Below are 57,671 nucleotides of genomic sequence, written 5' to 3'. Positions count from 1 at the left end.
ATTTCCAATGAATCTTTTTGCTCAATACCAAGTGTACGACGGAGTTCAATAGGAATTACGACGCGGCCTAACTCGTCAACTTTTCTTACAATGCCTGTAGATTTCATGACAAGATTTCCTCCCAAACGACCATATTTTTTATCATATTACGACACGTTCTTGTCTATTAATATCATACCAACTCTTCCAATTTACGTCAATAAGTCTAACTTAATACTATTGCGACAATAATAGGATTCCCATAAAATGGGTAAATATCTTATGTAACGAATAGTAAATTATAGGGTGGGAGTAAGCTATGGAATGGCGAATACCACCCCATTTCCATAAAAACAATATAACTTCATTCCATCTACATAGCGCTTTTGTTGAATTTTAGATAATATGGTTAGTATAGATTGAAACAATGGAGGTATTTTCGTGGCTGAACAACAAAAAACGTTTTATATTACGACTCCGATTTATTATCCGAGCGGGAAATTTCATATCGGTACTGCGTATACGACTGTTGCATCAGATGCAATGGCCCGTTATAAAAGATTACGTGGATTTGACGTTCATTTCTTAACAGGAATGGACGAGCATGGGCAAAAGATCCAGGAGAAAGCTGAAGAGGAAGGACTTCCACCGCAAAAGTATGTGGATGGAATTGCGGATATTGCCATAAGTCTTTGGAAGCTGATGGACATCTCTTACGATGACTTGATCAGAACTACAGAGGAACGACATAAATCCGTCGTAGAAAAAATCTTCAAGAAATTCCTTGATAATGGTGATATCTATAAGGGTGAATATGAAGGTTGGAAATGCGTACCTTGCGAATCCTATTTTACAGAGGCGCAATTAGAGGATGGAAATTGCCCAGACTGTCATCGACCTGTAGAAAGAGTTTCGGAAGAGTCCTATTTCTTTAATATGAAGAAATATGCAGATAGGCTTTTGCGATTTTATGAAGACAATCCGACTTTCATCGACCAGAATCCCGTAAAAATGAAATGATCAATAACTTCATCAAACCGGGCCTTGAAGATTTGTCTGTTTCCAGAATGTCGTTTGACTGGGGCATCAAGGTACCAGGGGATAAAAGCATGTCATATATGTTTGGGTTGACGCTTTGACGAACTACATCACTGCACTTGGTTACGATACGGATGAAGATTCATTGTTTAAGAAGTACTGGCCAGCCGATGTGCATGTTGTAGGGAAGGATATCGTAAGATTCCATACGATCTATTGGCCGATTTTCCTGATGGCACTTGACCTTCCTCTACCGAAAAAAGTATTTGCCCATGGCTTCATTATGATGAAGGACGGAAAAATGTCGAAATCGAAAGGAAATGTCGTCTACCCAGAAATGCTTGTTGAACGCTATGGACTTGACGCTACCCGTTATTTCCTACTCCGTGAACTTCCATTTGGACAGGACGGCACGTTTTCACCGGAAGCATTTGTAGAGCGAACAAATTACGACTTGGCAAATGACCTTGGAAACTTACTGAATCGCACTGTTTCTATGATCAATAAATACTTTGATGGCGTTATTCCAACGCAAGGTCTTGAGCCGACTGAATACGATGCAACCCTTCGGGAATTTACAACAACAGCAATCGAGAAATATGAAACCTCAATGGAAAAGATGCAATTCAGCGTGTGTCTTTCCGAACTGTGGTCAATCATATCTCGTACGAATAAATATATCGATGAAACATCGCCCTGGGTCCTTGCGAAGAATGAGGCGGATAAAGGAAAATTGGCATCCGTCATGGCCCATCTTGCAGCTTCACTTCAACAAATTGCTGTGTTACTACAGCCGTTCATGACGAAATCACCGATTCAAATTATTGAACAGCTTGGTCTTGATGAATCCAAACTGACTTGGGATACATTAGGCAATTTTGAAGTTACTCCTGAAGGAACAAAAGTCGTTGAAAAAGGAGTTCCTATTTTCCCTCGTCTTGATCCGGAGGTAGAAATTGTTTATATTCGTGATCAAATGACGATTACCGCTCCGAAAGAGCAGCAGGAAGAACAGATAATTGAAAAAGTGGAAGAAGCCGATGAAATTACAATCGATGATTTCATGAAGGTGGATTTGCGAGTAGCGACTGTTACAGCCTGCGAACGAATCCCGAAAGCAGATAAACTACTGAAGCTTCAAGTGGACTTGGGGTATGAACAACGACAAGTTGTCTCAGGAATCGCAGAGCACTACGAACCTGAGGAATTGGTTGGTCAAAAGGTGATTGTTGTCGCTAACTTGAAACCCGTGAAGTTGCGCGGCGAATTGTCACAAGGGATGATTTTAGCCGGCCAATCCAACGGAACCCTAAAACTGGCGACAGTCGATCCAACACTAGAAAACGGTGCGAAAGTGAAATAATAAAAAGGGGGACGGCGTTTCTAAAGAGGCGCCGTCTTTGATTTTTAACGGTTTTGTTATTTGGTTGTAACGAAAGTAACAAACTATTGCAATAGAATGAACTTTATGAGGAGAGAATCCCTATGTATATTGATACACATGTCCATTTAAATGCAGAACAATATGAAGAAGACGTCAAGGAAGTTATTGAACGAGCGCTTGAGGCAGATGTGAAAAAGATGGTAGTGGTAGGATTTGACCGTATTACCATTGAAAAGGCAATGGAGTTAGCGGAACGCTATCCGTTCATCTATGCCGTAGTTGGCTGGCATCCCGTTGACGCCATTGATTGTACGGAAGAAGACTTGGAATGGATCGAAACCCTTGCCGCTCATCCGAAGGTTGTTGGTATTGGAGAAACAGGCTTGGATTATTATTGGGATAAATCACCGAAAGACATTCAGCAAGAACTGTTCAGAAAGCAGATCCGTCTTGCTCAAAAGGTTAATCTTCCCATTATTATCCATAATCGGGATGCTACAGGGGATGTTGTCCGTATTTTAAAGGAGGAGGAAGCCTGGATAACGGGTGGAATCATGCATTGTTATGGCGGAAGTGTTGAAACTGCAAAAGATTGCATAGACATGAACTTCATGATTTCCCTAGGAGGCCCTGTCACTTTCAAAAATGCAAAAATGCCGAAGCAAGTTGCAACGGAAATTTCTTTGGATCATTTATTAATTGAAACGGATGCGCCTTACCTCGCACCGCACCCATACAGAGGGAAAAGGAATGAACCTGCGCTGGTCACATTGGTAGCTGAAGAAATCGCCAGCCTGAAGGGACTGTCGGTTGAAGACGTGGCGAAAAAGACGACCGAAAATGCAATGAAGATCTTCAGGATTACGGATTAAATTATTAGAAGATAAGTCCACTTGTCATGAGAATAAACTTCCCAAGTTGGGAGGAAATAAAGTTCCAATGAGTTGACACTCGCATGAGGAACCTTTATAATCAGCCGAGTGATAAAGGAGGAGTTTTTTCATGCTAAAAAGCACCATGAAAAATCTGTTCTTCCCATCATTGAGGAGTCAACAAATAGCGATAACTGCATTTGCATTTGTCCTATTTGTGGCGGTTATTTCACTTGTTCTCCACACGGGAACGAAGAAATCGGTCACACTACAAGTGAACGGTGAGAAAATAGAAATTAAAACATCTGCACATACAGTTGGGCAACTTCTTGATAGCGAAAATATTGAAGTTGCCGAACACGATTTAGTAATACCCTCAGTGAGTACACCAATCGAGGAAGGATTGTCGATTAGGTGGGAACAGGCAAAACAAGTTTTGATTCAACTGGACGAGGAAACAACAAAAGTTTGGACGACAGATCTGAATGTAGGAAAAATTCTATCTGAAGCTGGCGTTGACCTTCAGGAACATGACATCGTCACACCAAGTCTAAATTCGAATATTGAAGAAAATCAAATCATCAACGTTCAAAAAGCGTTTCAATTGACGCTTATTAATGGCGGAAAAGAGATACCATTGTGGTCAACTTCGACTACGGTCGCTGACTTTTTAAAGAGAGAGAACATTCAATTGAATGAACACGACAGAATAAATGGGAAGATGGAAGATTTGGTCAAACCGGATTCCGTTGTCGAAGTCGTGCGAGTAGAAAAGGTCACCGATGTAGTGGAAGAACCAACAAATTTTGCGGTTGTAACGAAAAGTGACGCCAAAATGCTAAAGGGACGCGAAAAAGTCGTCCAAGACGGCAAAAAGGGGTCAGTAGAGCGCAAGTTTGAAATTGTTAAAGAAAATGGCAAAGAAGTATCTCGTACGTTATTAGGCGAAAGAGTCATTCAGGAACCACAAAAGAAAATTGTAGCAGTGGGATCCAAAGTAGTGGTGGCAAGTGCATCTACATCTTCTAAAAAATCTAAGGCTGTGGTCTCCCGTGGGACGTCCGCACCGTCCGGCGGCAAAGAGTTTTACGTTACTGCAACAGCATATACTGCACATTGCAATGGCTGTACAGGGACAACGGCGACAGGTATCGATTTGCGTTCTAATCCGAATCTAAAGGTTATTGCCGTCGATCCAGATGTCATTCCGCTGGTTCGAAGGTTTGGGTGGAAGGATACGGATATGCAATTGCTGGGGACACTGGCGGGGCTATTAAAGGTAAGAGGATTGATCTTCATGTACCGACAAGTCAGCGGCTTATAATTTTGGCCGCCGTCAAGTGAAAGTTAAAGTCATAGACTAATTTTATTTCCGCTATTATCCGTGGGGCTCAACCAGTCCCGCGGTTTTTTTTATGAATTCATACGTGTAAGGGGCTGATCAAGGCTGCCTTAATTTCTGCAAAGTGCGCAGAAATTAAGGCAAATGAACCCTTCGCTGTCCGATTGCCTGTACATCAGCGGCTCCAAGACGTAAAATTAACTCATCGTATTTATCGAATCGAAAAGAGGGTCACAGTGAAGATAAAGGAAATTATTGTTGTTGAAGGGAAATCAGACACCATTGCAATCAAAAGAGCAACAGGGGCAGATACAATCGAAACAAATGGTTCAGCTATCAATGAGGCTACTTTGAATCAGATACGCCTTGCCCAGGAAACAAGAGGGGTTATCGTATTCACTGATCCTGACTATCCGGGTAGAAGAATTAGGGCTATTATCGAGAGAGAATCCCCAATGTTAAACACGCCTTTTTGCATAAATCGAAAACAATCTCGAAAAATGGTCAAAAGTTAGGTATTGAACATGCAAAGGATGAAGATATCAAAAATGCACTTGAAGCTGTTTATTCGATTGACGAGCAGAATAAAGAGGAGATTCCGTTGGCATTCCTACTGGAAGAAAGGCTAATAGGTCATCCGGACGCAAAAAGCAGACGCGATCGGTTGAGCGAGTTATTATATATAGGGCAAGTGAACGGTAAAGGTTTGAAAAAGAGACTTGAAATGTTCCGGATTGGGCAACATCAATTAATGGAGGCATTGAAAGTCCTGCAAGAGGAGGAAGACCATGAATAAGGATATTGCAACACCTGCAAGAACGAAGGAGATTTTGGAAAAACACGGTTTTTCTTTCAAAAAGAGTTTAGGACAAAACTTTTTAATCGACCCAAATATTTTACGAAATATAGTATCGCATGCCGATTTGACGGACCGGACTGGTGTTATTGAGGTTGGTCCCGGTATGGGCGCTAACAGAGCACCTTGCAAGATCTGCAAAAAAGGTCGTCGCGTTTGAAATCGATCAACGCCTTCTACCGGTATTGGAGGATACTTTATCACCTTATAATAATGTCGAAATCATTAACCAGGACGTTTTAGAGGCGGATTTAAATGGGATTGTCGAGGAACAATTTAGCGGTTTTGACGATATCGTCGTTGTGGCAAATCTCCCTATTACGTAACGACTCCAATTATTATGAAATTCCTTCTTGGCAAAGTTCCAATACGCGCCATGGTCATTATGATGCAAAAGGAAGTGGCGGATCGGATAACGGCATCACCAAGCACGAAAGCTTATGGCTCCCTATCAATTGCTGTGCAATACTACATGGATGCCGAAGTATCGATGATTGTGCCGAAGACTGTATTCATTCCACAACCGAATGTCGAATCTGCGGTCCTCAAATTGACAAAAAAGCGGAACCGCCTGTCGAGGTTATTGATGAAGATTTTCTATTCAAGGTGGCCAGGGGCTCGTTTGTACAGCGCAGAAAGACGCTACTGAACAATCTTCAGTCCTCCTTGCAAAATGGCAAGGCGAAGAAAGAGCAAATCCTTCAAGCGTTTGAACGCATTGGTATGGATCCCGGTAGAAGAGGAGAGACTTTGTCCATCGAGGAATTCGGGAAATTGGCGAATGCACTCTACGCGGATTTCAAAGAATCTTGACAAATTTAGGACGTTAAAAAATGATAATGGGGAAAATAGCGAAAAAAGAATTGACAAAGATAAGTGCTTACTGTTAAAATTCTCATTTTAATTGACAGAACTTTTTAAAAGTGTTATACTTATATCCAGTGAGGTGTAAGCGACGTGCCAAAAACATTAGCGGACATTAAGAAGTCATTGGATGCTCACTTGGGGAAACGTTTGCATTTAAGGGCAAACGGCGGCCGTAAGAAAACAATCGAACGTGCCGGAGTCCTGCGTGAGACGTATCGGGCAGTTTTTGTTGTAGAACTGGACCAGGACGAAAATGCTTTTGAAAGGGTATCTTACAGCTACGCGGATATTTTGACAGAAGCTGTCGAAATAACAGTTCTGGATGATGGAGACGCAACCGCGTTTAGCATCAAGTAATTTTCATGGCTATTATTTACTGTTTTTAGATTAAAAACACCTATGCAACCTCCTCTGGAGCGCATAGGTGTTTTTTTATTGTTCTTGCTCATACTAGGTGTGTCAGTCGAAAAGGAGGAAAACCTAATGGCTAGAAGACGAAGTATAATGTCCGAGCACTTGAAAGAAGAGATTGCGAAAGAGCTAGGCTTTTACGATGTTGTTCAGCGCGAAGGTTGGGGAGGAATCAAGTCACGGATGCCGGTAATATGGTGAAACATGCCATTCAAATGGCTGAACGCGGAATGGCGGAAAAAAAAACAATAGCTAAGATTACCTTTCGACTCTAAGGACTGACAATGGAAGAGCTGTATGGATGTCGTTTCAGACGTCGTACAGCTCTTTTTTTCCTTACCTTACATAAATAAAACAAACAGTCACTAATAATTACAGGGTGCAATCCCTACACCCTATGGTAAAATAGGGAACAAAGACAAGCTAGAAAGGAGGGGCCCTAATGTTATATGAAAAGGCACCTGCCAAAATCAACCTGACGCTTGATGTCCTACATAAACGTGATGACGGTTTCCACGAAGTGGAAATGATTATGACGACAGTCGATTTGGCAGACCAGGTTTGGCTACGACCAGCACATGACGGATTAATTACGATAAAAGTGTCCGAGCAATTTGTGCCGAACGATCGAAAAAACCTCGCCTATCAAGCAGCTGACCTACTTAGACGACAATTTAAAATCCGTGAAGGGGTCGAAATCACATTAAACAAGAAAATTCCAGTGGCTGCAGGTCTTGCAGGCGGGAGTTCAGACGCAGCTGCTACCCTTCGCGGACTCAATAGACTTTGGAACCTTCGGCTAAGTGTGGATGAATTGGCAGATATAGGAGCTAGGATCAGGATCAGATGTGTCCTTCTGTGTTCATGGTGGTACAGCACTTGCGAAAGGGCGAGGGGAAAAGATACAGCATCTTCCGGCCCCGCCGAATTGCTGGGTTATCCTTGCGAAGCCAGCGATTTCTGTCTCAACTGCAGATATTTATAAAAACCTGGATCTCTCATCCATCAAGCATCCTGATACAGCAGGTATGTTGGATGCATTGAATTCCGGGGATTATAACAAAATGTGCAGCACTTTAGGAAATGTACTTGAGCCAGTAACGATGAATCTACATCCGCAAGTGGTCATCCTAAAAAAGAAAATGGAACAATTTGGAGCAGACGCTGTTTTGATGAGCGGAAGTGGACCAACAGTTTTCGGTTTCGTTAGGCAAGAAGCACGTGTCTCAAGGATATATAATGGACTCAAGGGTTTTTGTAAGGAAGTCCATGCAGTAAGGATGACGGGGGAACGTTTTATCCTTGATTAAACACGTACGTTTATGATACTGTACATTAAAATATTCGGATTTAGGGGTTGTTGTTTTTGAAGTGGAAAAGGAGCGAAAGATTAGTCGATATGACTCGTCATCTACTGGAAAATCCGCACTCACTCATCCCGTTGACTTACTTTTCCGAGCGTTACCAGGCTGCTAAGTCATCCATAAGCGAAGACTTATCAATTGTCAAAGAGACGTTTGAAGAGAACGGAACAGGCAAACTAATTACTGTATCAGGCGCTGCAGGTGGAGTGAAGTATATCCCGCGTGTCACTGAATCGGAAGTCCGGGAAGTGATGGCGGTTATTAAGGAAAGTCTTGGTCGATCGGATCGTCTTTTACCCGGCGGTTATTTATATATGACGGATTTCTTAGGGAATCCGAAAATTATGGACCGCATCGGGAAAGTATTTGCATCGGCTTTCGGGGATATGGAAATTGATGTGATTATGACAGTTGCTACGAAGGGTATTTCCATTGCGCATGCGATTGCGCGCCATTTGAATGTGCCTGTCGTCATTGTTCGAAGGGACAGCAAAGTGACAGAGGGATCGACCGTCAGCATTAATTATGTATCTGGTTCTACACGAAGAATTCAGACAATGTTATTATCGAAGAGAAGCATGAAAAGCGGTCAAAGAGTTTTGATCACCGATGATTTTATGAAGGCCGGAGGAACTATGGCCGGCATGAAAAACTTGTTGGAAGAATTCGATTGTGTACTTGCTGGGATTGCTGTACTTGTCGAAGCTGAACATACCGAGGAAGTCCTCGTCGATGATTATTTATCTTTAGTCAAGCTTCGCACTATGAATGAAAAGGATCGTACGATTGAACTGGAAGAAGGCAATTATTTTAAGAAGGGTGGAAATGAAGGATGAATTATGTAGCTACAGAAAATGCACCGAAAGCAATTGGACCTTATGCACAGGCCGTAAAGGTAAACGGATTTGTGTATACATCCGGGCAATTGCCAATGACACCGGACGGGTTGCTTCTGGAAGGGACGATTGAGGAGCAAACCAACCAAGTTTTTGCGAACTTGAAGGCTGTATTGGAAGAAGCAGGATCATCACTTGATAAGGTGATTAAAGCAACGGTTTTCATTAAGGATATGAATCAGTTTGCTGCTTTAAATGATATCTATGCACAACATTTTGGTTCACATACTCCTGCCCGTTCAACGGTAGAGGTGGCACGACTTCCAAAAGACGCATCAGTCGAAATAGAAGTTATCGCTCTCGCAGAATAATCAAAAACGTAAACCCGCTCAAAATAAATGAGCGGGTTTTTCTCTTTTTTATATGGATTAAAGCGTATTTTGAGTCTATTAAAAAAACTTTTGAAAATAAAAAGGAAAATGATGACTTTTGCAGAATATAGATACTATGCATTGTAAAAACAAAAGCCAGGGCGTTTACTTAGTGCCTAAAGCTGGATGTTATTAAAGGGGAGTGGGAAGAGAATGGAAATAACAGATGTAAGATTAAGGAAGGTAGAAACATAGACGTAGGAGGTATGCCTGTTCTTGTGGAAAGCGTTTCTCTGAGACATCCCCTTTCGTGGATAAGTATCAACGCTACACTAAAGAGTGGAATCAAGTCGTGCGTATCCGATCAGTCAAGGCCAAAACATTTAAAGAAGCAGGAGAGGTACTCGGCACCTCCAGCTCGACCGTGATCCGACGGTTCAAGGAAGTGGCGAAAGAGCAGATGACCAATGGCGTCCGGTTACCAAAAGCCATTGCGATGGATGAATACAAAGGCGATACGGATGCCGGTACGTACCAGTTGATTATAGCGAACGCAGAAACACACGAACCTCTGGATATCTTGCCAAACCGCAGAAAGAAACGATTCAAGATTATCTCCGCCAACACGGAGCTGACGTTGAATTAGTGGTCATGGATATGAATCCGAGCTTTAAGGCAGCTGTGAAAAAGGCCTTGGGACGCCCCGTCATTGTCGCAGACCGATTCCATTATTGTCGGTATATCTACTGGGCGATTGATGAAGTTCGCCGGAAAGTGCAGAAGGAATGGCATGCATATGACCGCAAGAAATGTAAAAGAATGCGACATGTATTATATAAGCGTAACGATAAATTAACGGAAAAAAACCGTTGGTATTTAAATGGGTATTTAGGCATGTCTGATGAATTGAAAAAGGCATATGAACTGAAAGAGGCGTACTGTGAGTGGTTTGACTGGGCGAAGACCGCTGAGGATATGGCAGAAGTGAAGAGCCGGACTAGAGGACTTTTACCGCAAGGTAGAGGAAGCTGGTATTCCGGCGTTTTCAAAAGCCATTCAAACATTTAGAAACTGGCAAGTTGAGATCTTGAATAGTTTCGGCTTCAAGTATTCCAACGGTTTTCTAGAGGGAATTAATAATAAAACAAAAGTGATGAAGCGCAATGCCTATGGTTTTAGACGCTTCGATCACTTTAAGGCAAAGATATTATTAAACATTCGATATAAAGAAATCGGTACTCATTTAGGTTAAGGATAGGATTTCTTTACGGCGTTATAGGTTTAAAAGAGATTCTTTGATTGGAGCGAAAGGCGGCGACTCCTGCCGGAATAGCATGAGCTGAAGACCCTGGACTGAGCAAAGCGAGGGAAGCGGCTGAAGCCATGCCGGCGGAAAGCGTCCGCCTGTAGCGCAAATCAACATTCTCATAGCATAATTTAAGTTAAAGGGTGGTGTGCAAATCACATCACCCCAACATTTGATTTAGAACCAAAATAAATGAGCGGGTTTTTCTCTTTTTATATGGATTAAAGCGTATTTTGAGTCTATTAAAAAAACTTTTGAAAATAAAAAGGAAAATGATGACTTTTGCAGAATATAGATACTATGCATTGTAAAAACAAAAGCCAGGGCGTTTACTTAGTGCCTAAAGCTGGATGTTATTAAAGGGGAGTGGGAAGAGAATGGAAATAACAGATGTAAGATTAAGGAAGGTAGAAACAGATGGCAGAATGAGAGCTATCGCGTCGATTACCTTGGATGGAGAATTTGTCGTACACGATATCCGAGTCATTGAAGGAAATGAAGGATTATTTGTTGCCATGCCAAGCAAGCGGACTCCTGAAGGAGATTTCCGTGATGTAGCACATCCATCAACACATCGGCAAGAATGAAAGTTCAAGAAGCGGTTCTGTCCGCCTACCATATGGTTGAGGAAAAAGGATATGGAAGAAGCCGGCGCTTAAGATTAACTTCATAAGAGAAGAAGCAGCAGAACTGGATTTAACCAAATCTTGTTCTGCATTTTGCGGTTCTATAATATTTGTTGGGGTGTTCGCATACAAATTCAATAAAAAAATGCACGTAAATCACCATTTCTTTTATACTTGAATTGTCGAGAAACAAGTAAACGAAAGGTGATACGTGCACATGAATTCTAACATGAATATTCCAGGATTAAAAGATGTAAACATTGAAAAGATAGAAGAGGTCGGAGAGCGGACTGCACTTCATGTTTCGCTTCCAAGGAAGCCCCACAAATGCCCTGCATGTGGGGCAATGACAACTAAGATTCATGATTATCGCATTCAGAAGATCAAGCACCTCAAGTGGTTTGAACGTTTAACAGTTCTTTTTTATAAACGTCGTAGGTATGCCTGTTCATGCGGAAAGCGCTTCTCGAGACATCCCCTTCGTGGATAAGTATCAACGCTATACGAAAGAGTGGAATCAAGTTGTACAATCCGATCAGTCAAGGCCAAAACATTCAAAGAAGCAGGAGAAGTACTGGCACCTCCAGCTCGACAGTGATCCGCCGGTTCAAGGAAGTGGCGAAAAAGCAGATGAAAAGTGGTGTCCGATTACCAAAGGCCATTGCGATTGATGAATACAAGGGCGATACAGATGCCGGTACGTACCAACTGATTATTGCGGACGCAGAAACACACGAACCCCTGGATATCTTACCGAACCGAAGGAAAGAATACGATCAAGGATTTTGGTTCACATACTCCCGCGTATGCCCAATACGGGACTGACGTTGAGTTAGTGTAAAAACAAAAGCCAGGGCGTTTACTTTTAGTGCCTAAAGCTGGATGTTATTAAAGGGGAGTGGGAAGAGAATGGAAATAACAGATGTAAGATTAAGGAAGGTAGAAACAGATGGCAGAATGAGAGCTATCGCGTCGATTACCTTGGATGGAGAATTTGTCGTACACGATATCCGAGTCATTGAAGGAAATGAAGGATTATTTGTTGCCATGCCAAGCAAGCGGACTCCTGAAGGAGATTTCCGTGATGTAGCACATCCCATCAACACATCGGCAAGAATGAAAGTTCAAGAAGCGGTTCTGTCCGCCTACCATATGGTTGAGGAAAAAGGGGTATTGGAAGAAGCCGGCGCTTAAGATTAACTTCATAAGAGAAGAAGCAGCAGAACTGGATTTAACCAAATCTTGTTCTGCATTTTTTTGCTATTAGCGCCTAAGAAAAAGTAAAACAACAATATTAAAAGAATTATCCCCGCTTGTCAAGGGGATTTGGTTGAAATAAATAGTATTTTCAGCTATAGTCAATAATGAAATTATGGATGGGGGCCGACCACATGACGAATACATATGCCATCGTCCTTGCTGCAGGACAAGGAACGAGGATGAAATCGGATTTATATAAAGTATTGCACCCGGTTTGTGGAAAACCAATGGTCGAACACGTTGTTGACCATATTATCGGAATCGGAGCCGATAAAATCGTAACGATTGTAGGCCATGGAGCAGAAAAGGTTGAAGAAACGCTTGGTGGGAAAAGCGATTATGCCCTACAGGCAGAACAGCTTGGAACAGCGCACGCGGTTCAGCAGGCGGAAAACCAGTTAGGGAATTTAGATGGAGTCACCATTGTCGTCTGCGGTGATACCCCTCTCATCAAATCGGAAACAATGCAAGCTCTAATCGCTCATCATTCCGAGACAGATGCCAAAGCTACAATCCTTACTGCTTCCGCCGAAGACCCGACTGGCTATGGACGTATCATTCGCGATGCAGAAGGAAATGTCCTTCGCAATGTCGAGCACAAGGATGCTACGGCCGAAGAAAGATCCGTTAACGAGATCAATACAGGTACCTACTGTTTTGATAATCGTGCATTGTTCGACGCTTTGAAAAAAGTGGAAAATAATAATGCACAGGGAGAATACTATTTGCCGGATGTCATTGGTATATTAAGGGCCGAAAATGCTCGCATTTCAGCATATGTCACTGATGATTTCAGCGAAACGATCGGTGTCAATGACAGGGTCGTTCTATCGGAGGCTGAAAAGGTAATGCGCCAACGGATTGCCGAACATCATATGCGTGAAGGCGTTACAATTATCGATCCTAACAGCACCTATATAAGTGCGAATACCACCATCGGCAGGGACACCGTTCTTCAACCTGGAACGATTATCGAAGGACAAACAGTTATCGGTGAAAAATGTATAATCGGACCGAATAGCCATATTGTCAACAGCACAATCGGCAATCATACAACCGTTCATTCGTCAGTCATACGGGACAGCATCGTTGGTTCACGTACGGCAGTAGGCCCGTTCGCACATATCCGTCCGGATTCCAATCTCAGCGACAATGTAAAAATCGGCAATTTTGTCGAAGTTAAAAAGTCAAGGTTAGGTGAAGGAAGCAAGGTGTCTCACCTCAGCTATATCGGAGATGCTGAAGTCGGTGCACAGGTTAATATCGGTTGTGGAACAATCACGGTGAATTATGATGGTAAGAATAAAAATACCACGACAATCGAAGACGGTGCTTTTGTTGGGTGCAATTCGAATCTTATTGCGCCGGTTAAAATTGGAAAAGGCGCTTATGTAGCCGCTGGATCCACTATAACGAAAGATGTCCCAGAAAGTTCACTTGCAATTGGACGCGCGCGCCAGGAGAATAAAGAAGGATACGCAACAAAATTAAATCTTAAATAATCAGGGGGGCCATCATGGCTAATCATTATCCTAATAAAAAGTTGAAAATATTTTCACTCAATTCCAATGAATCACTTGCCCAAGAAGTGGCGGACGAAATCGGACTTCCACTTGGTAAGTGCTCTGTCAAACGTTTTAGCGACGGAGAAGTACAAATTAACATTGAAGAAAGTATCCGAGGCTGTGATGTCTTTGTCATCCAGTCCACCTCCAATCCAGTCAATGATAACTTAATGGAGCTTTTAATCATGATTGATGCCCTGATGCGTGCATCAGCACGTACAATCAATGTTGTCATGCCATATTACGGCTACGCACGACAAGACCGTAAAGCGCGTTCACGTGAGCCGATTACGGCTAAACTGATAGCAAACTTGCTTGAAAAAGCGGGAGCTGACCGCGTAATTGCAATTGACTTGCACGCGCCACAAATCCAAGGCTTCTTTGATATTCCAATCGATCATCTTGTAGCTGAACCAATTCTTACGGAATACTTCAAGAGCAAAGGTTTGGAAGGCAACGATCTTGTCATCGTATCCCCAGACCATGGCGGTGTTACACGAGCTCGTAAAATGGCGGACCGCATGAAAGCACCAATTGCTATCATAGACAAACGTCGCCCACGTCCAAACGTTGCAGAAGTGATGAGTATTGTTGGAAACGTCGACGGGAAGACAGCTATCCTTATCGACGACATTATTGATACAGCCGGAACTATTACAATCGCAGCGAACGCGATTATTGAAAATGGTGCAAAAGAAGTTTATGCTTGCTGCACGCATCCGGTACTTTCCGGTCCTGCTATCGAAAGAATTGACAATTCCCAAATCAAGGAATTGGTCATCACGAATTCAATCGAATTGCCGGAAAGCAAAAAATCTCCGAAAATCAAACAATTGTCGATTGCCAAGCTATTGGGCGAAGCAGTCATTCGTGTATTTGAAGAGAAATCTGTAAGCACATTGTTTGAATAAGCAAGTCAGTAAGTTTCATGTCGTCTGATTTTGGGTATTTCAAGAGTTAGAATAACTTTTTTCAGGAAAGGTGACTACGCAAATGAGTACAGCAATTCAGTCGAAACCAAGAGAAACGAAAACAAGATCTGCTTTATCAGCACTAAGAAACGAAGGGTACATCCCATCGGTGGTTTATGGATATAAAACCGAGTCTACCCCAATTGCAGTAAAAGAGCGCGATCTTATGAGCACTTTACGCGAAACGGGACGAAACGGAGTCATCAAGCTTGATGTGAATGGTGAACAATTGAACGTCGTATTAAGTGATTACCAGGAGGATGCACTAAAAGGAGAAATCCGTCATGCAGACTTCTTGGCGATCAATATGACAGAAGAGCTTGAAGTAGACGTAACGGTGAACCTTGTAGGTGAATCGTTAGGTCAAAGGAAGGCGGCGTCCTACAACAGCCGAACCATGAAGTGAAAATTAAAGTGAAGCCTTCTGATATACCTGAAGCTTTCGATGTCGATATTTCCGGATTACAAATCGGTGAATCGATTACGGTTGGGGATATCCGAGCGAAGTCGAAGTTTGAAATTATGAATGAAGATGATTTCGGGCTCGTTGTCGTCTCTTCTCCTCGTTCAGAGGATACTGATGGCGACAATCTTCCGGATGCAGAATCTTCACCCGAACTCGTTGGTGGAAACCAAGGGGATAGCGACGAAAATTAATACAAAATGCAACTATTGGAGCGCACGAATTCAAACCCGTGCGCCCTTTTTAACATTCTTTATTAAAAGGAAGATGCGTCGTATGAAAATGATAATTGGTCTTGGAAACCCGGGGAAACAATATGAGAAAACACGACATAATGTTGGATTTGAGGCCGTAGATGAACTAGCAAAGCGATGGAATGCCCCTGCTTGGCAAACGAAATTCAATGGTGCCTACACAATTGTCCATAGCCCAAAAGGCAAAGTAATGCTTGTCAAACCACTAACATACATGAACCTATCCGGTGAATGTGTAGGGCCACTAATGGACTACTTCGATGTCGATCTAAAAGATATTGTCGTCCTTTACGATGACCTCGACCTCACTCCAGGAAAACTGAGATTACGTCAAAAGGAAGTGCCGGAGGGCATAACGGCATGAAATCGTTAATCGCACATCTCGGAACTGACACATTCAATCGAATCCGTATAGGAATTGGTCGTCCGGGGGGCGGCATGAAAGTTTCCGATTACGTCCTATCTACATTTGGCAAGGATGAACAGCCAATGATTGATGAAAGCGTTGAAAGAAGCGTATCGGCTTGTGTTGCTTGGCTTGACAGTACTTTTCTTGAAGTCATGAACAACTATAACGGTGCTTAAGGAATAATCATCCCTTCATTTGCCTATACTTTGATAAAAAGGGGCCGATGAAAATGGACATTCGATATTCATGTAGACATTGCAATACGGAGGTCGGTAGTATTCCATTCGCTTCCGCTGAGGAAGTTGTCCAACAGTTGAAAAACAGAGAGGACAGCGAACATTTCTTGGAGTACGATAATGACGGTTCAATGACAGTACGATGCATTTGTGAGGAATGTGAAAAGTCGTTAAAAACATTCCCGGATTACTATGCACTAAAGAAATGGCTACAATAGAACGTTCCGCTTTGGCGTCACACGCGCACAAAGCTTTTTTCACTTCAATCTATATACTGCAAAGCGAGGAAAATAATCATTGGATGCGCTCATAGATTTATTTTTAGAAGATAAAGAGATTAATAAGGTGATAGACGAGTTAAAATCAGGCCAGGACCGCCAACTGTTGGCAGGTTTATCGGGCGGTGCAAAATCCGTCTTTTTTAAGGCTGTCCATCTTTCTGCCGCTCGCCCAATCCTTATTATCACTCCAAACATGCTGCAAGCACAGCGTACATATGAGGACCTTGTGAAGACACTTGGTGATTCACTTGTTCATTTATACCCGGCAGAGGAACTGGTCGCTGCCGATTTTTCTGTATCCAGTTTTGACCTTCGAGCAAGCAGGATAGATACTCTCGATCATATGGCGCGAGTTGGAAAAGGAATCTATATTACACCCGTTGCAGGCATGAAAAAACTGCTTCCGCCTAAGGATCGTTGGCTTGAGAATTCATTGACAACCAAGTTAGATGACACAATCGATGTGGATAAATGGATACAAAAACTTGTCGAGATGGGTTACAACAGACAGGATATGGTGACTGCACCGGGAGATTTCGCACTTCGTGGCGGAATATTGGACGTCTATCCGTTGAATATGGAAAACCCGGTCCGCATCGAACTATTCGATACAGATGTCGACTCGATTCGGTTGTTTTCAGCTGATGATCAACGCTCGACCGACAAATTAGATGACGTCTCCATCTTGCCTGCCTCAGAATTCGTTTGGGATTCTGATGAGTTATCACAAATAGCAGAAAATCTTGAAGGTGCTCTACGTTCGAGTATAAAGCGTGTGAAAAGTGACGAGGTGAAGGAATCTCTCACATTGAATATTTCACGAGATATCGACTTATTGAAAGATGGTATTGTTCCTGAAGGAATGATGAAATACGTCTCTCTCGCGGAGCAGGCAACTGCCTTCTTAGGCGATTATTTTCCTGAAGATGGCCTTGTTTTTTTCGATGAAATTGGACGTATCCTTGAGGTATCTACAGCGCTTGAAAGTGAAGAGAAAGAATGGTATTTATCCCTGCTTGAAGAAGGAAAAATTGTTCATGATGCAAGAATTTCCTTCTCATTCGATGAAATGCATAAAATACTCGACCAGAAAAAATCCTATTTATCTCTCTTTGTCCGAACTGTGCCAGGCATCGTCTTGAAAAAGACTGTTTCGTTCTCTTGTAAACCGATGCAGGAGTTCCATGGGCAAATGAATTTATTGAAAAACGAAATGGACCGTTGGCAACAAGGAAAATTCAATGTATTCATCGTTGCGGATGGCGAAGAACGCATGAAAAAAGTCCAAACGATTCTTAGAGATTACGAGATGTCGGCAACTGTGAACGGCAAGCCTTCAGACAATGGTACTATATCCATCATTGACGGCGATCTATCTGCAGGGTTTGAAATGCCATTCCAGCGATTCACTGTGATTACGGATGCCGAATTGTTCAAGGGCAAACCGAAGCGGAAAGCCCGTCCGCAAAAGATGACAAATGCAGAGCGCATCAAAAGCTATTCGGAAATCAAACCTGGCGATTATATCGTCCACGTCCATCATGGAATCGGGAAATATTATGGCGTAGTGACACTTGAAGTGGGCGGCGTCCATAAGGATTATTTAGATATCCGGTACCGCGCGGAGGATAAGCTGTTCGTTCCGGCTGATCAAATCGACTTAATCCAAAAATATGTCGCTTCAGGGGAAAAGGAACCGAAACTTCATAAGCTTGGTGGAGCAGAATGGAAGAAGACAAAGAGTAAAGTATCTTCCGCAGTGAAGGATATCGCTGATGACCTTATCAAGTTGTATGCGAAACGCGAAGCGGAAAAAGGATATGCATTCTCAGAGGATGATGATTTGCTGCGTTCCTTTGAAAATGCATTCCCTTATGACGAGACGGAAGATCAGCTTCGCTCCATTGAAGAAATAAAACGCGATATGGAAAGAGAACGACCGATGGACCGCCTGCTATGCGGGGACGTTGGATACGGAAAAACGGAAGTGGCGATACGGGCTGCTTTTAAAGCTGTAGGAGACGGCAAGCAAGTGGCTTTCCTCGTACCAACGACAATCTTGGCGCAACAGCATTATGAGACGATGAAAGAACGGTTCTCGGGCTTCCCTGTCGAAGTATCGCTTTTGAATAGATTCAGATCGAAAAAAGAACAAACAGAAACATTGAAAGGCTTGAAAGCAGGCACAATCGATGTTGTCGTAGGAACCCATCGACTCCTATCGAAAGACGTGGCCTACAAGGATCTTGGACTGTTAGTTGTTGACGAAGAGCAGCGGTTCGGTGTGACGCATAAAGAGAAACTGAAGCAGCTGAAAACAAATGTGGACGTGCTAACATTGACCGCAACACCAATTCCAAGGACATTGCATATGTCGATGTTGGGAGTCCGTGATCTATCCGTCATTGAGACACCTCCGGCAAACCGTTTTCCCGTACAGACGTATGTTATGGAGCATAATTTTGCGCTTGTACGCGAAGCGATCGAACGGGAGATGGGGCGAGGCGGCCAAGTTTTCTATTTATACAACCGAGTCGAAGACATTACGCGCAAAGTGGATGAAATCAAACAGCTTGTGCCGGAAGCTCGAGTTGCTTTTGCGCATGGGCAAATGGGTGAGTCTGCACTTGAATCCGTCATCCTTAGCTTTCTTGAGGGTGAGTATGACGTGCTTGTCACAACGACGATTATTGAGACGGGAATTGACATACCTAATGTCAATACACTTATCATCCACGATGCGGACCGGATGGGTCTATCACAGCTTTATCAGTTACGTGGGCGTGTTGGACGGTCGAATAGGGTGGCGTACGCCTATTTCCTATACCAGCGTGATAAAGTGCTGACAGAAGTGGCGGAAAGCCGCCTGCAGGCAATCAAGGAATTCACCGAGCTTGGGTCCGGATTCAAAATCGCAATGCGGGACTTGTCAATCCGTGGAGCAGGGAATTTGCTTGGCTCCCAGCAGCATGGCTTCATCGATTCTGTCGGATTTGATCTATATTCGCAAATGCTTCAAGACGCGATTGAAGAGAAGCAGACGGGCATCGTTAAATCCGAAATACCGGATGTCGAAATTTCATTGCCAATTAACGCGTATTTACCGGATTCGTATATCCGTGACGGATTCCAAAAAATCCAGATGTATAAGCGGGTCAAGGCAATTGAAAGTGAGCTGGATTATTCAGAGCTTGTCGATGAAATGACGGACCGCTTCGGCGATTTGCCGCTTGAAGCCGATTTATTGCTTCGAGTCGGAAGAATAAAAGCATGGGGACGCATGGCGGGAGTCGAATCAATTAAAAAACAACGCTCCATCATTGAAATACGTTTAACGGAGGAAGGAACAGCCAAGACTGATGGTGCGAAAATGGTAACGGATTCCATGGAATTCGGCCGCGCTGTCGGCTTTACGATGGAGGAAGGGCGCCTGATTGTTACGGTGGATGAACGGCATACCGGCAAAAAGACCGAATTTGACGTGTTGGAAGAGATGATGCGCATCTTGGCGTCATCCGTAAAGGAAACAATCTCTGCTGATTCCGAGTAAAGGAACTTTTGCATAAAATGACCAAACATGATGCATACTATATCCGAACGGAAGACGGTTTAATTTTTGGAAAGTGAGGCATCATGCATGAAAGCAACAGGAATCGTGCGCAGAATTGATGATTTAGGCAGAGTGGTCATTCCAAAAGAAATCAGAAGGACCCTCCGCATCCGTGAAGGAGATCCGCTTGAAATCTTTACCGATCGGGATGGCGAAGTGATTTTAAAGAAGTACTCCCCAATTTCCGAGCTCGGTCAATTCGCGAAAGAGTACGCAGAAACGCTATACGAAACACTCGGAACACCTGCCATGATCAGTGACAGAGATGAAATGATTGCCGTATCCGGATTATCGAAAAAAGATTACTTGAACCGCCAATTATCACCGGATGCTGAAGAAGTATTAGCCGGCCGCACCCTCATTATAGAAAAGCTTGAAAAAGCGGTGGAGTGGGTGCCAGGACAAGTAGAGCAAGTGAAGTCCTACTGCATTGCCCCGATAGTTGCGGGCGGTGATACAATTGGCGCGGTCTACTTGCTATCGAAAGTCCATTTCCTCGGCGAAGCCGAACAAAAAGCAGCAGAAACCGCCGCGCACTTTTTGGCGAAACAGATGGAACAATGAAAAACAGCCTGCACGTACCGGGAAGGAACTGGTGCGTGTGGGCTGTTTTTTGTTACTTTGAATAGTCGGTCGAACCCATTCATATCTGTTTAACTGTGGTATAATAAAGCTAAGAAATCTATTGGGGTGAGGCGTAATGGGTGCATTAAGTAAAAATGTGAAAGAAGAACTTGCGAATGCCTTGAATGATAAAAATGCAGCAATGTTTGTTGCAGAAGGTAAACTGTTCTCTTTAGAAGTTCATGAACCGCCTTATATGGATGAAGAGTACGATGATTTAGTGAGGAATATCGAAACCTACCCAGAATTAAACGAATCACTCCAACGTTACTATGATAACCCTAACATGCAACGCTTTTCTGCAAAAAAGCTAAAGGAATTGCGGCATGAGAGAAGAAAATAACCAAAGTTATTCGGTTCATTTCACTGAAGAATTCAATAGATGTTTAGATCAAATTCAGACATTCTTTGCGGAACATGGGGAAGAAGTGCTTGAATGGTGGTTTTCCAAAGAGGACTACATGATTGATGAAATTGATCGATTGCTATCTTCTTTTCCGTATGTCGGCAGAATGGTTGAGCAGGGACCTTTTCAAGGCTTGCGTTGTCTTACATACGGAAAGAGCCGACATCGAATGCTAAATTACATTGTTTTTTATGCGGTTTATGAAGATAAAAAGGATATTGATGTTATTAACATTTTGCCAGCACGTTCAAAGCGGCAACGAATAAAATAGTCCAAGGGACAGGAAAGTAGATGGAACAATAAAAAACAGCCTGCACGTACCGGGAAGAATCGGTATGGGTGGGCTGTTTTTTTGCGCAAAATATGTTTTTGTAAAATAAAGGACGACCTCATGTCATATTCTTAAAATTTGTACCACTCGTTGGTTTTTTACCCCTGCCCCGTATTTTGATAATGATATGAGTTATTCCAGTAAAAAAGGGATGAAAAAATATTCAATATACTGTAGTAATCGCCTTTAAAAATACTCTTTTTTGGTTGCTTCGGTGTCAATGCATTTCTGCATCTTATATACGTTGTCTATATGGTGTAACCGTATTCCATAGTGCAATTACTATAAGACGAAGGGGCAATTTAGAAACATAGATACTTTAAGGAGGTATTTAATCTAGCAAAACCGGACTTGCTTGTACACAGCATTTTTGGCCTTTTATATATGGAATATATAAATCTTATTTCATTGATTACCGGAAAGTTAAATCTCAAAACTGCGGTGATGCTATTATATTCGGGGGAAGGTTGGCTGAATCACTATCTATATTGTTGACCACGAAGTTGGAACAACCAATCAACTAAGAAAAGCCAAATTTAACCGTATCCAATTTTTTAAACTTACTTCCTTTCTGATAATCTATTGGTGATTAATTCAATTACTAATTTATTACTTGTGTTTATTTTTCTGTATGTTATGATTTTATTGTATTTAATGAATATTGTACACAAATAGGAGTGGCTTTATAAGAAAAATACCTAATTATAATTACACTATTTCCGTCAAAGTCTATGGAAAACCAATAGTTAGAGGAGGAATTACAAGTTTATGAGAAAGTATTTATCAAAAGTTTTGGTAATCACCGCTTTGTCATTTGGACTGTCATTTGGAGCCTCATCTTTGACGTTTGCAGAACGATTAGATAATGGTGTTCCTGATTCTTCTATCCTTGAATCAGAAAGTTATGTTATTCCAGAAATAAATTCAGTTTCCCCTGACAAAAATGCCTTATTTACTACACAAACTGTTTCGCATAGAAAGCAATATCATAATTTATACGGGATTAATGTTGCAACTCAAATAGCTTATGTACAATGGACATATAACGGAAGCAATATATTAAGTTATGATGCGATTTGGCAAAGCCTTTCGACTGCAATTGGATATGGTTATACTAATGATTCAATTTCTGACAATTGGAACTTAAGAGGGGTCACCGGTGGTCAAGCCAATCAAAGTGTTGAATTTGATAGTGGAATTCCGACCCATGGGGACACGTCGGAGGTCCCAAATTTACAAGCAGAATAATTACATCAATTTATGGCGATGGCAGTTTCAGCGCATACTAGACTATTAAATTTAACCAGGACCGAGGAACTACAACTCGGTCCTTGTTAATTGCAGAAATAGAGGAGGAAAAAAAAAGATGAAAAAACATATTCTTGAAATAAATCAGCTAACGAAAAGTTATTCGAAACAATCTATTTTAAATAATATCAATCTTTTCCTTCAGGAGAAGGATGTATATGCTTTAGTCGGAAAAAACGGCTCGGGTAAAACGACTCTTCTATCTACGATTGCAGGCATTACCAAGCCGAACGCCGGTTCTATACATTTACAACAACCAGATATAGGCTTTCAATCTGTTAGCATTGCTTATCAATCCCCCTCGTTGTATCCTTACTTAAATTGTAAAGAGAATCTGTACTTGCTTACTAAAGAACCTTCTATTGCATTGGAAATCCTAAAAAGATTGAATCCATTGGACAACATACTTGTTAAAAAGGTCAAGAACTTATCATTTGGACAAAAACAACGTTTGGGCCTTGCAATAGCTCTTTCAAAAAGGGCAAGTCTATATTTATTGGACGAACCGTCTAATGGTCTTGATATAGAGTCTTATAATAATTTAATAAAAGTAATTAATGACATGTCGTCAAATGGAAGCACTTTTATAATCGCAAGTCACGAATGGGGTATTATAGAAGAATGTTGCAACCGATTGGGTGTAATTTTTAACGGAACAATTATTAAAGAGCTAAGAACGGAAAGAACTAAATTAACAACAATCCAATTGAAAACCCCAACTACTTTTACTTCTGAGGAATTTAATTCTATGGTTTTTTGTCCAATACGGGAATGGAGAGGAATTTATAATGGTCTTATAAAAGAGAGGGAAGTCATATGTTAGATTCCTATAAACGAGAATGGATAAAACTATTCAAGCATCCTTCTACTATCTGGCTGCTATTTTTTTTCTCCTTATTTATTGTTTACTCCTACGTTAGTGTAGGATTTCAATTTCAAAACCTATTTACCCTCTTTGTAGAAAATAGTATTTTCAATGAACAACAAACAATTGAGTATATTAGAAGATCAGATATCGATGAGCCGTTAGTTGCGCTTTTATATATAGTAAGTCCCTCAATGGCTATGACTTATTCACTGGCAGCCATTAATACAATTGGACCAATTGTTTTTTCGGTAACTGGCGCTTTGTTATTTGGGGTTGAATACCGTCATTCAACGATCCTACAGCTTTGGAATAGCGGGTTAACAAAGGTAGAAATACTTGTAGCAAAACTTTTTAGTTTATTATCTTTTGTAACATTTTTTATTATTATCTATATCATATTAGGCTTCATCATGAGTTATGTCACCCCTATAATATTCGATTTGCCAATGGGTTTAGTTTCTTCGAGGGTGGCAGTTAATTATAGCGTGACATTCCTACAGATTTCGGGAACAATTCTTAGTCTATTATTATGGGCGGTTTTCGCAGCATGCATAACCGTTGTAAGTAAAAGTCTTTCCTCAGGAATAATCGTCGGATTTTTTTATCCTATTATCGAGTCCTCTGTTATGCATAATTGGACAATTGGACAATGGTTTCCTTTGTTTGTACAGAAATCAATGCTTCCAATCTTATTTAAAGAGACAGCTTACGGTGGTATAGTATCATTCTATCCCATGCCTGATACATACACTTTAGCTGAGACATTTATAGGAGTTACAATTTACATTATACTACTAATATTTCTAATGTTGATCGTTTTGAGAAGGCAAAGGATTCATACTTCCAATTAACGAAACTACCCGGACAAAGGAGATTCCAATTGTCGAGTAAAGGGGTTCCCTTCGCAAAGTCATTGCCTCAGGAAATACTGACTATGCAAAAAGTCTGTTGCAAAACAAATAGCAAGTAGTTGATATACATGAACATACACGGAATAAATACAAAGAATACGTAAATTTCTTACAAAAGCAATGGCTTATTCCAATTAGAACACAGGCTTTTTGCAGGATTATACCCTAGGCTCTGTTACAGGGCGTAAAGGGGCCGTAGGAATTTGACAATAACAAAAGGTTATCAGAAGACTTAATATAACACATTACAGTGATGCTTCCTTAATTGTATTTTTGAAACCTAATCGCTACAGGTGGAACAGGATTTTACTGTGGACATGGTAAACCATAATAATGATATTACTAAAAAAATACTTAGGCAATTTAGTATTGTAAAAGCATAACTATCATCATTCAGCCCAATGAATTATGGCGACAAATTTTAATTGTACAGCATGCATTTGCACAGTATTCACAATAAAAAACAGCCTGCACGTACCGGGAAGAATCGGTATGGGTGGGCTGTTTTTGTTTTTTGGAAGTAGTTCCGGCAAATAAGTTTAAAAGGATTCCGAAAAAGCAAACCCCTGCAGTTTTAGAATCGTTTACTATATAGGGAAAGGGGTTGAAGCTGTGACAGGCACTAATGAATTAAAAGAATTAATGTTTCAATACACGGAGTATTTAATACGACTCGCTTATTATTACGTGAAAGATCTACAAGCAGCAGAAGATATTGTGCAGGAAGTATTCATAAAATTTTACAACAACCAGCATAAATACGAAGAACAAGGCGAAGTAAAGGCCTTTTTAACGAAAATGACTGTGAATAAAAGCAAAGACTATTTGAAGAGCTGGGCCTATAGAAAAATGCAATTGGTAGACAAATTTTTTCCGTCAGAGACCACAAAGGGTTCAGATGATTTGGTTAGAAAAGATGAAGAGACAATAATCGGAGAAGCAATCCTTCAATTACCATTGAAACAACGAGAGGTCCTCATATACTTCTATTTTCACGAAATGACTATCGTTGCGATTGCAAGTCTTTTGGCCATTCCTGAAAGTACAGTAAAAACCCGATTGCGACGCGGTAGGGAGCTATTAAGAAATCAGCTGAAAGGAATTGAATGGGAGGTGCTGTTAAATGGATAAATTCATTCCTACTGAGGTGAAGGATTTAACGGAAAGTAAAAAAAGGGTTATGCGAAACGTTTTGAATGAAGTCCAAAATAGATCAAAGAAACCCAAACATAACTGGAGATATGTCGTAATTGCCGCTGTAGTAACAATGAGCGCAATGTTTTTTGTCTTAAGCGAAGTATTGACTGAAAATGAACCTTCTGTAGCCGAACAACCGTCTCCAACGGAACTAGACATAGATTTCTCAAAACCTGAATTCTCCGAAGAACAAGGGTTATTTTATCTTGATGGCGTAACGTTAGGTGACTCAAAGTCAAAAGTAATCGAAGTCTTTGGTGAGAATTTTACGATCGTGCAAGAGGATGACAGTGAAGCGGACGTTATATTGGATTATGAAGGCCTAGCGAAATTCTCTTTTATTGAAGATAAATTAGATTCAATCGTATTCATGAATGTAGATGAAGATTACCTTATTAAATTATTTAATGACTATGACGGGTTTAAGTTTATAGACTTCCACATTTATGATGATCGTTTTTTCTACTCCAATGGGACCAATCAAATAGTAAGGGCATCACCGCAGCCAATTAACGAAAATCTATCCTTGACACTATCCAATGCAGAACCGCACTGGGAAAAAAAAATAGCGGAAAATCTATATAAGGCACAACAGAATATTAATAATCAACACATTTCTCCAATCAATACGGATATAGATTTCGCTAAACCCACATTTACTGAAGAGGAAGGTTACCTGTATTTTCATGGAGTAACATTAGGCGACTCACCATCAAAAGTAATTGAACTATTGGGTGATAATTATATAATTGGGCAGGCTGATGGAAGTGGATCTGATTTCCTCCTAAATTATGATAGGCTAGCGAGTTTCCATTTTTATAATGATAAATTAGACTCGATTGTATTAATAAAAGTAGATAAAGAGTACTTTGACGCATTATTTAATCATTATGAGGGATTTAAATTTATATATTCAGGGCGTGAGGATGATAACGATCGTATTATCTACTCAGAGGAGACGTATCAAGTAATGAAAGCAACAACACAAACTCCTAATAAAGAACTTTATTTATATATAGGTTATCCTGGCCCGGAATTATGGGATAATCCAGAAATGAAAGGTATTCCGAATCCCTGGGAACAACCTTAAGCGTATGAATCCTGAAAATTTATCTGATTTTACGAAACAAGAAAGTATCTTTTTAAACAACCAATGGAATTGGACAGGTGAAGGAAGCGGATGCTTCATTACCTGTTTTTTTGTTGTCTGAAATACGCATAAATCGATGTATCTGCGCATAAAAAGTTGCAAAAACGCATAATTATTTTTTATGCGTAATTTTGGGGATTTATGCGCGATTCGTATGAGGTTATGAGTAATTTATAAGATTTATGCGTTTTCGGACTAAAAAGCGACGGTTATTTTATGATGTGCAAGGAATTCAGTATTTGAAGTGCTTCGTTTTAGTTGATGGTATACTAAAAGTCGAATAAACATCGAAAGAGGCGCGGTTATGTCTTCAGCTGATTGGAATATGAAAACGTTCATGAAAGGTGCGTCGATTTTGACGATATCGGCGATTGTCGTCAAATTACTGGCGGCGGTGTATCGGATTCCGTTCCAGAACCTTGTGGGCGATAAAGGATTTTATATTTACCAGCAAGTTTATCCTTTCATTGGAATTTTTATAGTTTGGACTTCGTACGGGTACGCGGTGGCAGTATCGAAGCTGTTAGCGGGAAGTAGGAGTAAGGGTGAATCGAAAGCGGTTATGCGAATTGCGTTCATTTACTTGGCGGGATTGTCTTTGACGTTCTTTACGATCTTAATGGTGTTTGCACCGTTTTTCGCAAATGCGATGGGGGATTCGGAGCTTGTGACGCTGCTTCGGGCGGGGGCATATATCGTGCTTGTCATGCCGATGCTTGCAGTATTGAAAGGTTCATTCCAATCGGATGGTCGGATGACGCCGGTTGCGGTATCAAATGTCGGCGAGCAGGCGTTGCGGGTGGCGATTATCCTTATTGGTACATGGACTGTGATGCGGGCGGGCGGTTCTCTTTACAAGGCTGGCGAAATGGCTATGTGGGGGGCTGTTATAGGACAGGCGTTAGGTGTTGTCATTCTTGCCCTATTTTACAGAAATGCTTATAAAGGACCGCTTGTGCAGGTGGATACATGGCGCGTCGTTAAGGAATTAACGTTTGTTAGTTTAAGTGTCAGCGCAAGTTCACTCATTCTGCTGATGTTCCAAATGGCGGATTCATTCACCGTATACAATATTTTGCTTGCGAAAGGATATGTCGCGGACGCTGCAATGGAAATGAAGGGCGTCTATGACCGTGGGCAGCCGCTCGTGCAAATGGGGATTTTAATCGCTTCGACATTGGCGCTTGCGATTGTCCCGTTGATATCCCATCATGCAGCCAAAAAAAGCGGACGAGGGGCGGAGCCGTTTATTCAACTGACGTTCAGGACGGCTTTCCTTTTCGGCTGGGCAGCAGCGGTTGGTCTTGCACTCGTTTTGCCATATGTGAATGAAATGTTATTTGAGACGCGGGAGGGGTCTGTTGCGCTGATCATTTTCTCCTTTCAGATTTTTTGGCTGTCGCTTATTTTGCCGTTGACGGCAATCTTACAAGGGGCGGGGAAGGTGAAAGTGCCGACATTATTGCTTTTCGGAGGACTACTTGTAAAGGTCATTGCAAATCAATTGCTCATTCCGTATTTTGATGTGACTGGCGCGGCAGTCGCCGGGAATATCGGTTTTGCGGTAATTACATTCGGGCTTCTCCTTTATTTCAAAAGAGTGTGGCCCGTACGTCTGGCACCCTTCCGTTTTTACGGATGGTTATTGAGCGCAGCAGCGGCAATGATTGCGGTCATCATTCCATGGATGCTGGTCGCAGATCAATTTTTATTCGACAATGTATCGTCAAGAATCGGCGCGACGTTGACAGCATTGACGGCAGTTTTGTTGGGGGCAGGCGTTTTCCTGATTGTTGTGATGAAATCGCGTATAATGGCGGAGAAGGAATGGTATTTGTTGCCGTTCGGAAGAAGATTGGCACGCGTGCAATTATGGCTAATTAAAAATAGAAGGTGAATGGATGAATACAATTACGATTATCGGACTTGGTGCCGGTGACCTTGATCAATTAACTATAGGAACATACCGCAAGCTGAAGGCAGCGGAATACGTCATTGCAAGGACGGACCAACATCCCGCGGTTGCGGAATTGCGGTCGGAAGGCGTAGAAATTGAAAGTTTTGATGCAGTTTATGTAGAAAATGATGAGTTTGAGCGAGTATATGAGGAAATAACAGCGAAATTAATTGCTATGGCTGAAGAGAGGGCGGTCACTTATGTCGTCCCAGGGCATCCGCTTGTGGCGGAGCGCACGGTGCAATTATTGATTGAAAAAGAACGTGAAGGGATTGTGCGGCTTGAAATTGTAGGGGCAACAGCTTCCTCGATCCGATTTTTGCGGCATTGCGAATTGATCCAATCGAAGGGTTTCAGTTGTTGGACGGCACGGATATAGCACGCGATGACGTGCAAATGACTCAGCATGTGTTGATTGGACAAGTTTATGATGCGTTTGTCGCTTCTGATGTGAAGCTATCACTCATGGAAAAGTACGCATTCGATCACCCGGTGACGATTGTGACAGCGGCGGGCTCTTCATTGGAAAAGCTCCGAACTGTACCGCTGTTTGAGTTGGACCGGGAAACGGAAATTGACAATTTGACGACGATTTACGTGCCTCCAGTCATTGAACGGGAGGGGCGTCTGAAGGAATGGTCGACATTCAGGGAGATCATTGCGGCGTTGCGCGCTCCGGACGGTTGCCCGTGGGACCGCGAACAGACACATGAATCGTTGAAGCGTTATTTAATCGAGGAAGCACATGAATTATTGGAAGCGATTGATCAAGAGGACGATGAAGGGATTATCGAGGAGTTAGGCGATGTTCTGCTTCAAGTGTTCCTGCATGCGCAAATTGGTGAAGACGATGGCTATTTTGCGATGGAAGACGTTTTGCAGTCAATTGGTGAAAAAATGATCCGTCGTCACCCGCATGTATTCGGTGATTGCAACGTGGAAAATTCAGATGAAGTTTTAAAGAATTGGCAGGAAATCAAGAAGGCAGAGAAGCCGCAAGTTGACTCGCTGTTGGATGGGCAGGCACGTCATAGCTCATCATTGCTCACTTCTTTTAATTATCAAAAAGAAGCGGCAAAAGTCGGGTTCGATTGGCCTGATATCGGTGGGGCATTCGATAAATTCGAGGAAGAATGGCAGGAATTCAAGGCCGAAGTGGAGAATGGTACGAAGGAGAGCCAGACGGATGAGTTGGGGGATGTCTTGTTTACAATCGTCAACTTATCAAGGTTCTTGAAGCTGTCTCCAGAGGAAGCGATGGCGCATGCGAATGAGAAATTCAAACGTCGCTTCTCGTTTGTCGAGCAAAGCGTGCGGGAAGGCAGGGCGAATTCTCCGCCTATACGTTAGATGAACTGGATGGATTTTGGCAACAGGCGAAAGAGGGGGAAAAGAAATGAGACTGGATAAATTCTTGAAAGTGTCGCGGTTGATCAAAAGACGGACGCTTGCGAAGCAAGTGGCAGACCAGGGTCGTATCACGATTAATGGAAAATTGTCAAAGGCATCATCGGTTGTGAAACCGGGTGACGAGCTCGCTATCCGATTTGGACAAAAAATCGTTACGACGAAGGTCGAGATGCTGAAAGAATCGACGAAGAAGGAAGACGCGGCAATGATGTATACGATTTTGAAGGAAGAAAAGCTTGAAAAGGTGGAACCAGAGTTTATTGATGATGAGGATTGAGTGAATTAAGCAGTCGGGGTGCGTGAGAGCATTCCGGCTGTTTTTTGATTTAATGTAATGCTTGTTTAATCACGCTGGGGTCCATTCTTCGCCATTCAGGGTCCATTCTTCCGCATTAGGGTCCATTCTTCGCCATTCAAGGTCCATTCTTTCGCGTTAGGGTCCATTCTTCGCCATTCAAGGTCCATTCTTTCGCGTTAGGGTCCATTCTTCATCGTTCAAGGTCCATTCTTTCACGCCAGAGTCCATTCCTCGCCATCGCGGGAGCACATCAATAAAAAGTTTGTCCACATTCCAACATGACAGTGATTTTTCCTGTCATGTTTTTTTATTTGCCCGCATAGGATGGCAGTGAACGTACAAGCAAAGGAGGAATAGTATATGCAAATCCAGACGGATAGTCCAACATACGCAATTCCATCGGGGGATCATGTCGTCACGATGAGAAACAGAAAACGAATGGATCTTACATCTGTAAAAACGATCGACCGGTTTGACCAAGAGGAGTTTATCGTCCGGACATCTCAAGGAATTCTAGTAATTCGTGGGGAGGAGCTGCGCATCGTCCATTTGGATGTCGACAAAGGGCTTCTTACTTTGGAAGGGACGATTGGCACGATGCAATATGACGAAGAAGAGACAGGTTCACGTAATTTCCTCCATAAATTATTTGGATGAGTCTTTCCGTACAGTTTCTTAGTCTGCTTGCAATGATTGGGACGGGCATCGGTGCCGGAGTTTTCATGGATTTGATCGGAACGGGTATCGATGCAACCGGCAGACGGTCGATTATAAGGAAATATGGTGTTTTCCTTGAAGTGATCGGTTGGATCATAGTTGGCTGTGCATCGTTTTACATTCTATTTTTAGTAAGGGACGGAGCATGGAGGATGTATGATCCAGTTGCCCAGATTTGTGGCATGTTGCTTTATGCATCGATTTTCCACCGTCCTTTCAGATTTTTTGGTAGGCTTTTCAATATGTTGATTTTGAAGCCAATTGTGTTTGTCATTGTCTTAATCTATAAAGTCATTCGACAAATTTTCAGGATAATTTTCAGGGTGCTGATGTTCCTTTTGAAGCCTTTTTTCTATCTTTACGATAAAATCTATGAATCTCTCTTTAAAAACAGTGAGAAATGATGTATAATTTATTGACCTATCAAATTTCGAACTGTAATGAGGGAGAGTGCAGACATGGAGCAAAGGAAAAGGAAACCATCCGCAACCGTTGCATCGATTGAAACTGATTATGTCCGCTCGTTGCGTAAAAAGGAAATTTGGAAAAACAAGCAAAAGAAGCGGCTCCAGAAAAAACTGTTTATCTACGCTGTAATTGCGTTTGTATTATTCGGTGGTTTAACGAGTATGTATATTCAGCAAAAACAGACCTTGCAGGATAAAGAGTTGGAGAAGAAAGAAATGCTTGCACAGTTGGAACAGGTGAATGAAGAACAGGATCTTCTTAAAAAACAGCTTGTTAAACTGGATGATGAAGAATACATTGCAAAGTTAGCTCGGAAAGAGTACTTTTTATCTGATGAAAATGAAATCATCTTTTCAGTGCCTGAAAAAAAGAAGAAAAGTGATGAAAAAGATGACGGAAAAGAGTAGTCTTATTGACACTCTTTTTTTGTTGGCTATAATGAAAGTAAGGATCTTGCAAATGCAAGACTCGCCATATGGTAAAAAGGCTTCTGAAATAGGGGTCGTTTAAATCTTAAGGAGGAGCATTTTTTTTATGTCAATTGAAGTAGGCAGCAAGTTACAGGGGAAAGTTACAGGGATCACAAACTTCGGTGCGTTCGTCGAACTACCGAACGGTTCAACTGGTCTCGTCCATATCAGTGAAGTGGCGGACAATTATGTTAAGGATATTAACGACCACCTAAAAGTAGGCGACATGGTTGAAGTGAAAGTGATGAATGTCGGCACGGACGGTAAAATCGGGTTATCGATCAGAAAAGCGAAACCTGAATCTGAGCGCCCTCAACGCCCTCAACGTCCTCGTCACAGCGGTGGCCGTTCAAGCAACAACGAGCGTCCTGAGAATTTTGAGCAAAAAATGGCGAAATTCATGAAAGATAGTGAAGAACGCCTTACAACTTTGAAAAGAGCAACAGAATCTAAACGCGGTGGCCGTGGCGCAAGAAGAGGGTAACTTGCTGGCTGTTTTAATTCGTAAAAATGAAACTCATATAAGCGATCTGGCATCTATTAAGATGCCGATCGTTTTTTTTTGTGCTATTTTGCGGAAATGGGTACTTATTTTGCGGAAATGGGTACTTATTTTGGTTAAAGGAGAAGATATGTGGCGGAAAGGAGAACTCTTTTGGGTTAAAGGAGAAGTCATGTGAGGGAAAGGAGAACTCTTTTGGGTTAAAGGAGAAGTTATGTGGTGGAAAGGAGAACTTCTCGTGAGTAATTGAGAAGACTAACGAAGTGAAAAAAGAAAAACCCTTTTCATGGAGTACAAAGGATTTCAAGTCTGCTGCATCGAATAGAAGACATTAGAAAAAGGAGGAGAGTTGAAATGAGCAAATCTGAAATAATAAAAGACCTAACAAAGTACATCGATTGGATTGATTCGCTGCAAACATTGTCAGAACAACAGGCGAATGCGCCGTATCAAGAAGGGAAATGGTCGCCGAAAGAGATTCTTATGCATATGGCGGAATGGGATCGATTTACTGTCGAGGAAAGATTGCCTGAAATGCAAGAAGGCAATGTATTAAAGAATGTGCCATTTGAGCCGTTTAATAAAGAAGCCGCAAGACTTGCAAATGAAAAGACATTTGAAGAGATTAGGAACTATGCAAAGGAACAGCGCGAAAGAATACTAAAGCAACTGCAGTTAGTTGATGAAACGGATTGGATAAAAGAGTTTAAAATAGGAAATCATTCAATGTCGATAAAGCAGTATTTTGCGGATTTTGTTTGGCATGATTCGCATCATAAGGAACAAATCGAGTCGGTTCGCAAGGATGAGGAGATTTATTTGGAGTCTTAATGAAGTATTGGATTTATGCGTGAGTTCTTGAGTTTATAAGTAATTGGAGAAGTTTATGCGTGTATAGGAAAAGTTATGCGTATCTATCGCACTTTATGCGTTTTTGCAGTGATTTTTTCGTTTTTTGCTAAAAAAAGCGGTCTGTCATTAGACAGACCGCTTACTTTTCGTTTATGGCGGCAGAGGGGATCGAACCCCCGACCTTACGGGTATGAACCGTACGCTCTAGCCAGCTGAGCTACGCCGCCGTTATTTAGGTCATTCATCTGAACGACAATCATTATAATACATGCCATTGAACCATCTGTCAACCTATCGTTGAAAAATAGAATAATTCTACGGAACACGTCGAAATGTTTTTATAGGTGCTTGTCAGGAACAGACAAAATCTTCGGAACAATCTATGTATACTGAGGGGCAAGTAGACATAGGGGAATGTGGAGATGAAGATGGTAAGCAATCTTGAAAGGCCGTTCGTGCAGCAGATTCGCCATACTCTGGAATCAGTGGGGAATCGGAAGATGTATATACTCATGGCGATTTTCTTTTTAGCGAGTACATTTTTCTTGTCGCAAGCTGTGTTATTTGATGCGGCGGTTCCGTTTTTCTTGCCTATTTGGGCATTGGCGCAGGCGCGATTCAGGAAACATCTCATTTATGTATTTATCGGGGGAATGGCTGGGGGAGCCTTTCTTGGGTTAGGACAAGCAGTGATCTACTTATTGCAATTACTGCTATTCAATGTAGTGAGCAAGCATCCACTTACTCGGAAGTCTATTCCGCTGACAGTGGCGGGAACGATTATAGTTGTTCAGGTGCTTTGGCAGTTTATCATGTACAGCGGGCAACCGCCTGTCAATGTTCAGTTGACCATCGGATTTGAGGCGATACTGGCATTGTTCATGACATTCTTCCTTTTTGTCGCCTTTCCACATAGAGAACGGATCTTTTTGGCCAATGGTCGCCGGAGCGGCTTGGGGCTGTTTGTATCGTCGGCATTATGGCGACAACGGGAATGGGGAATTTAATGGTTGGACCGATTTCAACTTCGGGACTACTGCTTCATCTTACCATCCTACTTGCTGCATCGGCGGGGGGACTGCCGTTTTCAACGACTATTGCAATGATGATTGCCGCAATTGCGGGTGTTGCGGAATTATCGTTTACAGGCATGATGGCTGTGTATGGAATGACCGGATTTTTTGCAGGTGCGTTAAGTCGGCTCGGGAAATTGGGAATAGCGACAGGAGGTTTTGCTGTATCTGTCTTTTTCCTGTTATATGATTTGACGTTGCCGCTTGACACATCCCACTTTCTTACAATTGGCCTTGCGACGTTTCTATTTTTCTTAATCCCAACCAAGAAAGTCGAGCCAATTACCCGGATGATTACACCAGGACAACAGGATCTATCGGTGAAACGGCAAAAGTGGCTGACAAGTCGGTTGGACGATCAATTATCAGACTTTCAGCAGTTTGCAGAATTCATGTCAAACCTTGTCAATGATCGTTTTGCCTCGGATGACGCCAATGCGACACAGCCGATTCCTTCGATTTGTCAGTCGTGCTTCCGCTATTCAAAATGCTGGGAAGGGAATGGGGAAGGGATGCCTCGACTTCTATATGAATGGGAGACAACCTACTCAGCGACAAAGAAAGCAGCCCGTCACCGTGTTGAGGAACGGATCAAATATAAATGTATCCGCTCTTCGGGCCTGATAGCAGAGCTTGAAGAACAGGCTGCAAATCATCTATTAATGGGACAACTCCAACATGGAAGGAAGATGCTTGCGTTACAATTAAGAGATATGAGCAATCATTTGGAAAAGATAATGAACGATATTAAAGGGGATCTCACTGTTAATCATCTTGCGGAGGAGGAATTAGGGAAACATCTACAATCTCAAGGAATTGAGTTTTATCAGATTGACATTTTATCAGAGGAGAAGGGTGCTTACAGGATTGTCATTTCAATTCCGGAGAAACGCTCAGACTTTGAAACGGATACGACAGTGGCGGAACGTTTAATATTGCCCTTATTGGAGGAGGTTTATCAGGAACCATTTAAAGTGGAGAAAACGTCAGTGCTGCAAGATCCTTTTCCACATATTCAACTCATTTTCAGTTCGGCAGTCCGTTTTTCATTGGAATACGGGGTTGTTGCGACTGCAGGGGGCGGGACATTCCACGCAGGGGATGCTTATGAGGTTTTCCCGATTCACGACGGTCTGACCGCTGTTCTGCTATCGGACGGTATGGGACATGACATGAATGCTTATAGGGAAAGTCGAAAAGTGATCCGACTTATGAGGGAGTGTCTGGACCGGAAGATGGATCCGGAAACAGCGATGCATACTTTGCATTATATGATGTCGTTGAATGGGTTGGATGACATGTATGCGACGTTGGATTTGGCGTTGATTGATCTACAAGATGGAAGGTTGTGGTCGTGGAAGGCCGGATCGATGAGTACGTATATTAAACGAGGCCAGGATTTTCTCCGCCTTGACAGCAAGTCAGTTCCAGTTGGGTTCTTGCCGTCATTCTCAGTAGAAGCAAAAAATGAAGAATTAAAATCCGGGGATGTTATTGTTATGCTGACGGATGGTGTATTCAATGGAAAGGTTACAATTGAAAAGCAGGAGGAAGCACTTTATGGAATACTGGAAAAGTATCAGCATCTTTCCTGTGAGCCGTTAGCTGACCGTATTATGTCCGAAATGGAAAGGAAGTTTGGTGTTGTTGCGGATGATCGAACTGTTCTTGTCATGAAAGTCGATCACGTCTTGCCAAAATGGATGACTATAAAACCGGTGAACCGACCGATTTCCCGAGAAAAAGTTTTGCGCTAAAATAGATTCATGTGTCATGTGTAATTGATTGGAGGAACAAAAGAATGCAGGTGTTTCAACGAAAAATCCTCGATTTTATAGAACGCGAGAACCTATTACGTCCAGGCCAAAGGGTGCTTGTTGCCTGTTCGGCGGAATAGATTCAGTGGCACTGTTGGTTTTTGCCGCAGAAACATTTAAAAACTTACAGGTGGATGTGGCCGGCATCCATGTCGATCATATGTTGCGAGGTGAAGAATCAGCGGAGGACGGGCGCTTCGTGAAAGGTCTATGTGAAGACTTAGGCATCCCCTTTTTCGGAGGACATGTTCCTGTTCCCGCAATCCTGAACGAAAAAGGGGGGATGTCCAGGATATCTGTCGTTCAGGCAGGTATGCTTTCTTCAGCGAGGTGATGAAAAGGAAGGGTATGATTGCCTAACGACTGCCCATCATGCTGAAGATCAGTTGGAGACAGTGCTGATGCAATTATCCAAGGGAAGCGTTCCTACGGGTATTTCGATAAAAGAGAAATGGATGGAGGGACAGTGATCAGGCCATTTCTTCCCGTTATGAAGGAAGAACTGCTTGCCTATTTGAAAGAGCGGGACAAGCAGTTCAGGGAAGATCCAAGTAATGAAAGTGATGCGTATTTACGCAACAGATTGCGACATCATGTTGCACCAATTATTTTGTCTGAAAACCCTGCCGCGGCAGTCAATGCCGTTAAAATGACTGCCGATTTGCAACAGGATGAAGCACTTTTGGCTAACTTGGCAAACGAAAGATTCAATTCAATCGTGTCCTTTACGGAAGATGGGTATCCGACCTTCGATACTAATATGTTTGCTGACATGCACACTGCTTTACAAAAGCGTTTCATTCCACTACTATTGAATTATCTTTATGCTGGGGAAAGTATATCCGTTGAATATAATTCAGCATTATTAGACCAACTGCATCATCATTTGTCTGTGAGTCACGGTAATAGTACAATTGACCTTCCAAGAGGATTCCGTTTCGTTAGGGAATATGACAAGGTTTCAATTATGAAGGCAGGAAAAGACCATTTTTCCGAACGGTGCATACTACCGAAGGGTGAATGGGTAAGATGGGGCAATATGCTATTGTCTTGGGATGATGTAGACAGGGTAGACAAGGGAGCTTGTGAATATCGATATTTTGATATGCCGGACCATGATTTACCGCTCTATTTAAGAAGTAGGAAAGATGGGGATGGATCTTGCTTCCCGGGATGGACCATGAGAAGCGTTTGTCAAGATTGTTCATTGACGAGAAGATCGGTGTGGAAAAACGTCTAAAACTGCCTATCGTCACAACTTCAAAAGACGAAATTTGCGCCATTCCTGGCGTACGGTACGGCATCCGGTTCAAAAGTAAGAGGACAGAACGGGAAAAGTACATATTTAGGTTTAAGAAATTATAAAGACTTTATGCAGAAAAGAGGGCTTTCGATGTTACAAAAGGATATCGAAGAAGTGTTAATTACAGAAGCAGAAATTCAAGAGAAAGTTGCGGAGCTTGGTGCTGTGCTTACAGCGGATTATCAAGACAAATTTCCGCTTGCTATCGGCGTTCTTAAAGGTGCATTACCTTTCATGAGCGATCTTATCAAACGTGTAGATGCATATATCGAGTTAGATTTCATGGATGTCTCAGCTACGGAAACGCAACAGTATCCTCAGGCGAAGTGAAAATTGTCAAAGACTTGAATACAAGCGTCGAGGGACGTGATGTATTAATCATTGAGGACATAATCGATAGCGGAAAGACATTGAATTACTTAGTCGAACTTTTCAAATACCGGAAAGCGAAATCCATTAAGATTGTAACGTTACTTGATAAACCAACGGGTCGAAAAGTGGATTTGAAGGCGGATTATGTTGGCTTCTTAGTTCCGGATGCATTTGTTGTTGGTTATGGACTTGATTATGCAGAAAAATATAGAAATTTACCTTATATCGGTGTATTGAAAAAGGAAATCTACTCTTTCTGAAAGCTTTTCAACAAACCTTTATCAAGGGGCGATGGAAAGCTTTTTCCATTTGTGTCTAAAAGTTTTACATTCTATGTAACTTTGTTGCGAAGCCGGTGCATGCGCGGACAGGTACGTTTGCCTATGAAATGAGCCTTAATAAGTAAGGCATTTCCTTTGTAGGTTGAATCTGTTATATGATAAGATTTACAATAGTTTTCTGTTGAAAGAAATGAGGAGGCTTGGGATGAATCGTATACTTCGATACTTTCTACTATACGGATTGATCTTCCTTGCAATTATGGGGATTTTCAGTTCACTAAATAATCCGAATCCGAAAACAAAAGAGATTCCAACGAATGAGTTTTACGAGGCTTTGGAAAAAGGCGATATTGAATGGATTTCGGTTCAGCCAGTCGCCGGCGTTTTGACTGTCGAAGGGGTCATGAAAGGGTATGAGGAGGGTGAAAAATTCACCACGAATATCCTGGCAAACGACACGACCATCACGGAACAACTCCGTACGATTGATGCTGTCGGAAAAAAGAACAACCCGAAATTCAACGTCCAAAAAGCACCTGAAACAAGTGCTTGGGTTGCCTTCTTCACAGGCTTAGTTCCTTTCATCATTATTATCATCCTATTCTTCTTCTTGTTGAATCAAGCACAAGGTGGCGGTGGCGGCCGTGTCATGAACTTTGGTAAGAGTAAGGCGAAGCTTCATTCGGATGACCGCAAGAAAGTCCGTTTTACGGATGTTGCGGGTGCTGATGAAGAGAAGGCCGAGCTTGAAGAAGTTGTAGACTTCCTTAAGGATTCACGTAAGTTTGCTGAACTTGGGGCACGTATTCCAAAAGGTATTTTATTAGTCGGTCCTCCAGGGACGGGTAAGACACTTTTGGCGCGAGCAGTTGCTGGTGAAGCCGGCGTTCCGTTCTTCTCGATTTCCGGATCGGATTTCGTTGAGATGTTCGTCGGGGTCGGGGCATCCCGTGTTCGTGACTTGTTCGAAAATGCGAAAAAGAATGCACCATGTATCATCTTCATTGATGAAATCGACGCAGTTGGGCGTCAACGTGGCGCCGGTCTTGGTGGCGGCCATGATGAGCGTGAACAGACATTGAACCAACTATTGGTTGAGATGGATGGGTTCGATGGAAACGAAGGAATTATCATCGTTGCCGCAACAAACCGTCCGGATATTCTGGATCCAGCGCTTCTTCGTCCAGGACGTTTTGACCGTCAAATTACTGTTGGTCGTCCGGATGTCAAAGGCCGTGAAGCTGTACTTAAGGTGCATGCACGAAACAAGCCCCTTGACGACACAGTCAATATGAAGGCACTTGCTCAACGTACACCTGGATTCTCAGGTGCAGATCTTGAGAACCTATTGAATGAGGCTGCACTTGTTGCGGCAAGACGCGGTAAAACGAAGATTGACATGGCGGATATTGATGAAGCGACAGACCGTGTTATTGCAGGTCCTGCGAAAACAAGCCGTGTTATTTCCGATAAGGAAAGAAACATTGTTGCATTCCACGAGGCAGGGCACGTTGTTGTCGGCCTAATATTGGATGACGCCGAAATTGTCCATAAAGTAACAATCGTTCCTCGGGGCCAAGCGGGTGGTTATGCTGTGATGCTTCCGAAAGAGGACCGTTACTTCATGACGAAACCTGAGTTGCTTGATAAGGTTGCAGGTCTTCTTGGCGGACGTGTGGCAGAGGAGATTGTACTTGGTGAAGTGTCTACGGGAGCGCATAACGACTTCCAACGAGCGACAGGCATTGCGCGTTCTATGGTGACGGAGTACGGAATGAGCGACAAGCTTGGTCCGATGCAATTCGGCTCAGCGCAAGGCGGCAACGTATTCCTTGGCAGAGATTTCAATTCGGAGCAGAACTACTCTGAATCGATTGCTTACGAAATCGACCAAGAAATGCAAAGCATCATCAAGGGACAATACGAACGCACAAGAAAAATTCTTACGGAGAACCGTGAATTACTTGATTTGATCGCAACGACACTTCTTGAAGTTGAAACGTTGGATGCTGAGCAAATCAACCACTTGAAGGACCATGGAACTTTGCCAGATCGTCCATACGAGCAAAACGGAAATGGTAAAGTGGAAGAGAAGTCGGAAGAAGCGGACGCAGAATCGGAAAAAGATACAGTTAACCCTGATTCAACTGGCGCACCTGCAGATCCATCCATTGCAGATCTTCCGAAGGAGAACCGTGGCGGTGACACACCCCTTCCTCCGATTGATGAACAAAGAAGAGACTGATTGTAAATAAAATAATGGTCGACTGCTTTAATAGGCAGTCGACTGTTTTTATTTTTATATCTAACAGCAAAATAATAGCTCGATTATTTCCCATAAAATATCAAACATTACCAAAGTTGTATATTGATTTGGCGAGCCTCCAACACCTTTCGATGCTGGACGCCACCTTCTGCTTTTGTTTCATCCAGCTCCAGGTGGCACCATCTCGGTCGTTTCGGTCTTGAAAGAAAAGGCAAAAAGCGCCTTTTTTTCAAGGCCTCCAACGCCTGTCGATGCTGGACGCCACCCTTCGCTTTTGTTATGATGTTTTGGAAAATGACGAATGTTAGCGAGGAAAAGAAAATGATCTTAGTATTGGATACCGGTAATACGAATATCGTCCTTGGCGTCTATGATCAAGGAGAGTTGAAATATCATTGGCGTATGGAGACGTATCGACACAGAACAGAAGATGAATATGCCATGTCTGTAAAATCGCTATTTTCCCATGTAGGCTTAAATTTTGACGATATTAACGGAATTATTATCTCTTCCGTCGTTCCACCAGTAATGTTCCCGCTAGAGCAAATGTGTAAAAAGTATTTTGATATCCGCCCGTTAATTGTTGGACCGGGGGTCAAGACAGGTTTGAATATTAAATATGAAAATCCGCGTGAAGTAGGCGCAGACCGAATTGTCAATGCGGTTGCAGCTATAGAAGAACAGGACGGTCCACTCATTATCGTAGACTTCGGAACTGCGACGACGTTCTGTTATGTGAATGAAAAAAATGAATATATGGGTGGTTCTATTGCACCTGGTATCGGTATTTCAATGGAAGCGCTATTCGATCGGGCATCCAAATTGCCTCGTGTCGAGTTGGTTCGCCCGGAGCATGTTGTCGGAAAAAATACCGTATCAGCAATGCAATCCGGAATTATATTTGGTTATGTTGGGCTTGTAGAAGGTATCGTTGGTAGGATGAAAGCACAAAGTAAGGTGGAACCGACGGTCATCGCTACAGGTGGTCTTGCAGAATTGATAGCAAGTGAGACGAATGTGATTGATGTCGTAGACAATTTCCTGACATTGAAGGGGCTTCATCTAATCTACGAAAGAAATGTCTGAAAGGAGAAGAATTACATGAATGATTATTTAATAAAAGCTTTGGCTTTTGAAGGTACGATCCGTGCATATGCGGTCGATTCAACAAATGCTGTGGCAGAGGGGCAAAGACGGCACCAAGTATGGCCGACTGCAACTGCAGCTTTAGGTAGAACGATGACAGCTGGACTCATGATGGGTGCAATGCTAAAAGGAAATGACAAACTGACAGTGAAAATTGAAGGAAACGGACCGGCTGGCCCGATTGTCGTTGATGCGAACGCGCGCGGCGAAGTCAGGGGATACATCACGCATCCGCAAACGCATTTTGAGTTGAATGAAAATGGCAAATTGGATGTTCGACGCGTGGTTGGTACGGAAGGGATGTTGACTGTAGTTAAAGACCTTGGACTCCGTGACTTCTTCACAGGCCAAGTTCCGATTGTTTCCGGTGAAATTGCGGAGGACTTCACCCAATATTTTGTTGTCTCCGAGCAAGTTCCTTCTGCGGTGGCGCTTGGAGTACTTGTAAACCCGGACAATACTGTAAAAGCGGCTGGAGGTTTCATCATTCAGGTAATGCCAGGTGCAACGGAAGAAACAATTAGCCAGCTTGAGAAGAAGCTTGCGAACATTGAACCGATTTCGCGTATGATTGACCGCGGATTGACACCTGAAGAAGTTTTGAATGAAGTATTGGGTGCCGATCATGTGGAAGTCCTTGAAAAGATGGATGTGGCTTTCAAGTGCAACTGTTCGAGGGAGCGCTTTGGGAATGCGATTATTGGACTTGGCGAACAAGAAATTCGTGAAATGATTGACGAAGATGGTCAGGCTGAAGCGGAATGCCATTTCTGTCTGGAGAAGTATGTTTATTCGAAGGAAGATTTAGAAGGATTTATCGATGAAATACGGTCACAATCGTAATCCTCAAGAAACAGTCCAAAAAAGGAAATTAAAAACGAAGCCATTACTTGTTTTAATCGCTATCCTTTTTATAGGAAATGTCTTCTGGTTCGTTGGATGGCTGATACCGGATAAAAAACTGAAGCAACCTGATGAAGTGGTTGCTTCGGTCGCGGGCGATCCTATCACAAGAGAACAGTGGATGACTGCGATGGAAAAGGCAGTAGGTCGAGATGTACTTCGGGAGCTTGTGAACAACAAGGTGATGGAGACGGCCGCTGCAAAATATGGCATCGAAGTGAGTGAAAAGGAACTCGAACTTGAACTCGCATTAATCACATCCGTAGATGGTCATACATATTCTGGACTGGATCTCGAGCAAATACGGCAAAGAATACGGTCAACGGTCACTTTGGAAAAGGTTTTGTCAAATGACGTAGTCATTGACGATGCGACGGTGAAATCTTTCTATGATGAAAATGAATCCCTTTATACTATTTTAACTGCTTATCGGACATCCATCATTGTCGTTCCATCCAAAAAGGAAGCGGAACGGGCTTTAAGTGAGTTGTCGAAGGGCTCAAGCTTTGACGCGTTAGCAAAAGAGGTTTCAATGGACTTAACATCAGCTAATCTTGGTGGGGATATCGGCTACATCAATGCCGATACGGAAACAATCGACCCTGCGATTTACAAAGCTGCTTCCCAATTGAAGGAAGGCAGAGTCGGCGATGCGGTCGGTCTGAAAGACGGTACATATGCCATTGTTCAAGTGAATGAAGTGATAAACGGTAGGGAATTCACTTTTGATGAAGTGAAAGAACATATTAAACGGGAGCTAACGATTGAGCAGTTGTCGCAATTGGTTCTTCCTGAGGCGTTTTGGAAAGAATTTGATGCAAAATGGTTTTATGGTAAGTAAAAGCTAATTGTAGGCGCCTTTGTTCGAAGGAGCTTGCAGTTAGCTTTTTTGGATTAGTGGGTCTAAAACAGGGAAAGTTAGAAATAGATATTATTTATTGACGATACTCACAATAAGGTAGTATGATTAATACTATAAAACATATCAAATAAGTAGGGATTAGGAGTGGGGTTAGATGAGTAGAGTTGGTAATACAATTGCAGATCTCGTTGGGCAAACACCGCTTGTGAAAGTTAATCGTATGGCGAAGCCGGATAGTGCGGATGTTTATTTAAAACTTGAGTATTTCAATCCGGGTTCAAGTGTTAAGGATCGGATTGCGCTTGCTATGATTGAAGCCGCTGAAAAGTCAGGGGAGTTGAAAGAAGGAAGTACAATTATCGAGCCGACGAGCGGTAATACAGGCATTGGGCTTGCGATGATTGCAGCTGCAAAAGGTTACAATGCTGTTCTTGTCATGCCGGATACGATGAGCCTTGAACGTCGGAATCTATTGCGTGCTTATGGTGCTGACCTTGTCCTTACGCCTGGTGCTGAAGGGATGAAGGGCGCAATCGCCAAAGCAGAAGAACTTTCTGAGAAGAACGGTTGGTTCATGCCGCAACAATTCAATAACGAAGCAAATCCGGAAATCCACCGTCTAACAACAGGTCCTGAAATTGCTGATGCGTTAGACCGTGTGGATGCATTCATTTCAGGAATCGGAACGGGCGGCACGATTACAGGGGTAGGTAGTGTATTAAAAGAACGATTCCCCGAAGTTAAAATAATCGCTGTTGAACCGACTGATTCACCAGTGCTTTCTGGAGGGAAACCAGGGCCTCATAAAATTCAAGGTATCGGGGCAGGCTTTGTTCCTAAAGTTCTCGACACGGATATTTATGATGAAATTATCCAAGTGTCAAACGACGAAGCGTATGATACTGCAAGACGCGCTGCGCGAGAAGAAGGAATATTAGGTGGTGTTTCATCCGGCGCTGCTATATTTGCGGCACTTCAGGTAGCAGAAAAGCTTGGTAAAGGAAAGAAAGTAGTGGCAATCCTTCCGTCGAACGGTGAGCGTTATTTAAGTACTCCACTTTACCAATTTGACGAGGAATAAATATGTTATGCAAAAGGGAGAGCTAAACAGGCTCTCCTTTTTGTATTCCTTTTTGTAGCGTAAACGAGTCTTCGCACTGTAAGATTAGATTATTATGAGTGTTGGGGAAAACGAAAATGGATAGATTGTTTCCGGATTACAAGAAAGTGAAAATGACGAAGGAACAGTTTTTTTACGCATATAAAGAACTTGCAGAAACTACGGAAAAACACCTCTTGCTCGAAAGCGGGCGAACAGGAAAGTTAAGCATGGCTGGGTAAATCCACTTGTAACGTTGAGAGCAACAGAGTGTCAGTTGGAATTTCAATGGCGGGATGGTGCAACGGAAGTTAGAGTAGGCGAGCCTCTTGAACTTTTAGTGGGATTTGTAGAGTCTATGAAAATGGGAAGTCTTCCTGAACTACCGGAATTCCAAGGGGGCGTCATGGGGTTTATCAGTTATGATTATGCACGGACCTACGAACCAATTCCGGCAATTGCCAAGGACGATCTTGGAACGCCGGATATCTACTTTTATTTATTCGACCGTTGGGCAGTGCTGGACTTGGAAGAGGAAACGGTCTATTTCATGACATTGCCCGGACGGGGATTGGATGTTTCTGAAATCGAACGGGAATGGTTGGAAGCCGCTGCTGTAGGAGAAGGAAAACGGATTCATGCATCGGAAGGTACTGCAACTGATGCGGGAAGACCTGAAAAAGTGGATGTTTCCGTTACAGGACCTCAGTTTGAACAGATGGTGCGCGATGTGCAACAGTATATTGCGCAAGATGAAGTGAATCAAGTAAACCTATCCGTTCGGCAATCCAATAAGCTCTCTGCGGAGCCACTATCCATGTACGAGGCATTACGTTCTTTCAATCCATCTCCGTATATGGCGATGATTGGTGCTGAGGACTTTGCCGTTGTCTCCGGTTCACCTGAATTACTGCTGAAAAAACGAGGAACCGAGTTGAGCACACGTCCAATTGGAGGGACGCGTCCGAGAGGTACTACACAATCGGAAGATGATGCATTGGAAAACGACTTGCTTTCAAATGAAAAGGAGAAAGGCGAGCATATTATGCTTGTCGAGCAAGAACTTGAAGACTTTGAACGTGTTTGCACGAAGGGTACGGTTGAAACGAACGAATTCATGGTAATTGAACGCTATTCCCATGTCATGCATCTCGTGTCAAATATTCGTGGAACTGCGTTTCCGGAATTATCCAATGCAGCGATTATTAAAGGTGTATTCCCTGGTGGCTCAATCACGGGTTCCCCGAAACTAAGGACCATGGAAATCATTGAAGAGTTAGAGCCGACAAGAAGAGGTCTCTATACTGGCTCGATCGGATGGATCGGCTTTAATGGAGATATGGAATTGAATATCGTCATTCGGACGGCGTTTATAAAGGATGGCATTGCCCATATCCAAGCGGGTGCCGGACTTGTCGCAGATTCAGTTCCCGTGGACGAATATGTTGAATCGTTGAATAAAGCGAAGGCGCTTTGGCAGGCGAAGGAAATGGCTGAAACGAATGCCTGAAAGGTAGGAGGGTCCATATGACTTGTTGGATGAATGGAGAATATATAAAAGCTGAAGAACTGCGTATCTCCCCGTTCGATCACGGTTTCTTATATGGCGCTGGTTTTTTCGAGACTTTCCGGACGTATGAGGGGCTTGTGTTTTTATACCAAGAACATATGGACAGGCTACGTGAGGCATTGGATGAATATCGAATTTTAATGCCGTACACAGACCGGGAAATTGCCGATGTCATTCACGACCTGCATGAAAAATCTGGCGGGCAAGATGGCTATTTTCGGTTGAATGTGTCTGCAGGTGTTCATGATATTGGATTAGGTCCATCCGAATACATGTCGCCAAACATCATCTTGTTCAGGAAAGAGTTGGTGGTTTCACCTCGTGGGACAGAAAAGAGAGCGGTTTGGTTGGATACTGAAAGAAATATTCCGGAAAGCCGGATTCGACATAAGTCTCATAACTTCTTGAACAATGTTCGGGGACGGCTGGAACTGCCTTCGCTAAGAGAGCAAGAGGGCTTGTTTGTTACGAGTGAGGGATTTGTAGCGGAAGGTGTTACATCAAATGTCTTTTGGATAAAGGAAAAAGAATTATTCACTCCTTCAATAGAGACGGGTATTTTACCCGGCATCACGCGGGCATTTATTTTGAAGCTTGCTTCAAGCCTCGGTATGGTTGTCCAAGAAGGATTATTTACAAAGGGGGAATTGGAGCAGGCGGATGAAGTGTTCGTTACGAATGCAGTCCAAGAGCTCGTCCCTTTGTCGATGGTCGGCGAGTCTCTTTGCCGGGTGCTTCGGGGGTATATTATCAAAAATTGCACAATCTATATGTGCAGGCTGTAGAAAGAATGAAAGAAGGTTAAATTTGTGGAATTAACGAAAGCAAAAGATTTATATCGATTTGGGAATACGGTTCTGGACTTTAAAACGGAGACGGTTGTGATGGGCATTTTGAATGTCACTCCGGATTCCTTTTCCGATGGCGGCAAATACGGACGGATTGACGCTGCACTAAAGCACGCGGAGGAAATGGTACGGGACGGAGCGAAAATTATTGATGTTGGTGGGGAGTCAACGCGTCCCGGGCACGCACCTGTAACGCTTGAGATGGAGCTTGAACGGACGGTTCCAGTAATTGAAGCGCTTGCGCGTGAGTTGGACTGTGTCATTTCAATAGATACATATAAAGCGGACGTGGCGGAGGCCGCGCTTAATGCCGGCGCGCATATTATCAATGATGTGTGGGGGGCTAAGCGGGAACCTAAAATAGCAGAAGTAGCGGCGAAATTCAGTGCGCCAATCATTCTTATGCATAATCGCGAAGTGGCGGAATATGCAGGTCCATTCATGGATGAGGTGATTGCGGATTTAGAGGGAAGTATTGCGATTGCACGTAACGCAGGTGTGTCTGAAGGGAACATTTGGCTCGACCCCGGTATCGGGTTCGCAAAGGACACTGCACAAAACGTGTTGGCGATGCAAGGGTTGCAACGGATTTCCGATATGGGGTATCCGCTTCTATTAGCCACTTCGAGGAAGAGGATGATCGGTAATATATTGGATCTACCGGTCAATGAACGAATGGAAGGAACAGGGGCCACGGTTTGCTACGGCATCGAACACGGATGCCATATTGTGCGCGTGCATGATGTTAAACAGATTTCCCGCATGGTGAAAATGATGGACGTACTGACAAACAAAGTAGGCGTCAATTAATAGAAGAAGGTGGGACTCGGGATGGATTATATTCATTTGAATGAAATGGAGTTTTACGGCTATCATGGTGCATTAAGGGAAGAAACGGTATTAGGTCAGCGCTTTCGGGCAAATGTATCACTCGCAGTCGATTTAACGGAGGCTGGGGTGACGGATGATTTGCAGAAAACGGTCAATTATGCCGAAGTATTCGATGTTTGCCGTTCGGTCGTTGAAGGAGAACCACGTAAGTTAATCGAGTCCGTTGCGGAGGAGATTGCGAGTTCGGTAATGGGGAGATTCGCTGCTCAAGTAAAAGGAATCCGTGTAGTGTTGATCAAACCCGATCCTCCGATACGCGGTCATTACGCATCCGTATCTGTCGATATTACAAGAGGGCAATTCGTATGAACATTGCTTATCTATCAATCGGGTCAAATATCGGGGATCGGTTGCAGCATTTGACTGAGGCGGTCCGCTTACTTCATTTGCACGATGAAATTGAAGTGACTGGGATTTCCTCTGTATATGAAACGGAGCCAGTTGGATATACCAATCAGGCAAACTTCTTGAACTTGGTCGTGCGTTTGGAAACTTCGCTCAACCCTTTTGAATTATTAGGTGTATGCCAGGGAATCGAAAATGATTTGGGGCGTGTTCGGGAAATCAGATGGGGTCCTCGGACTGTAGACCTTGACATTTTGCTCTATAATAACGACAATATTGAATCAGAGAACTTGACGGTTCCTCACCCAAGAATGGATGAGCGGGCATTTGTTCTTGTGCCTCTGATGGAAATTGCACCAAATCTTGTAGGTGTGCCTATCGATGATGGCGGCGTTATTCGCTGGAGAAAAGTTGAGGGAGTCGAACATTTCCTGAATGAAGGTAAATGAACTATCCGCCATTCGAAGTGGCGGCTTTTTTTACATAATAAGAAGGAATTGTGTACAATAGGAACATGCCATCCGGCGTGAGGGATAACTATGAAGGAGTGAATGAAATGTCCCATTTGGATGAATTGAACGATCAGCTTCTGGTGAGACGCCAGAAGATGGATGAACTGCGGGAAAATGGGCTGGACCCATTTGGCGCAAGATATGAAAGAACACACCTATCCAATGAAATTCGTGAAAGCTTTGACAGCCTTTCAAAAGAAGAGTTGGAAGAAACGGTCCATGAAGTGAAAATTGCTGGACGTATCATGACGAAACGTGGAAAAGGGAAAGCAGGGTTCGCGCATATTCAAGACCTCGGCGGCCAAATCCAAATTTACGTTCGTCAAGATGCGGTGGGTGAAAAAGCTTATGAACTATTTGATAAGGCCGACTTAGGCGATATCGTAGGAATTAAAGGGAATGTATTCAAAACGAAGGTTGGAGAACTTTCAATAAAAGCAACCGAGTTCACATTCCTTACTAAAGCTCTGCGTCCTCTGCCAGATAAATTTCACGGATTGAAAGACGTCGAGCAACGCTATCGTCAAAGATATCTTGATTTGATCTCTTCTGCAGAAAGCAGAGAAACGTTCATTACGAGAAGCCGTATTATCCAATCAATGCGCCGCTATCTCGATGACCAAGGATTCCTTGAAGTTGAAACGCCGATGCTTCATTCCATCGCTGGGGGAGCGACAGCACGTCCGTTCATTACGCATCATAACGCGTTAGATATGGAGCTATATATGCGTATTGCAATCGAGCTTCACTTGAAACGCCTAATTGTAGGTGGCCTTGAAAAGGTTTATGAAATCGGTCGCGTTTTCCGTAACGAGGGAATTTCGACTCGTCATAACCCTGAATTCACAATGATTGAACTATATGAGGCGTATGCGGATTATAAAGACATCATGGAACTTACGGAGAATTTGATTGCTCATATCGCACAAGAGGTATTGGGCACAACGCAAGTGAAATACGGTGAAGACATCATTGATCTATCTCCAGGTTGGAAACGACTGCATATGGCAGACGCGGTTAAAGAATATACAGGCGTAGATTTCTGGAAAGAGATGTCCGTTGAAGAAGCTCGTGCCCATGCGAAAGAGCACGGCGTAGAGATTCAAAACATGATGGAAGTCGGTCATATCCTGAATGAATTCTTTGAACAGAAAGTGGAAGAGCAACTTGTTCAACCAACATTCATTTATGGGCACCCAGTTGAAATCTCTCCATTAGCTAAGAAGAATCCTGAAGATGGTAGGTTCACAGATCGTTTTGAGTTGTTTATCGTAAGACGTGAGCACGCGAATGCCTTTACGGAATTAAATGATCCAATCGATCAGCGTCAACGTTTCGAAGCTCAATTAGTTGAAAAGGAACAAGGTAATGACGAAGCGCATGAAATGGATGAAGATTTCGTCGAGGCATTGGAATACGGTTTACCTCCAACAGGTGGATTAGGAATCGGCGTCGATCGTCTGGTTATGCTGTTGACGAATGCACAATCAATCCGTGACATCCTTCTATTCCCTCAAATGCGTTCAAAAGAGTAAACAAATGCCGCGTGAAGACAGTTTGAATAAGCTTCGCGCGGCTTTAATTATCTGTGCTAATAAAAGAAAATTCTTTTTACGATAAAAGTGTTGCATTAAAAAAGACAAGCTGATATAGTAAATAACGTTGCGTTTCCGATAAGTGAATAACTACTTCGAAACAGCTTAAAATTTTTCTAAAATAGTTATTGACATCGAAATCACAGCGTGGTATTATATAAGAGTTGCTTCTAACGGAGCGGCAAACAAATGAACCTTGAAAACTGAACAGCAAAACGTCAACAAATAAAGTTCTGGAGCCGACCCTGTCGGTGAAAAGAACAAAACGAATCTTCGGATTCGAAATTGACATCTTAAATGATGCCAGCAAGAAACTCGAGCTATTCGAATTTCTCTTTTATGGAGAGTTTGATCCTGGCTCAGGACGAACGCTGGCGGCGTGCCTAATACATGCAAGTCGAGCGAATTGATGGGAGCTTGCTCCCTGATATTAGCGGCGGACGGGTGAGTAACACGTGGGCAACCTGCCCTGCAGATGGGGATAACTCCGGGAAACCGGGGCTAATACCGAATAATCGGTTCTTCCGCATGGAAGAACTCTGAAAGACGGTTTCGGCTGTCACTGCAGGATGGGCCCGCGGCGCATTAGCTTGTTGGTGGGGTAATGGCCTACCAAGGCGACGATGCGTAGCCGACCTGAGAGGGTGATCGGCCACACTGGGACTGAGACACGGCCCAGACTCCTACGGGAGGCAGCAGTAGGGAATCTTCCACAATGGACGAAAGTCTGATGGAGCAACGCCGCGTGAGCGAAGAAGGTTTTCGGATCGTAAAGCTCTGTTGCGAGGGAAGAATAAGTACGGAAGTAACTGCCGTACCTTGACGGTACCTCGTTAGAAAGCCACGGCTAACTACGTGCCAGCAGCCGCGGTAATACGTAGGTGGCAAGCGTTGTCCGGAATTATTGGGCGTAAAGCGCGCGCAGACGGTCCTTTAAGTCTGATGTGAAAGCCCACGGCTCAACCGTGGAGGGTCATTGGAAACTGGAGGACTTGAGTACAGAAGAGGAAAGTGGAATTCCACGTGTAGCGGTGAAATGCGTAGAGATGTGGAGGAACACCAGTGGCGAAGGCGACTTTCTGGTCTGTAACTGACGTTGAGGCGCGAAAGCGTGGGGAGCAAACAGGATTAGATACCCTGGTAGTCCACGCCGTAAACGATGAGTGCTAAGTGTTAGGGGGTTTCCGCCCCTTAGTGCTGCAGCTAACGCATTAAGCACTCCGCCTGGGGAGTACGGCCGCAAGGCTGAAACTCAAAGGAATTGACGGGGACCCGCACAAGCGGTGGAGCATGTGGTTTAATTCGAAGCAACGCGAAGAACCTTACCAGGTCTTGACATCCCGCTGACCGGCATGGAGACATGTCTTTCCCTTCGGGGACAGCGGTGACAGGTGGTGCATGGTTGTCGTCAGCTCGTGTCGTGAGATGTTGGGTTAAGTCCCGCAACGAGCGCAACCCTTGATCTTAGTTGCCAGCATTCAGTTGGGCACTCTAAGGTGACTGCCGGTGACAAACCGGAGGAAGGTGGGGATGACGTCAAATCATCATGCCCCTTATGACCTGGGCTACACACGTGCTACAATGGACGATACAAAGGGCTGCGAACCCGCGAGGGGGAGCCAATCCCATAAAATCGTTCCCAGTTCGGATTGCAGGCTGCAACTCGCCTGCATGAAGCCGGAATCGCTAGTAATCGTGGATCAGCATGCCACGGTGAATACGTTCCCGGGTCTTGTACACACCGCCCGTCACACCACGAGAGTTTGTAACACCCGAAGTCGGTGGGGTAACCCTTACGGGAGCCAGCCGCCGAAGGTGGGACAGATGATTGGGGTGAAGTCGTAACAAGGTAGCCGTATCGGAAGGTGCGGCTGGATCACCTCCTTTCTAAGGATAATTACGGAATATGAACCTTGGGTTCATACGTTGACGTTTTGCGTTCAGTTTTGAAGGTTCATCTTCTATGATGATGACTTTCAAAACTTGTTCTTTGAAAACTGGATAAAACGACATTGAAGCAACAAAACATCAAGTAATCAACCGAGTTGATCACTTTTGTGATTGATTTATACTTTTTTAACGATTACCAACGTATATCGCTATACAATGGTAATCAACCAACGGTACTTAGACGCATTTAATGTGTCGAAAACCGTATAAAGGTTAAGTTAGAAAGGGCGCACGGCGGATGCCTTGGCACTAGAAGCCTATGAAGGACGGCACTAACACCGATATGCTTCGGGGAGCTGTAAGTAAGCTATGATCCGAAGATTTCCGAATGGGGAAACCCACTGCCCGTAATGGGGCAGTACGTTCACGTGAATACATAGCGTGAACGAGGCACACCCGGAGAACTGAAACATCTAAGTACCCGGAGGAAGAGAAAGAAAAATCGATTCCCTTAGTAGCGGCGAGCGAAACGGGAAGAGCCCAAACCAGGAAGCTTGCTTCCTGGGGTTGTAGGACACTCTATACGGAGTTACAAAGGGATGGATTAGACGAAGCGACCTGGAAAGGTCTGCCATAGCGGGTAAAAGCCCCGTAGTCGAAAGTCCATCCTCTCCAGAGTGGATCCTGAGTACGGCGGAACACGTGAAATTCCGTCGGAATCCGGGAGGACCATCTCCCAAGGCTAAATACTCTCTAGTGACCGATAGTGAACCAGTACCGTGAGGGAAAGGTGAAAAGCACCCCGGAAGGGGAGTGAAATAGATCCTGAAACCGTGTGCCTACAAGTTGTCAGAGCCCGTTAATGGGTGATGGCGTGCCTTTTGTAGAATGAACCGGCGAGTTACGATTCCATGCAAGGTTAAGCAGAGAATGCGGAGCCGCAGCGAAAGCGAGTCTGAATAGGGCGAATGAGTATGGGTCGTAGACCCGAAACCAGGTGATCTACCCATGTCCAGGGTGAAGGTAAGGTAACACTTACTGGAGGCCCGAACCCACGTACGTTGAAAAGTGCGGGGATGAGGTGTGGGTAGCGGTGAAATTCCAATCGAACCTGGAGATAGCTGGTTCTCTCCGAAATAGCTTTAGGGCTAGCCTCAAACAAAGAATCTCGGAGGTAGAGCACTGTTTGGACTAGGGGCCCATCCCGGGTTACCGAATTCAGACAAACTCCGAATGCCGATGATTTATGTTTGGGAGTCAGACTGCGGGTGATAAGATCCGTAGTCGAGAGGGAAACAGCCCAGACCGCCAGTTAAGGTCCCCAAGTATCCGTTAAGTGGAAAAGGATGTGGCGCTGCCCAGACAACCAGGATGTTGGCTTAGAAGCAGCCACCATTTAAAGAGTGCGTAATAGCTCACTGGTCGAGTGGCGCTGCGCCGAAAATGTACCGGGGCTAAACGGATCACCGAAACTGCGGATTGACATCTTTGATGTCAGTGGTAGGAGAGCGTTCCAAGGGCGTTGAAGCTAGACCGTAAGGACTGGTGGAGCGCTTGGAAGTGAGAATGCCGGTATGAGTAGCGAAAGAAGGGTGAGAATCCCTTCCACCGAATGCCTAAGGTTTCCTGAGGAAGGCTCGTCCGCTCAGGGTTAGTCGGGACCTAAGTCGAGGCCGAAAGGCGTAGACGATGGATAACAGGTTGATATTCCTGTACCACCTCCCCGCCGTTATCAGCAATGGGGGGACGCAGAAGGATAGGGTGAGCGCGCTGTTGGTCATGCGCGTCTAAGCAGTGAGGTGTGGAACGAGGCAAATCCCGTTCCTATAACATTGAGCTGTGATAGCGAGGGAAATTATCCCCGGAGTCCCTGATTTCACACTGCCAAGAAAAGCCTCTAGCGAGGCGGGAGGTGCCCGTACCGCAAACCGACACAGGTAGGCGAGGAGAGAATCCTAAGGTGATCGAGAGAACTCTCGTTAAGGAACTCGGCAAAATGACCCCGTAACTTCGGAGAAGGGGTGCTCTGGTAGGGTGTTAAAGCCCAGAGAGCCGCAGTGAATAGGCCCAGGCGACTGTAGCAAAAACACAGGTCTCTGCAAAACCGTAAGGTGACGTATAGGGGCTGACGCCTGCCCGGTGCTGGAAGGTTAAGAGGAGAGGTCAGCGCAAGCGAAGCTTTGAATTGAAGCCCCAGTAAACGGCGGCCGTAACTATAACGGTCCTAAGGTAGCGAAATTCCTTGTCGGGTAAGTTCCAACCCGCACGAAAGGCGTAACGATCTGGGCACTGTCTCAACAGAGACTCGGTGAAATTATAATATGCGTGAAGATGCGCATTACCCGCGACAGGACGGAAAGACCCCGTGGAGCTTTACTGTAGCCTGATATTGAATTCCGGTGCAGCCTGTACAGGATAGGTAGGAGCCTTGGAATCCGGAGCGCCAGCTTCGGAGGAGGCAATGGTGGGATACTACCCTGGCTGTATTGGACTTCTAACCCTTGCCCGTGATCCGGCAGGACAGTGTCAGGTGGGCAGTTTGACTGGGGCGGTCGCCTCCTAAAGTGTAACGGAGGCGCCCAAAGGTTCCCTCAGAATGGTTGGACATCATTCGTAGAGTGCAAAGGCATAAGGGAGCTTGACTGCGAGACCTACAAGTCGAGCAGGGTCGAAAGACGGGCTTAGTGATCCGGTGGTTCCGCATGGAAGGGCCATCGCTCAACGGATAAAAGCTACCCGGGGATAACAGGCTTATCTCCCCCAAGAGTCCACATCGACGGGGAGGTTTGGCACCTCGATGTCGGCTCATCGCATCCTGGGGCTGTAGTCGGTCCCAAGGGTTGGGCTGTTCGCCCATTAAAGCGGTACGCGAGCTGGGTTCAGAACGTCGTGAGACAGTTCGGTCCCTATCCGTCGCGGGCGCAGGAAATTTGAGAGGAGCTGTCCTTAGTACGAGAGGACCGGGATGGACACACCGCTGGTGTACCAGTTGTCTTGCCAAAGGCATCGCTGGGTAGCTATGTGTGGACGGGATAAATGCTGAAAGCATCTAAGCATGAAGCCCCCCTCAAGATGAGATTTCCCATTACATTTGTAAGTAAGATCCTCAAAGATGATGAGGTGGATAGGTCCGGGTGGAAGCGTGGCGACACGTGCAGCTGACGGATACTAATCGATCGAGGACTTAACCTTAAGTTATAAAGTATGGTTGAACTTGAAGTAGCAACAATGTCTCTTTTATCCGGTTTTGAACGAACAAGCATCGTTCAAAAAAATTTTTTTTATTGAAAAAAGTACTTGCATATTATTGAGAAGTTGATATAATAATTAATGTTCTTTCAAAAAGAATATTAAAAGTCTGGTGACGAAGGCGAAGAGGTCACACCCGTTCCCATCCCGAACACGGAAGTTAAGCTCTTCAGCGCCGATGGTAGTAGGGGGCTTCCCCCTGTGAGAGTAGGACGTCGCCGGGCATATCATTTCTTTATAAAATGATAATAATTTATATAAAATGGAGGATTAGCTCAGCTGGGAGAGCACCTGCCTTACAAGCAGGGGGTCGGCGGTTCGAACCCGTCATCCTCCACCATATTACTTTAATTTATGTATTATGTGCCGGTGTAGCTCAACTGGTAGAGCAACTGACTTGTAATCAGTAGGTTGAGGGTTCAAGTCCTTTCGCCGGCACCACTTTTTAGAGCCATTAGCTCAGTTGGTAGAGCATCTGACTTTTAATCAGAGGGTCGCAGGTTCGAATCCTGCATGGCTCACCATTTTTCTTGACTTTTGTCTTGATATGAATACGCGGGTGTGGTGGAACTGGCAGACACGCTAGACTTAGGATCTATGCCGTAAGGCGTGGGGGTTCGACTCCCTTCACCCGCACTTTTCATGCGGAAGTAGTTCAGTGGTAGAATACGACCTTGCCAAGGTCGGGGTCGCGGGTTCGAATCCCGTCTTCCGCTCCACTTTCTTAAGCCGGGGTGGCGGAACTGGCAGACGCACAGGACTTAAAATCCTGCGGTAGGTGACTACCGTACCGGTTCGATTCCGGTTCTCGGCACCAATTTTATTATAAGATGTGCCCGTAGCTCAATTGGATAGAGCGTCTGACTACGGATCAGAAGGTTGTGGATTCGACTTCTGCCGGGCGCGCCATTTTTATATTTTAATCGGGAAGTAGCTCAGCTTGGTAGAGCACTTGGTTTGGGACCAAGGGGTCGCAGGTTCGAATCCTGTCTTCCCGACCACTTCTTATGGGGCCTTAGCTCAGCTGGGAGAGCGCCTGCCTTGCACGCAGGAGGTCAGCGGTTCGATCCCCGCTAGGCTCCACTTATGAACCTTGAAAACTGAACAGCAAAACGTCAACAAATAAAGTTCTGGAGCCGACCCTGTCGGTGAAAAGAACAAAACGAATCTTCGGATTCGAAATTGACATCTTAAATGATGCCAGCAAGAAACTCGAGCTATTCGAATTTCTCTTTTATGGAGAGTTTGATCCTGGCTCAGGACGAACGCTGGCGGCGTGCCTAATACATGCAAGTCGAGCGAATTGATGGGAGCTTGCTCCCTGATATTAGCGGCGGACGGGTGAGTAACACGTGGGCAACCTGCCCTGCAGATGGGGATAACTCCGGGAAACCGGGGCTAATACCGAATAATCGGTTCTTCCGCATGGAAGAACTCTGAAAGACGGTTTCGGCTGTCACTGCAGGATGGGCCCGCGGCGCATTAGCTTGTTGGTGGGGTAATGGCCTACCAAGGCGACGATGCGTAGCCGACCTGAGAGGGTGATCGGCCACACTGGGACTGAGACACGGCCCAGACTCCTACGGGAGGCAGCAGTAGGGAATCTTCCACAATGGACGAAAGTCTGATGGAGCAACGCCGCGTGAGCGAAGAAGGTTTTCGGATCGTAAAGCTCTGTTGCGAGGGAAGAATAAGTACGGGAGTAACTGCCGTACCTTGACGGTACCTGGTTAGAAAGCCACGGCTAACTACGTGCCAGCAGCCGCGGTAATACGTAGGTGGCAAGCGTTGTCCGGAATTATTGGGCGTAAAGCGCGCGCAGACGGTCCTTTAAGTCTGATGTGAAAGCCCACGGCTCAACCGTGGAGGGTCATTGGAA

At 43.8% G+C, this 57,671-nt stretch carries 49 protein-coding genes, 10 tRNA genes, 4 rRNA genes and 11 pseudogenes (2 of these 74 cut by a window edge); 72 read left to right on the top strand and 2 right to left on the bottom strand.

From position 1 onward, the window contains the following. Positions 1 to 107, bottom strand: partial view of a transition state genes transcriptional regulator AbrB gene (gene abrB, locus QNH10_RS02470; RefSeq protein ID WP_283733390.1) — the beginning only. 169 nt of this gene lie to the left of the window's left edge; the window shows 107 of its 276 coding nt (coding positions 1–107); it begins with the start codon at positions 105 to 107; the stop codon falls past the left edge of the window. Positions 108 to 420: 313 nt separating this feature from the next. Between abrB and metG the strand changes: the two are divergent. From metG to QNH10_RS02285, 40 genes and pseudogenes are all read left to right on the top strand, one after another. After that, positions 421 to 2,380 (top strand): annotated as a pseudogene (gene metG / locus QNH10_RS02465) (methionine--tRNA ligase). A gap of 122 nt (positions 2,381 to 2,502) precedes the next feature. After that, positions 2,503 to 3,273 carry a TatD family hydrolase gene (locus QNH10_RS02460; protein ID WP_283733389.1) on the top strand — a complete coding sequence of 257 codons (771 nt, stop codon included), beginning with the start codon at positions 2,503 to 2,505 and terminating at the stop codon, positions 3,271 to 3,273. Positions 3,274 to 3,403: 130 nt separating this feature from the next. After that, positions 3,404 to 4,210: pseudogene (locus tag QNH10_RS02455) on the top strand (resuscitation-promoting factor); the annotation flags it as partial. A gap of 290 nt (positions 4,211 to 4,500) precedes the next feature. Further along, a complete protein-coding gene (locus QNH10_RS21010) occupies positions 4,501 to 4,617 on the top strand; it encodes a 3D domain-containing protein (RefSeq protein WP_430541088.1) in 117 nt (38 codons plus the stop codon). 234 nt (positions 4,618 to 4,851) lie between these two features. After that, positions 4,852 to 5,411, top strand: a pseudogene (gene rnmV, locus QNH10_RS02450) (ribonuclease M5). After that, positions 5,404 to 6,284 (top strand): annotated as a pseudogene (rsmA, locus tag QNH10_RS02445) (16S rRNA (adenine(1518)-N(6)/adenine(1519)-N(6))-dimethyltransferase RsmA). The pseudogenes rnmV and rsmA overlap by 8 nt, the downstream one beginning before the upstream one ends. Before the next feature lie 144 nt (positions 6,285 to 6,428). Beyond that, positions 6,429 to 6,695, top strand: coding sequence for a biofilm formation stimulator Veg (gene veg, locus QNH10_RS02440; RefSeq protein WP_283733388.1), 267 nt, complete (start codon positions 6,429 to 6,431; stop codon positions 6,693 to 6,695). 126 nt (positions 6,696 to 6,821) lie between these two features. After that, positions 6,822 to 7,024 (top strand): annotated as a pseudogene (locus QNH10_RS02435) (small, acid-soluble spore protein, alpha/beta type). Positions 7,025 to 7,191: 167 nt separating this feature from the next. After that, positions 7,192 to 8,059 (top strand): annotated as a pseudogene (gene ispE, locus QNH10_RS02430) (4-(cytidine 5'-diphospho)-2-C-methyl-D-erythritol kinase). 56 nt (positions 8,060 to 8,115) lie between these two features. Next, a complete protein-coding gene (gene purR / locus QNH10_RS02425) occupies positions 8,116 to 8,949 on the top strand; it encodes a pur operon repressor (protein WP_283733387.1) in 834 nt (277 codons plus the stop codon). After that, on the top strand, positions 8,946 to 9,320 hold the full coding sequence (locus QNH10_RS02420) for a RidA family protein (RefSeq protein WP_283733386.1): 375 nt from the start codon (positions 8,946 to 8,948) through the stop codon (positions 9,318 to 9,320). Before purR ends, QNH10_RS02420 begins: the two co-directional genes overlap by 4 nt. Positions 9,321 to 9,570: 250 nt before the next feature. Continuing rightward, a pseudogene (locus QNH10_RS02415) lies at positions 9,571 to 10,572 on the top strand (ISL3 family transposase); the annotation flags it as partial. A 431-nt stretch (positions 10,573 to 11,003) separates the two neighbouring features. After that, positions 11,004 to 11,299 (top strand): annotated as a pseudogene (gene spoVG, locus QNH10_RS02410) (septation regulator SpoVG). A gap of 170 nt (positions 11,300 to 11,469) precedes the next feature. After that, a complete protein-coding gene (locus QNH10_RS21005; RefSeq protein ID WP_430541087.1) occupies positions 11,470 to 11,742 on the top strand; it encodes a transposase family protein in 273 nt (90 codons plus the stop codon). Positions 11,743 to 11,774: 32 nt separating this feature from the next. Next, positions 11,775 to 12,077: a hypothetical protein gene (locus tag QNH10_RS21000; protein ID WP_430541086.1), complete on the top strand. Its 303-nt coding sequence runs from the start codon at positions 11,775 to 11,777 to the stop codon at positions 12,075 to 12,077. Positions 12,078 to 12,161: 84 nt separating this feature from the next. Continuing rightward, positions 12,162 to 12,446: a septation regulator SpoVG gene (spoVG, locus tag QNH10_RS02400; protein ID WP_283733385.1), complete on the top strand. Its 285-nt coding sequence runs from the start codon at positions 12,162 to 12,164 to the stop codon at positions 12,444 to 12,446. A gap of 197 nt (positions 12,447 to 12,643) precedes the next feature. Continuing rightward, complete coding sequence (gene glmU / locus QNH10_RS02395) at positions 12,644 to 14,014, top strand: bifunctional UDP-N-acetylglucosamine diphosphorylase/glucosamine-1-phosphate N-acetyltransferase GlmU (RefSeq protein ID WP_283733384.1); 1,371 nt, start codon at positions 12,644 to 12,646, stop codon at positions 14,012 to 14,014. 14 nt (positions 14,015 to 14,028) lie between these two features. Next, on the top strand, positions 14,029 to 14,988 hold the full coding sequence (locus QNH10_RS02390) for a ribose-phosphate diphosphokinase (RefSeq protein ID WP_283733383.1): 960 nt from the start codon (positions 14,029 to 14,031) through the stop codon (positions 14,986 to 14,988). An 82-nt stretch (positions 14,989 to 15,070) separates the two neighbouring features. Next, on the top strand, positions 15,071 to 15,454 hold the full coding sequence (locus QNH10_RS20380; protein ID WP_347177966.1) for a 50S ribosomal protein L25: 384 nt from the start codon (positions 15,071 to 15,073) through the stop codon (positions 15,452 to 15,454). Then, positions 15,451 to 15,705, top strand: coding sequence for a hypothetical protein (locus QNH10_RS20375; protein WP_347177965.1), 255 nt, complete (start codon positions 15,451 to 15,453; stop codon positions 15,703 to 15,705). Before QNH10_RS20380 ends, QNH10_RS20375 begins: the two co-directional genes overlap by 4 nt. Before the next feature lie 82 nt (positions 15,706 to 15,787). After that, a pseudogene (pth, locus tag QNH10_RS02380) lies at positions 15,788 to 16,350 on the top strand (aminoacyl-tRNA hydrolase). A 53-nt stretch (positions 16,351 to 16,403) separates the two neighbouring features. Continuing rightward, entirely contained in the window at positions 16,404 to 16,628 is a 225-nt protein-coding gene (locus QNH10_RS02375; RefSeq protein WP_283733382.1) for an anti-sigma-F factor Fin, read from the top strand. Between the two features lie 79 nt (positions 16,629 to 16,707). Further along, a complete protein-coding gene (gene mfd / locus QNH10_RS02370; protein WP_283733381.1) occupies positions 16,708 to 20,241 on the top strand; it encodes a transcription-repair coupling factor in 3,534 nt (1,177 codons plus the stop codon). 87 nt (positions 20,242 to 20,328) lie between these two features. Further along, complete coding sequence (gene spoVT / locus QNH10_RS02365) at positions 20,329 to 20,865, top strand: stage V sporulation protein T (protein ID WP_283733380.1); 537 nt, start codon at positions 20,329 to 20,331, stop codon at positions 20,863 to 20,865. A 136-nt stretch (positions 20,866 to 21,001) separates the two neighbouring features. Then, entirely contained in the window at positions 21,002 to 21,268 is a 267-nt protein-coding gene (locus tag QNH10_RS02360; RefSeq protein WP_283733379.1) for a hypothetical protein, read from the top strand. Beyond that, complete coding sequence (locus tag QNH10_RS02355; protein WP_283733378.1) at positions 21,252 to 21,602, top strand: type II toxin-antitoxin system RelE/ParE family toxin; 351 nt, start codon at positions 21,252 to 21,254, stop codon at positions 21,600 to 21,602. Before QNH10_RS02360 ends, QNH10_RS02355 begins: the two co-directional genes overlap by 17 nt. Positions 21,603 to 22,430: 828 nt before the next feature. Then, positions 22,431 to 22,910 (top strand): hypothetical protein, encoded by a 480-nt coding sequence (locus tag QNH10_RS02350; protein ID WP_283733377.1) that lies wholly within the window; start codon positions 22,431 to 22,433, stop codon positions 22,908 to 22,910. 118 nt (positions 22,911 to 23,028) lie between these two features. After that, positions 23,029 to 23,793 (top strand): ABC transporter ATP-binding protein, encoded by a 765-nt coding sequence (locus QNH10_RS02345; RefSeq protein ID WP_283733376.1) that lies wholly within the window; start codon positions 23,029 to 23,031, stop codon positions 23,791 to 23,793. Further along, positions 23,787 to 24,689 (top strand): ABC transporter permease, encoded by a 903-nt coding sequence (locus QNH10_RS02340; protein ID WP_283733375.1) that lies wholly within the window; start codon positions 23,787 to 23,789, stop codon positions 24,687 to 24,689. Before QNH10_RS02345 ends, QNH10_RS02340 begins: the two co-directional genes overlap by 7 nt. A gap of 672 nt (positions 24,690 to 25,361) precedes the next feature. Beyond that, positions 25,362 to 25,880 (top strand): sigma-70 family RNA polymerase sigma factor, encoded by a 519-nt coding sequence (locus tag QNH10_RS02335; RefSeq protein ID WP_283733374.1) that lies wholly within the window; start codon positions 25,362 to 25,364, stop codon positions 25,878 to 25,880. Beyond that, the gene (locus QNH10_RS02330) at positions 25,873 to 27,036 is read left to right on the top strand and encodes a hypothetical protein (protein WP_283733373.1); all 1,164 of its coding nucleotides are present in this window, start codon (positions 25,873 to 25,875) and stop codon (positions 27,034 to 27,036) included. The genes QNH10_RS02335 and QNH10_RS02330 overlap by 8 nt, the downstream gene beginning before the upstream one ends. Before the next feature lie 364 nt (positions 27,037 to 27,400). Further along, complete coding sequence (locus QNH10_RS02325) at positions 27,401 to 28,993, top strand: putative polysaccharide biosynthesis protein (RefSeq protein WP_283733372.1); 1,593 nt, start codon at positions 27,401 to 27,403, stop codon at positions 28,991 to 28,993. A 4-nt stretch (positions 28,994 to 28,997) separates the two neighbouring features. After that, positions 28,998 to 30,453: pseudogene (gene yabN, locus QNH10_RS02320) on the top strand (bifunctional methyltransferase/pyrophosphohydrolase YabN). After that, a complete protein-coding gene (locus QNH10_RS02315) occupies positions 30,450 to 30,740 on the top strand; it encodes an RNA-binding S4 domain-containing protein (RefSeq protein WP_283733371.1) in 291 nt (96 codons plus the stop codon). The pseudogene yabN and the gene QNH10_RS02315 overlap by 4 nt, the downstream one beginning before the upstream one ends. A gap of 381 nt (positions 30,741 to 31,121) precedes the next feature. Beyond that, positions 31,122 to 31,418 (top strand): sporulation protein YabP, encoded by a 297-nt coding sequence (yabP, locus tag QNH10_RS02310; protein WP_283733370.1) that lies wholly within the window; start codon positions 31,122 to 31,124, stop codon positions 31,416 to 31,418. Next, positions 31,415 to 31,882, top strand: a complete 468-nt coding sequence (gene yabQ / locus QNH10_RS02305) for a spore cortex biosynthesis protein YabQ (protein WP_283733369.1) — start codon at positions 31,415 to 31,417, stop codon at positions 31,880 to 31,882. The genes yabP and yabQ overlap by 4 nt, the downstream gene beginning before the upstream one ends. A 54-nt stretch (positions 31,883 to 31,936) precedes the next feature. After that, on the top strand, positions 31,937 to 32,353 hold the full coding sequence (locus QNH10_RS02300; RefSeq protein ID WP_283733368.1) for an FtsB family cell division protein: 417 nt from the start codon (positions 31,937 to 31,939) through the stop codon (positions 32,351 to 32,353). A 127-nt stretch (positions 32,354 to 32,480) separates the two neighbouring features. Continuing rightward, the gene (locus QNH10_RS02295) at positions 32,481 to 32,900 is read left to right on the top strand and encodes a S1 domain-containing RNA-binding protein (RefSeq protein WP_283733367.1); all 420 of its coding nucleotides are present in this window, start codon (positions 32,481 to 32,483) and stop codon (positions 32,898 to 32,900) included. After that, on the top strand, positions 32,881 to 33,096 hold the full coding sequence (locus QNH10_RS02290; RefSeq protein WP_283733366.1) for a hypothetical protein: 216 nt from the start codon (positions 32,881 to 32,883) through the stop codon (positions 33,094 to 33,096). Before QNH10_RS02295 ends, QNH10_RS02290 begins: the two co-directional genes overlap by 20 nt. Positions 33,097 to 33,272: 176 nt before the next feature. Further along, entirely contained in the window at positions 33,273 to 33,749 is a 477-nt protein-coding gene (locus tag QNH10_RS02285; protein ID WP_283733365.1) for a DinB family protein, read from the top strand. A gap of 174 nt (positions 33,750 to 33,923) precedes the next feature. Here QNH10_RS02285 and QNH10_RS02280 read toward each other — a convergent pair. Next, positions 33,924 to 33,997 (bottom strand) — tRNA-Met (locus QNH10_RS02280). 195 nt (positions 33,998 to 34,192) lie between these two features. Here QNH10_RS02280 and QNH10_RS02275 point away from each other — a divergent pair. The 32 genes and pseudogenes from QNH10_RS02275 to QNH10_RS02130 form a co-directional block, all read left to right on the top strand. Next, entirely contained in the window at positions 34,193 to 34,777 is a 585-nt protein-coding gene (locus tag QNH10_RS02275) for a hypothetical protein (protein WP_283733364.1), read from the top strand. Then, positions 34,765 to 36,600, top strand: a complete 1,836-nt coding sequence (locus QNH10_RS02270) for a SpoIIE family protein phosphatase (RefSeq protein WP_283733363.1) — start codon at positions 34,765 to 34,767, stop codon at positions 36,598 to 36,600. The genes QNH10_RS02275 and QNH10_RS02270 overlap by 13 nt, the downstream gene beginning before the upstream one ends. 145 nt (positions 36,601 to 36,745) lie before the next feature. Further along, entirely contained in the window at positions 36,746 to 36,994 is a 249-nt protein-coding gene (locus tag QNH10_RS02265; protein WP_283733362.1) for a PP-loop family protein, read from the top strand. Next, positions 36,957 to 37,900: pseudogene (locus tag QNH10_RS02260) on the top strand (tRNA lysidine(34) synthetase). Before QNH10_RS02265 ends, QNH10_RS02260 begins: the two are co-directional and overlap by 38 nt. Then, positions 37,834 to 38,025, top strand: coding sequence for a tRNA lysidine(34) synthetase TilS (gene tilS / locus QNH10_RS20995; protein ID WP_430541109.1), 192 nt, complete (start codon positions 37,834 to 37,836; stop codon positions 38,023 to 38,025). Before QNH10_RS02260 ends, tilS begins: the two are co-directional and overlap by 67 nt. A gap of 28 nt (positions 38,026 to 38,053) precedes the next feature. Beyond that, the gene (locus QNH10_RS02255) at positions 38,054 to 38,293 is read left to right on the top strand and encodes a phosphoribosyltransferase (RefSeq protein ID WP_283733361.1); all 240 of its coding nucleotides are present in this window, start codon (positions 38,054 to 38,056) and stop codon (positions 38,291 to 38,293) included. Next, positions 38,188 to 38,595 carry a hypoxanthine phosphoribosyltransferase gene (gene hpt / locus QNH10_RS02250; protein ID WP_347178037.1) on the top strand — a complete coding sequence of 136 codons (408 nt, stop codon included), beginning with the start codon at positions 38,188 to 38,190 and terminating at the stop codon, positions 38,593 to 38,595. Before QNH10_RS02255 ends, hpt begins: the two co-directional genes overlap by 106 nt. 226 nt (positions 38,596 to 38,821) lie before the next feature. Beyond that, positions 38,822 to 40,861, top strand: coding sequence for an ATP-dependent zinc metalloprotease FtsH (ftsH, locus tag QNH10_RS02245; protein WP_283733360.1), 2,040 nt, complete (start codon positions 38,822 to 38,824; stop codon positions 40,859 to 40,861). Positions 40,862 to 41,203: 342 nt separating this feature from the next. After that, a complete protein-coding gene (locus QNH10_RS02240; protein WP_283734548.1) occupies positions 41,204 to 41,968 on the top strand; it encodes a type III pantothenate kinase in 765 nt (254 codons plus the stop codon). Between the two features lie 15 nt (positions 41,969 to 41,983). After that, positions 41,984 to 42,871 (top strand): Hsp33 family molecular chaperone HslO, encoded by an 888-nt coding sequence (hslO, locus tag QNH10_RS02235; protein ID WP_283733359.1) that lies wholly within the window; start codon positions 41,984 to 41,986, stop codon positions 42,869 to 42,871. Continuing rightward, positions 42,849 to 43,772 (top strand): peptidylprolyl isomerase, encoded by a 924-nt coding sequence (locus QNH10_RS02230; RefSeq protein ID WP_283733358.1) that lies wholly within the window; start codon positions 42,849 to 42,851, stop codon positions 43,770 to 43,772. Before hslO ends, QNH10_RS02230 begins: the two co-directional genes overlap by 23 nt. A 175-nt stretch (positions 43,773 to 43,947) precedes the next feature. Continuing rightward, positions 43,948 to 44,874 carry a cysteine synthase A gene (gene cysK / locus QNH10_RS02225; RefSeq protein WP_283733357.1) on the top strand — a complete coding sequence of 309 codons (927 nt, stop codon included), beginning with the start codon at positions 43,948 to 43,950 and terminating at the stop codon, positions 44,872 to 44,874. 116 nt (positions 44,875 to 44,990) lie between these two features. After that, a complete protein-coding gene (locus QNH10_RS20370) occupies positions 44,991 to 45,134 on the top strand; it encodes a hypothetical protein (protein ID WP_347177964.1) in 144 nt (47 codons plus the stop codon). A gap of 35 nt (positions 45,135 to 45,169) precedes the next feature. Further along, positions 45,170 to 46,402 carry an anthranilate synthase component I family protein gene (locus tag QNH10_RS02220; protein ID WP_347177963.1) on the top strand — a complete coding sequence of 411 codons (1,233 nt, stop codon included), beginning with the start codon at positions 45,170 to 45,172 and terminating at the stop codon, positions 46,400 to 46,402. A gap of 17 nt (positions 46,403 to 46,419) precedes the next feature. Continuing rightward, entirely contained in the window at positions 46,420 to 47,247 is an 828-nt protein-coding gene (gene pabC / locus QNH10_RS02215; protein WP_347177962.1) for an aminodeoxychorismate lyase, read from the top strand. A 24-nt stretch (positions 47,248 to 47,271) separates the two neighbouring features. Continuing rightward, positions 47,272 to 48,120 carry a dihydropteroate synthase gene (folP, locus tag QNH10_RS02210; protein ID WP_381428124.1) on the top strand — a complete coding sequence of 283 codons (849 nt, stop codon included), beginning with the start codon at positions 47,272 to 47,274 and terminating at the stop codon, positions 48,118 to 48,120. A gap of 21 nt (positions 48,121 to 48,141) precedes the next feature. After that, complete coding sequence (folB, locus tag QNH10_RS02205) at positions 48,142 to 48,510, top strand: dihydroneopterin aldolase (protein WP_283733356.1); 369 nt, start codon at positions 48,142 to 48,144, stop codon at positions 48,508 to 48,510. Then, positions 48,507 to 48,995 (top strand): 2-amino-4-hydroxy-6-hydroxymethyldihydropteridine diphosphokinase, encoded by a 489-nt coding sequence (folK, locus tag QNH10_RS02200; protein ID WP_283733355.1) that lies wholly within the window; start codon positions 48,507 to 48,509, stop codon positions 48,993 to 48,995. Before folB ends, folK begins: the two co-directional genes overlap by 4 nt. A 107-nt stretch (positions 48,996 to 49,102) precedes the next feature. Continuing rightward, positions 49,103 to 50,593 (top strand): lysine--tRNA ligase, encoded by a 1,491-nt coding sequence (gene lysS / locus QNH10_RS02195; RefSeq protein ID WP_283734546.1) that lies wholly within the window; start codon positions 49,103 to 49,105, stop codon positions 50,591 to 50,593. 396 nt (positions 50,594 to 50,989) lie between these two features. Continuing rightward, positions 50,990 to 52,540: ribosomal RNA gene (locus QNH10_RS02190) — 16S ribosomal RNA — on the top strand. 274 nt (positions 52,541 to 52,814) lie between these two features. Further along, a 23S ribosomal RNA gene (locus QNH10_RS02185) occupies positions 52,815 to 55,735 on the top strand. Between the two features lie 165 nt (positions 55,736 to 55,900). Next, positions 55,901 to 56,016: ribosomal RNA gene (gene rrf, locus QNH10_RS02180) — 5S ribosomal RNA — on the top strand. Between the two features lie 40 nt (positions 56,017 to 56,056). Further along, positions 56,057 to 56,132 (top strand) — tRNA-Val (locus QNH10_RS02175). Positions 56,133 to 56,157: 25 nt separating this feature from the next. After that, positions 56,158 to 56,233: transfer RNA gene (locus QNH10_RS02170), tRNA-Thr, on the top strand. A 7-nt stretch (positions 56,234 to 56,240) separates the two neighbouring features. Continuing rightward, positions 56,241 to 56,316 (top strand) — tRNA-Lys (locus QNH10_RS02165). Positions 56,317 to 56,347: 31 nt separating this feature from the next. Beyond that, positions 56,348 to 56,428: transfer RNA gene (locus QNH10_RS02160), tRNA-Leu, on the top strand. An 8-nt stretch (positions 56,429 to 56,436) separates the two neighbouring features. Beyond that, positions 56,437 to 56,511: transfer RNA gene (locus QNH10_RS02155), tRNA-Gly, on the top strand. 9 nt (positions 56,512 to 56,520) lie between these two features. After that, positions 56,521 to 56,609 (top strand) — tRNA-Leu (locus QNH10_RS02150). Between the two features lie 15 nt (positions 56,610 to 56,624). After that, a tRNA-Arg gene (locus QNH10_RS02145) sits at positions 56,625 to 56,701 on the top strand. A gap of 15 nt (positions 56,702 to 56,716) precedes the next feature. Continuing rightward, positions 56,717 to 56,793: transfer RNA gene (locus tag QNH10_RS02140), tRNA-Pro, on the top strand. 8 nt (positions 56,794 to 56,801) lie between these two features. Then, a tRNA-Ala gene (locus QNH10_RS02135) sits at positions 56,802 to 56,875 on the top strand. Between the two features lie 150 nt (positions 56,876 to 57,025). Next, positions 57,026 to 57,671: ribosomal RNA gene (locus tag QNH10_RS02130) — 16S ribosomal RNA — on the top strand (it continues 905 nt past the right edge of the window). Together the 16S, 23S and 5S rRNA genes with 9 tRNA genes alongside form the textbook arrangement of a ribosomal RNA operon.

The organism is Sporosarcina thermotolerans, assembly GCF_030067815.1.
In the GTDB taxonomy this organism is placed as follows: domain Bacteria; phylum Bacillota; class Bacilli; order Bacillales_A; family Planococcaceae; genus Sporosarcina; species Sporosarcina thermotolerans.
Note: the sequence above shows the minus strand (reverse complement) of the source record. Positions and strands in the feature narration are given on the sequence as shown.

Bases quoted from the DNA above. Each gene is read 5' to 3' on its own strand.
- QNH10_RS02460 (WP_283733389.1), top strand. From the start codon at position 2,503: ATGTATATTGATACACATGTCCATTTAAATGCAGAACAATATGAAGAA.
- QNH10_RS02420 (WP_283733386.1), top strand. From the start codon at position 8,946: ATGAATTATGTAGCTACAGAAAATGCACCGAAAGCAATTGGACCTTAT.
- QNH10_RS21005 (WP_430541087.1), top strand. From the start codon at position 11,470: ATGAATTCTAACATGAATATTCCAGGATTAAAAGATGTAAACATTGAA.
- spoVG (WP_283733385.1), top strand. From the start codon at position 12,162: ATGGAAATAACAGATGTAAGATTAAGGAAGGTAGAAACAGATGGCAGA.
- glmU (WP_283733384.1), top strand. From the start codon at position 12,644: ATGACGAATACATATGCCATCGTCCTTGCTGCAGGACAAGGAACGAGG.
- QNH10_RS02390 (WP_283733383.1), top strand. From the start codon at position 14,029: ATGGCTAATCATTATCCTAATAAAAAGTTGAAAATATTTTCACTCAAT.
- QNH10_RS20380 (WP_347177966.1), top strand. From the start codon at position 15,071: ATGAGTACAGCAATTCAGTCGAAACCAAGAGAAACGAAAACAAGATCT.
- QNH10_RS02375 (WP_283733382.1), top strand. From the start codon at position 16,404: ATGGACATTCGATATTCATGTAGACATTGCAATACGGAGGTCGGTAGT.
- spoVT (WP_283733380.1), top strand. From the start codon at position 20,329: ATGAAAGCAACAGGAATCGTGCGCAGAATTGATGATTTAGGCAGAGTG.
- QNH10_RS02360 (WP_283733379.1), top strand. From the start codon at position 21,002: ATGGGTGCATTAAGTAAAAATGTGAAAGAAGAACTTGCGAATGCCTTG.
- QNH10_RS02355 (WP_283733378.1), top strand. From the start codon at position 21,252: ATGAGAGAAGAAAATAACCAAAGTTATTCGGTTCATTTCACTGAAGAA.
- QNH10_RS02350 (WP_283733377.1), top strand. From the start codon at position 22,431: ATGAGAAAGTATTTATCAAAAGTTTTGGTAATCACCGCTTTGTCATTT.
- QNH10_RS02345 (WP_283733376.1), top strand. From the start codon at position 23,029: ATGAAAAAACATATTCTTGAAATAAATCAGCTAACGAAAAGTTATTCG.
- QNH10_RS02340 (WP_283733375.1), top strand. From the start codon at position 23,787: ATGTTAGATTCCTATAAACGAGAATGGATAAAACTATTCAAGCATCCT.
- QNH10_RS02330 (WP_283733373.1), top strand. From the start codon at position 25,873: ATGGATAAATTCATTCCTACTGAGGTGAAGGATTTAACGGAAAGTAAA.
- QNH10_RS02325 (WP_283733372.1), top strand. From the start codon at position 27,401: ATGTCTTCAGCTGATTGGAATATGAAAACGTTCATGAAAGGTGCGTCG.
- QNH10_RS02315 (WP_283733371.1), top strand. From the start codon at position 30,450: ATGAGACTGGATAAATTCTTGAAAGTGTCGCGGTTGATCAAAAGACGG.
- yabP (WP_283733370.1), top strand. From the start codon at position 31,122: ATGCAAATCCAGACGGATAGTCCAACATACGCAATTCCATCGGGGGAT.
- yabQ (WP_283733369.1), top strand. From the start codon at position 31,415: ATGAGTCTTTCCGTACAGTTTCTTAGTCTGCTTGCAATGATTGGGACG.
- QNH10_RS02300 (WP_283733368.1), top strand. From the start codon at position 31,937: ATGGAGCAAAGGAAAAGGAAACCATCCGCAACCGTTGCATCGATTGAA.
- QNH10_RS02295 (WP_283733367.1), top strand. From the start codon at position 32,481: ATGTCAATTGAAGTAGGCAGCAAGTTACAGGGGAAAGTTACAGGGATC.
- QNH10_RS02285 (WP_283733365.1), top strand. From the start codon at position 33,273: ATGAGCAAATCTGAAATAATAAAAGACCTAACAAAGTACATCGATTGG.
- QNH10_RS02275 (WP_283733364.1), top strand. From the start codon at position 34,193: ATGAAGATGGTAAGCAATCTTGAAAGGCCGTTCGTGCAGCAGATTCGC.
- QNH10_RS02270 (WP_283733363.1), top strand. From the start codon at position 34,765: ATGGGGAATTTAATGGTTGGACCGATTTCAACTTCGGGACTACTGCTT.
- tilS (WP_430541109.1), top strand. From the start codon at position 37,834: ATGGACCATGAGAAGCGTTTGTCAAGATTGTTCATTGACGAGAAGATC.
- QNH10_RS02255 (WP_283733361.1), top strand. From the start codon at position 38,054: ATGTTACAAAAGGATATCGAAGAAGTGTTAATTACAGAAGCAGAAATT.
- ftsH (WP_283733360.1), top strand. From the start codon at position 38,822: ATGAATCGTATACTTCGATACTTTCTACTATACGGATTGATCTTCCTT.
- QNH10_RS02240 (WP_283734548.1), top strand. From the start codon at position 41,204: ATGATCTTAGTATTGGATACCGGTAATACGAATATCGTCCTTGGCGTC.
- hslO (WP_283733359.1), top strand. From the start codon at position 41,984: ATGAATGATTATTTAATAAAAGCTTTGGCTTTTGAAGGTACGATCCGT.
- QNH10_RS02230 (WP_283733358.1), top strand. From the start codon at position 42,849: ATGAAATACGGTCACAATCGTAATCCTCAAGAAACAGTCCAAAAAAGG.
- cysK (WP_283733357.1), top strand. From the start codon at position 43,948: ATGAGTAGAGTTGGTAATACAATTGCAGATCTCGTTGGGCAAACACCG.
- QNH10_RS20370 (WP_347177964.1), top strand. From the start codon at position 44,991: ATGGATAGATTGTTTCCGGATTACAAGAAAGTGAAAATGACGAAGGAA.
- pabC (WP_347177962.1), top strand. From the start codon at position 46,420: ATGACTTGTTGGATGAATGGAGAATATATAAAAGCTGAAGAACTGCGT.
- folB (WP_283733356.1), top strand. From the start codon at position 48,142: ATGGATTATATTCATTTGAATGAAATGGAGTTTTACGGCTATCATGGT.
- folK (WP_283733355.1), top strand. From the start codon at position 48,507: ATGAACATTGCTTATCTATCAATCGGGTCAAATATCGGGGATCGGTTG.
- lysS (WP_283734546.1), top strand. From the start codon at position 49,103: ATGTCCCATTTGGATGAATTGAACGATCAGCTTCTGGTGAGACGCCAG.